The organism is Variovorax paradoxus (genome assembly GCF_030815975.1).
GTDB lineage: Bacteria > Pseudomonadota > Gammaproteobacteria > Burkholderiales > Burkholderiaceae_C > Variovorax > Variovorax paradoxus_N.
Genome location: NZ_JAUSXL010000002.1, coordinates 3,828,990 through 3,885,442, shown reverse-complemented (window position 1 = coordinate 3,885,442; position 56,453 = coordinate 3,828,990). Strand labels below are relative to the sequence as shown.

Annotated in this window: 51 protein-coding genes (2 of these 51 cut by a window edge); 30 read left to right on the top strand and 21 right to left on the bottom strand. The window is 68.3% G+C overall.

What is annotated here, in order from left to right:
* Positions 1-814: the 5' portion of a branched-chain amino acid ABC transporter substrate-binding protein gene (locus QFZ47_RS21950; RefSeq protein WP_307657642.1), read on the bottom strand. The gene continues 467 nt to the left of window position 1, outside the view; the window shows 814 of its 1,281 coding nt (coding positions 1-814); its start codon is at positions 812-814; the stop codon falls past the left edge of the window.
* A gap of 122 nt (positions 815-936) precedes the next feature.
* On the opposite strand from QFZ47_RS21950, the gene QFZ47_RS21945 reads away from it, so the two are divergent.
* Both QFZ47_RS21945 and QFZ47_RS21940 read left to right on the top strand, forming a co-directional pair.
* The gene (locus QFZ47_RS21945) at positions 937-1,308 is read left to right on the top strand and encodes an Hsp20/alpha crystallin family protein (RefSeq protein WP_307657641.1); all 372 of its coding nucleotides are present in this window, start codon (positions 937-939) and stop codon (positions 1,306-1,308) included.
* 191 nt (positions 1,309-1,499) lie between these two features.
* On the top strand, positions 1,500-2,258 hold the full coding sequence (locus QFZ47_RS21940; RefSeq protein ID WP_307657640.1) for an alpha/beta hydrolase-fold protein: 759 nt from the start codon (positions 1,500-1,502) through the stop codon (positions 2,256-2,258).
* Here QFZ47_RS21940 and tsaD read toward each other — a convergent pair.
* Positions 2,191-3,255 (bottom strand): tRNA (adenosine(37)-N6)-threonylcarbamoyltransferase complex transferase subunit TsaD, encoded by a 1,065-nt coding sequence (tsaD, locus tag QFZ47_RS21935; protein WP_307657639.1) that lies wholly within the window; start codon positions 3,253-3,255, stop codon positions 2,191-2,193. The two genes, QFZ47_RS21940 and tsaD, sit on opposite strands and share 68 nt — an antisense overlap.
* Positions 3,256-3,331: 76 nt before the next feature.
* Between tsaD and QFZ47_RS21930 the strand changes: the two genes are divergently transcribed.
* The 4 genes from QFZ47_RS21930 (at position 3,332) to QFZ47_RS21915 (ending at position 8,020) form a co-directional block, all read left to right on the top strand.
* Positions 3,332-4,612: a nitrate regulatory protein gene (locus QFZ47_RS21930; protein ID WP_307657638.1), complete on the top strand. Its 1,281-nt coding sequence runs from the start codon at positions 3,332-3,334 to the stop codon at positions 4,610-4,612.
* A gap of 339 nt (positions 4,613-4,951) precedes the next feature.
* Complete coding sequence (locus QFZ47_RS21925; protein WP_307657637.1) at positions 4,952-6,196, top strand: CmpA/NrtA family ABC transporter substrate-binding protein; 1,245 nt, start codon at positions 4,952-4,954, stop codon at positions 6,194-6,196.
* 20 nt (positions 6,197-6,216) lie between these two features.
* Positions 6,217-7,155 (top strand): nitrate ABC transporter permease, encoded by a 939-nt coding sequence (ntrB, locus tag QFZ47_RS21920; RefSeq protein ID WP_307657636.1) that lies wholly within the window; start codon positions 6,217-6,219, stop codon positions 7,153-7,155.
* A gap of 55 nt (positions 7,156-7,210) precedes the next feature.
* On the top strand, positions 7,211-8,020 hold the full coding sequence (locus QFZ47_RS21915) for an ABC transporter ATP-binding protein (protein ID WP_307657635.1): 810 nt from the start codon (positions 7,211-7,213) through the stop codon (positions 8,018-8,020).
* A 25-nt stretch (positions 8,021-8,045) separates the two neighbouring features.
* On the opposite strand, the gene QFZ47_RS21910 is transcribed toward QFZ47_RS21915, so the two are convergent.
* Entirely contained in the window at positions 8,046-9,347 is a 1,302-nt protein-coding gene (locus tag QFZ47_RS21910) for an ANTAR domain-containing protein (RefSeq protein WP_307657634.1), read from the bottom strand.
* Between the two features lie 257 nt (positions 9,348-9,604).
* Here QFZ47_RS21910 and QFZ47_RS21905 point away from each other — a divergent pair, with 257 nt between their 5' ends.
* Positions 9,605-10,873: an MFS transporter gene (locus tag QFZ47_RS21905; protein ID WP_307657633.1), complete on the top strand. Its 1,269-nt coding sequence runs from the start codon at positions 9,605-9,607 to the stop codon at positions 10,871-10,873.
* 17 nt (positions 10,874-10,890) lie between these two features.
* Here QFZ47_RS21905 and QFZ47_RS21900 read toward each other — a convergent pair whose 3' ends face one another.
* Positions 10,891-12,591, bottom strand: coding sequence for a bifunctional protein-serine/threonine kinase/phosphatase (locus tag QFZ47_RS21900; protein ID WP_307657632.1), 1,701 nt, complete (start codon positions 12,589-12,591; stop codon positions 10,891-10,893).
* 78 nt (positions 12,592-12,669) lie between these two features.
* Between QFZ47_RS21900 and nirB the strand changes: the two genes are divergently transcribed.
* The 15 genes from nirB (at position 12,670) to QFZ47_RS21825 (ending at position 29,652) form a co-directional block, all read left to right on the top strand.
* Complete coding sequence (gene nirB / locus QFZ47_RS21895; RefSeq protein ID WP_307657631.1) at positions 12,670-15,162, top strand: nitrite reductase large subunit NirB; 2,493 nt, start codon at positions 12,670-12,672, stop codon at positions 15,160-15,162.
* Positions 15,163-15,182: 20 nt separating this feature from the next.
* Positions 15,183-15,653 (top strand): nitrite reductase small subunit NirD, encoded by a 471-nt coding sequence (gene nirD, locus QFZ47_RS21890; protein WP_307657630.1) that lies wholly within the window; start codon positions 15,183-15,185, stop codon positions 15,651-15,653.
* A 22-nt stretch (positions 15,654-15,675) separates the two neighbouring features.
* Positions 15,676-18,471: a nitrate reductase gene (locus QFZ47_RS21885; protein WP_307657629.1), complete on the top strand. Its 2,796-nt coding sequence runs from the start codon at positions 15,676-15,678 to the stop codon at positions 18,469-18,471.
* A gap of 47 nt (positions 18,472-18,518) precedes the next feature.
* Complete coding sequence (gene ybiB / locus QFZ47_RS21880) at positions 18,519-19,424, top strand: DNA-binding protein YbiB (RefSeq protein WP_307657628.1); 906 nt, start codon at positions 18,519-18,521, stop codon at positions 19,422-19,424.
* Positions 19,421-20,227, top strand: coding sequence for a uroporphyrinogen-III C-methyltransferase (cobA, locus tag QFZ47_RS21875; RefSeq protein ID WP_307657627.1), 807 nt, complete (start codon positions 19,421-19,423; stop codon positions 20,225-20,227). Before ybiB ends, cobA begins: the two co-directional genes overlap by 4 nt.
* Positions 20,228-20,361: 134 nt before the next feature.
* Positions 20,362-21,480 carry an ABC transporter ATP-binding protein gene (locus QFZ47_RS21870; RefSeq protein ID WP_307657626.1) on the top strand — a complete coding sequence of 373 codons (1,119 nt, stop codon included), beginning with the start codon at positions 20,362-20,364 and terminating at the stop codon, positions 21,478-21,480.
* 85 nt (positions 21,481-21,565) lie between these two features.
* Complete coding sequence (locus QFZ47_RS21865; RefSeq protein WP_307657625.1) at positions 21,566-22,834, top strand: ABC transporter substrate-binding protein; 1,269 nt, start codon at positions 21,566-21,568, stop codon at positions 22,832-22,834.
* Between the two features lie 115 nt (positions 22,835-22,949).
* Positions 22,950-23,822 carry an ABC transporter permease gene (locus tag QFZ47_RS21860; protein ID WP_307657624.1) on the top strand — a complete coding sequence of 291 codons (873 nt, stop codon included), beginning with the start codon at positions 22,950-22,952 and terminating at the stop codon, positions 23,820-23,822.
* Positions 23,823-24,143: 321 nt separating this feature from the next.
* Positions 24,144-25,034: an ABC transporter permease gene (locus tag QFZ47_RS21855; RefSeq protein WP_307657623.1), complete on the top strand. Its 891-nt coding sequence runs from the start codon at positions 24,144-24,146 to the stop codon at positions 25,032-25,034.
* 107 nt (positions 25,035-25,141) lie between these two features.
* The gene (locus tag QFZ47_RS21850; RefSeq protein ID WP_307657622.1) at positions 25,142-26,266 is read left to right on the top strand and encodes a sterol desaturase family protein; all 1,125 of its coding nucleotides are present in this window, start codon (positions 25,142-25,144) and stop codon (positions 26,264-26,266) included.
* A complete protein-coding gene (locus QFZ47_RS21845) occupies positions 26,266-27,051 on the top strand; it encodes a YaeF family permuted papain-like enzyme (RefSeq protein ID WP_307657621.1) in 786 nt (261 codons plus the stop codon). Before QFZ47_RS21850 ends, QFZ47_RS21845 begins: the two co-directional genes overlap by 1 nt.
* A gap of 5 nt (positions 27,052-27,056) precedes the next feature.
* Positions 27,057-28,298, top strand: a complete 1,242-nt coding sequence (locus QFZ47_RS21840; RefSeq protein WP_307657620.1) for a BaiN/RdsA family NAD(P)/FAD-dependent oxidoreductase — start codon at positions 27,057-27,059, stop codon at positions 28,296-28,298.
* Positions 28,299-28,408: 110 nt separating this feature from the next.
* Positions 28,409-28,621 (top strand): 30S ribosomal protein S21, encoded by a 213-nt coding sequence (gene rpsU, locus QFZ47_RS21835; RefSeq protein ID WP_007833691.1) that lies wholly within the window; start codon positions 28,409-28,411, stop codon positions 28,619-28,621.
* 112 nt (positions 28,622-28,733) lie between these two features.
* Positions 28,734-29,183 carry a GatB/YqeY domain-containing protein gene (locus QFZ47_RS21830; RefSeq protein ID WP_307657619.1) on the top strand — a complete coding sequence of 150 codons (450 nt, stop codon included), beginning with the start codon at positions 28,734-28,736 and terminating at the stop codon, positions 29,181-29,183.
* Between the two features lie 154 nt (positions 29,184-29,337).
* Entirely contained in the window at positions 29,338-29,652 is a 315-nt protein-coding gene (locus QFZ47_RS21825; protein WP_307657618.1) for an NUDIX hydrolase, read from the top strand.
* 27 nt (positions 29,653-29,679) lie between these two features.
* On the opposite strand, the gene QFZ47_RS21820 is transcribed toward QFZ47_RS21825, so the two are convergent.
* Entirely contained in the window at positions 29,680-30,435 is a 756-nt protein-coding gene (locus QFZ47_RS21820) for a sulfite exporter TauE/SafE family protein (protein ID WP_307657617.1), read from the bottom strand.
* 98 nt (positions 30,436-30,533) lie between these two features.
* Between QFZ47_RS21820 and QFZ47_RS21815 the strand changes: the two genes are divergently transcribed.
* A complete protein-coding gene (locus QFZ47_RS21815) occupies positions 30,534-31,439 on the top strand; it encodes a LysR family transcriptional regulator (protein ID WP_307657616.1) in 906 nt (301 codons plus the stop codon).
* Between the two features lie 25 nt (positions 31,440-31,464).
* Here the strand turns inward: QFZ47_RS21815 and QFZ47_RS21810 are convergent, their stop codons facing one another.
* Positions 31,465-32,007, bottom strand: coding sequence for a nucleoside 2-deoxyribosyltransferase (locus tag QFZ47_RS21810; RefSeq protein WP_307657615.1), 543 nt, complete (start codon positions 32,005-32,007; stop codon positions 31,465-31,467).
* Positions 32,008-32,078: 71 nt separating this feature from the next.
* Here QFZ47_RS21810 and QFZ47_RS21805 point away from each other — a divergent pair, with 71 nt between their 5' ends.
* Positions 32,079-32,354: a DUF4242 domain-containing protein gene (locus QFZ47_RS21805; RefSeq protein ID WP_307657614.1), complete on the top strand. Its 276-nt coding sequence runs from the start codon at positions 32,079-32,081 to the stop codon at positions 32,352-32,354.
* 29 nt (positions 32,355-32,383) lie between these two features.
* Here QFZ47_RS21805 and QFZ47_RS21800 read toward each other — a convergent pair whose 3' ends face one another.
* From QFZ47_RS21800 to QFZ47_RS21775, 6 genes are all read right to left on the bottom strand, one after another.
* Positions 32,384-32,854, bottom strand: a complete 471-nt coding sequence (locus QFZ47_RS21800) for a cupin domain-containing protein (protein WP_307657613.1) — start codon at positions 32,852-32,854, stop codon at positions 32,384-32,386.
* A gap of 70 nt (positions 32,855-32,924) precedes the next feature.
* The gene (locus tag QFZ47_RS21795; RefSeq protein WP_307657612.1) at positions 32,925-33,284 is read right to left on the bottom strand and encodes a group I truncated hemoglobin; all 360 of its coding nucleotides are present in this window, start codon (positions 33,282-33,284) and stop codon (positions 32,925-32,927) included.
* Positions 33,285-33,403: 119 nt separating this feature from the next.
* Positions 33,404-36,478, bottom strand: a complete 3,075-nt coding sequence (locus QFZ47_RS21790; protein WP_307657611.1) for an ATP-binding protein — start codon at positions 36,476-36,478, stop codon at positions 33,404-33,406.
* 79 nt (positions 36,479-36,557) lie between these two features.
* Positions 36,558-37,118, bottom strand: a complete 561-nt coding sequence (locus QFZ47_RS21785; protein WP_307657610.1) for a GAF domain-containing protein — start codon at positions 37,116-37,118, stop codon at positions 36,558-36,560.
* A 1-nt stretch (position 37,119) separates the two neighbouring features.
* Positions 37,120-38,085, bottom strand: a complete 966-nt coding sequence (locus QFZ47_RS21780) for a Bug family tripartite tricarboxylate transporter substrate binding protein (protein WP_307657609.1) — start codon at positions 38,083-38,085, stop codon at positions 37,120-37,122.
* 50 nt (positions 38,086-38,135) lie between these two features.
* Positions 38,136-39,971, bottom strand: a complete 1,836-nt coding sequence (locus QFZ47_RS21775; protein WP_307657608.1) for a gamma-glutamyltransferase family protein — start codon at positions 39,969-39,971, stop codon at positions 38,136-38,138.
* 93 nt (positions 39,972-40,064) lie between these two features.
* Here QFZ47_RS21775 and QFZ47_RS21770 point away from each other — a divergent pair, with 93 nt between their 5' ends.
* Positions 40,065-41,000, top strand: a complete 936-nt coding sequence (locus QFZ47_RS21770; RefSeq protein WP_307657607.1) for a LysR family transcriptional regulator — start codon at positions 40,065-40,067, stop codon at positions 40,998-41,000.
* Here the strand turns inward: QFZ47_RS21770 and QFZ47_RS21765 are convergent.
* Complete coding sequence (locus tag QFZ47_RS21765) at positions 40,997-41,899, bottom strand: helix-turn-helix transcriptional regulator (protein WP_307658991.1); 903 nt, start codon at positions 41,897-41,899, stop codon at positions 40,997-40,999. The two genes, QFZ47_RS21770 and QFZ47_RS21765, sit on opposite strands and share 4 nt — an antisense overlap.
* 207 nt (positions 41,900-42,106) lie before the next feature.
* On the opposite strand from QFZ47_RS21765, the gene QFZ47_RS21760 reads away from it, so the two are divergent.
* The gene (locus QFZ47_RS21760; protein WP_307657606.1) at positions 42,107-42,901 is read left to right on the top strand and encodes a fumarylacetoacetate hydrolase family protein; all 795 of its coding nucleotides are present in this window, start codon (positions 42,107-42,109) and stop codon (positions 42,899-42,901) included.
* Positions 42,902-43,043: 142 nt separating this feature from the next.
* Here QFZ47_RS21760 and pmbA read toward each other — a convergent pair whose 3' ends face one another.
* Positions 43,044-44,414, bottom strand: coding sequence for a metalloprotease PmbA (gene pmbA, locus QFZ47_RS21755; protein WP_307657605.1), 1,371 nt, complete (start codon positions 44,412-44,414; stop codon positions 43,044-43,046).
* A gap of 106 nt (positions 44,415-44,520) precedes the next feature.
* Here pmbA and yjgA point away from each other — a divergent pair, with 106 nt between their 5' ends.
* Positions 44,521-45,177, top strand: coding sequence for a ribosome biogenesis factor YjgA (gene yjgA, locus QFZ47_RS21750; RefSeq protein WP_307657604.1), 657 nt, complete (start codon positions 44,521-44,523; stop codon positions 45,175-45,177).
* On the top strand, positions 45,174-45,770 hold the full coding sequence (gene mog, locus QFZ47_RS21745; RefSeq protein WP_307657603.1) for a molybdopterin adenylyltransferase: 597 nt from the start codon (positions 45,174-45,176) through the stop codon (positions 45,768-45,770). Before yjgA ends, mog begins: the two co-directional genes overlap by 4 nt.
* Here the strand turns inward: mog and QFZ47_RS21740 are convergent.
* The 3 genes from QFZ47_RS21740 to QFZ47_RS21730 all read right to left on the bottom strand — a co-directional run bounded on the left by QFZ47_RS21740 (position 45,763) and on the right by QFZ47_RS21730 (position 48,274).
* Positions 45,763-46,170 carry a cupin domain-containing protein gene (locus QFZ47_RS21740; RefSeq protein WP_307657602.1) on the bottom strand — a complete coding sequence of 136 codons (408 nt, stop codon included), beginning with the start codon at positions 46,168-46,170 and terminating at the stop codon, positions 45,763-45,765. The two genes, mog and QFZ47_RS21740, sit on opposite strands and share 8 nt — an antisense overlap.
* Before the next feature lie 74 nt (positions 46,171-46,244).
* Positions 46,245-46,997: an SDR family oxidoreductase gene (locus QFZ47_RS21735; protein WP_307657601.1), complete on the bottom strand. Its 753-nt coding sequence runs from the start codon at positions 46,995-46,997 to the stop codon at positions 46,245-46,247.
* 371 nt (positions 46,998-47,368) lie between these two features.
* Positions 47,369-48,274 (bottom strand): LysR family transcriptional regulator, encoded by a 906-nt coding sequence (locus QFZ47_RS21730; RefSeq protein ID WP_307657600.1) that lies wholly within the window; start codon positions 48,272-48,274, stop codon positions 47,369-47,371.
* Positions 48,275-48,419: 145 nt separating this feature from the next.
* On the opposite strand from QFZ47_RS21730, the gene QFZ47_RS21725 reads away from it, so the two are divergent.
* Together QFZ47_RS21725 and QFZ47_RS21720 are read left to right on the top strand one after the other, a co-directional pair.
* Positions 48,420-49,187 carry an SDR family oxidoreductase gene (locus tag QFZ47_RS21725; protein WP_307657599.1) on the top strand — a complete coding sequence of 256 codons (768 nt, stop codon included), beginning with the start codon at positions 48,420-48,422 and terminating at the stop codon, positions 49,185-49,187.
* 19 nt (positions 49,188-49,206) lie between these two features.
* Complete coding sequence (locus QFZ47_RS21720) at positions 49,207-50,139, top strand: alpha/beta hydrolase (RefSeq protein WP_370880604.1); 933 nt, start codon at positions 49,207-49,209, stop codon at positions 50,137-50,139.
* 319 nt (positions 50,140-50,458) lie between these two features.
* Here the strand turns inward: QFZ47_RS21720 and QFZ47_RS21715 are convergent, their stop codons facing one another.
* The 4 genes from QFZ47_RS21715 to czcI all read right to left on the bottom strand — a co-directional run.
* Entirely contained in the window at positions 50,459-53,686 is a 3,228-nt protein-coding gene (locus tag QFZ47_RS21715; protein ID WP_307657598.1) for a CusA/CzcA family heavy metal efflux RND transporter, read from the bottom strand.
* Positions 53,687-53,695: 9 nt separating this feature from the next.
* Positions 53,696-54,994 carry an efflux RND transporter periplasmic adaptor subunit gene (locus QFZ47_RS21710; protein WP_307657597.1) on the bottom strand — a complete coding sequence of 433 codons (1,299 nt, stop codon included), beginning with the start codon at positions 54,992-54,994 and terminating at the stop codon, positions 53,696-53,698.
* A 17-nt stretch (positions 54,995-55,011) separates the two neighbouring features.
* Positions 55,012-56,346: a TolC family protein gene (locus QFZ47_RS21705; RefSeq protein WP_307657596.1), complete on the bottom strand. Its 1,335-nt coding sequence runs from the start codon at positions 56,344-56,346 to the stop codon at positions 55,012-55,014.
* Between the two features lie 98 nt (positions 56,347-56,444).
* A protein-coding gene (gene czcI / locus QFZ47_RS21700; protein WP_307657595.1) for a cation efflux protein, CzcI family crosses the window boundary here: on the bottom strand, positions 56,445-56,453 show its final stretch. The gene runs 363 nt beyond the window's last position; only the last 9 of its 372 coding nucleotides appear in the window; the start codon falls outside the window, past its right edge; the stop codon is at positions 56,445-56,447.

The window sequence follows — 56,453 nt, the reverse complement described above, 5'->3', positions numbered from 1 at the left end:
AGGTATAGAAGCTGCCATTGAAGCCGGCCTCGCGCGCAGCCTTCACGAGCAGCGTGAGGTCGTTGCCCCAGTTGCCGGTGAACACCGCTTGCGCACCGCTCGCGATGATCTTGCTGGCATAGGGCGCGAAGTCCTTCACCTTGCCCATCGGATGGAGCTCCTCCGCGACGATCTCCACGTCAGGCCGCTGCACGCCGAGCTGGCGCTTCGATTCGCGCAGCACCGCCTGCCCGAAGCTGTAGTCCTGCCCGATGAGGTAGGCGCGCTTGATGGCCGCATCGTCCTTCACCACTTCCATGAGCGCGGCCACGCGCATGTCGGCATGCGCGTCGAAGCGGAAGTGCCAGAAGCTGCAGCGCTCGTTGGTCAGCGCCGGATCGACCGCCGCGTAGTTGAGGAAGATCACGCGCCGCGCGGGATCGCGCTCGTTGTTCTTCTCGATGGCATCGACCAGTGCCGCGGCGGTGGCCGACGAATTGCCCTGCAGCACGATGCGCGCGCCGTCGTCCATGGCCGCGCGCAGCGCCGACAGCGCTTCTTCGTTCTGACCCTTGCTGTCGTAGCGGTCGAGCTGCAGCGGCCGCGCTCCGCCCGGCAGCTTGACGCCGCCGCGCGCATTCACGCGTTCCACGGCCCACAGCAGATTGCGAAACACCGCCTCGCCGGTATTGGCGAACGGCCCGCTCATGCTTTCGATCAGCGCGAGACGGATGGGCACGGGCGGTGTCTGCGCCGGCGCTGCGAAGGGGGCCGCGCATAGCGCCAGCGCCGCAAATTTCAAGGCCTTGCGACGCCAAATAAAGGGGGGGGTCATTGTCTTGAAACGGATGCCGCTGTGCCTAGATGAGGTGTCAAGCGGCACTCAGGATTGAATGGCCGCGCAGTGTAAGGGACACACATTCCTTGTCCCCATTGTGTTCATTCAGGAGTTCTCACATGTTTTTCGCACCGACCCTTCGCACCGCCCGCTTTGCACCCCGTTCGTACGACCGCGCCTTCGAGCGCTTCGTCAACGACGCCTTCGCCGGAACGCGCCCCTCGCCGCTCGTCGAGCAGGACGACAAGAGCTGGACGCTTTCCATCGACGTGCCGGGCCTCTCGCGCGAAGACCTGGCCATCGGCATCGAGGGCGCCGTGGTGCGCATCGACAGCAAGGCGGAAGCCAGGCGCCAGTTCAAGGCGGCCTACGAACTGCCGCTGGACATCGACGTGGCTTCGAGCGAGGCCAGGCTCGAGAACGGCGTGCTGACGCTGAAGCTGGGCAAGCAGGTGCCGGTCAGCCAGGTTGCGCAGCTGCCGATCAACTGAGCCTGCAAAGCCCACAAGAGGAAAGTGTCGTTATGTATTGTTTTTGACTTTGAAGACGCTCCCTAATCACAATACGACAGCGAATAACGTCACATCATGTGACGTATTCACATTTTCCTTTCTTCGTGGGCGTTTCGACAGACGCACCGAATCCATGACGGTGCGGATTCGGGTGCCCCTCAAGGCACGCCATGATCACGCACCTCAAGTCAGCCAAAGACAATGAACGGTCCGATACGCTCTTGGTCTTCCTGCCGGGCGCCTACCTGAAACCCGACGAGTTCGAGCGCGAAGGCTTCATCAGCGCCGTGCGCGAACGCCACCTGGCGGCCGACTCGCTGCTGGTGGATGCCGACGTTTCCTACTATTACGACCAGACGCTCAGCGAGCGCCTGCATGCCGACGTCATCGAGCCGCAGCGCGCCAAGGGCTACAAGTCGATTTGGCTGGTCGGGATTTCCATTGGCGGCTTCGGCGCGCTGGTCCATGAACTGTCGCGGCCGGGCTCGGTCGACGGCATCGTCGCGCTGGCGCCCTATCTGGGGCGGCGCGTCCTGGGTGCCGAGATCCTGAAAGCCGGCGGCCTGCGAACCTGGCAGGCGCCGGCCGGCCCCCTGCCCGACGAGGAAGTCGACCGCAAGCTGTGGCCCTGGTTCCAGCAGTACCTGGAGCCGCACAAGTCCCAGAGCCTGCCCCAGCTCTATCTCGGGTTCGGCCTCAGCGACCGCTTTGCCAGCAATCACAAGCTGCTGGCGGACGCCCTGCCCGAAGGCCGCGTCTTCACGACCGAGGGCGGCCACGACTGGCCGCAGTGGCGCCAGCTCTGGCGCAACGTGCTCGACGTGCTGCCGCTGCCGTCGCTCGGCCGGCCACGCCCGGCGGCTACGCGGGCACCGGCCGCAGCGCCTCGGACGGCACCATCAGCGAAGCCATGGGCCATCGCGGCTTGACGTCGAAGGCATAGCGCTCGCTGGCCTGCGCCAGGCCCGACTGCAGCCGCATGGCGGCCGCCATGGCAATCATGGCGCCGTTGTCGGTGCACAGGTGCAGTTCCGGATAGTGCACCCGCACGCCGCGCCGGGCGCAGGCGGCGTTCAACTGCTCTCGCAGGCTTCGGTTCGCACCCACCCCGCCGGCCACCACCAGCCGCTGGAGGCCCGTCTGCTCGAGCGCGGCCAGCGACTTCTTCAGCAGCACCTCGACGATCGCCGCCTGCGTGGACGCGGCCAGGTCGGCCTTGTTCGCCTCGAGTCCGGCGCCGAGCTTCTTGGCCTGCGTGAGCACCGCGGTCTTCAGGCCGGCGAACGAAAAATCCAGGTCGCCGCTGTGCAGCAGCGGCCGCGGCAGCTTGAACGCCGCGGCATCGCCCGCTTCCGCCAGCTTGGCCAGCCAGGGGCCGCCCGGATAGGGCAGGCCCATGAGCTTGGCGCTCTTGTCGAAGGCTTCGCCGGCCGCATCGTCGATGGTTTCGCCCAGGAGTTGGTAGTGACCGACGCCATCGACCCGCATCAGCTGCGTATGGCCGCCTGACACCAGCAGCGCCACGAACGGAAACTCCGGCGAATCTGCGCTCAGGAAAGGCGACAGCAGGTGCCCTTCGAGGTGATGCACCCCGAGCACCGGCTTGCCCAGCGCGGCGCCCAGTGCGCAGGCCACGCCGGCGCCCACGAGCAAGGCACCCGCCAGGCCCGGGCCGCGCGTGTAGGCGACCACATCGATCTCGGCCAGCGAACGCCCCGCCTCGGCCATCACGGCTTCGGTCAGCGGCAGCACGCGGCGGATGTGGTCGCGGCTGGCCAGCTCGGGCACCACGCCGCCATAGGCCTGATGCATGGCGATCTGGCTGTGCAGCGCGTGCGAACGCAGCAGCGGCAGCGCGTTGCCATGCGTTTCCACCAGCGCCACGCCGGTTTCGTCGCAGGATGATTCGATTCCCAGGAGAAGCATGCCCGGGAGTGTAGGCGGCGAAGAATGCCCGTGCGGCACGGATGTTGCAGCAAGCGCTTTGCTTCCCCTCCCCACCATGAAATCCGGACTGAATTTCCTGATCGCCGCCAGAAGGTGCGAAATCGACGAGCTCGACCAGCTCGCGCGCACCAGCGAACTGGTCGGCCTGATCGCGCGGCTCGTCCACGCGCTGCAGCGGGAGCGCGGCATGTCCAATGTGTTTCTCGCCTCGCGCGGCGGCCGCTTCGCCGAGCAGCGCGACCCGCAGATCGCAGAGTGCCTGGCGCTCGAGCAGGAGGTGCGCGCCGGGTTCGACCAGCTCGAGACCGAAGCGCGCCCCGGCGCCACCGCAGGCAACAGCGCCCGCCTCTTCAGCCGCATTGCCTGGGTGCTTCCCGGGCTGGACGGCCTGCCTGCCCTGCGCCGCCGCATCGGCGCGCTCGAGCTGACGCCCGCTCAGGCCACTGCCGCCTTCGTAAAACTCGTTGCCGGCCTGCTGGCGGTGGTGTTCGAGGCGGCCGATGGCGCCACCGACCCCGAAATCTCCCGTCTTCTGGTGGCGATGTTCAACTTCATGCAGGGCAAGGAATTTGCCGGACAGGAACGCGCCTTCGGCGCCGCCTCGCTGGCGCTGGGACGCAGCGACGAAGCGCAGCGCCAGCAATGGCTGCATCTCATCGAACTGCAGGAGCGCTGCTTCCAGGTCTTTACCGATTTTTCAAGCAGCGGCGTGCTGGTGCTGTGGCATCAAGGCCAGTCCGACGCCGTCATGGCCGAGATCGAGCGCCAGCGCCGCATGAGCGTGACCTCGGCCCAGGCGGCCGTGTCCTCCGTTCCCGATCCGCGGCTGAGCCAGGCCTGGTTCGACTGGTGCACGCGCCGCATCGATGCCATGAAAACCGTCGAAGACCGGCTGGCCGCCGACCTGCGCGAGCTCTGCGCCCGCAAGACTGCACAGGCGCGCAGCGAGCTGCTGCGATACCAGCAGGTGCTCGGCACCCTTCTGCCGCAGCCCGAGGGCGCGGCGTTCTTCGACGACGCCGGCACCCAGGCCACGGAGCCCGCCCAGTACGGCCGCCACCTCGAACGCTCGGTGCTCGACATGGTCCAGGAGCAGTCGCGCCGGCTGCAGGCCATGGGCGACGAACTTGAAACCGTGCGCGCCTCCCTCAACGAGCGCAAGCTGGTCGAACGCGCCAAGGGCCTCTTGATGGCGCACCGCCGCATGAGCGAGAACGAGGCGCACAAGATGCTGCTGCAGACGGCCATGAACCAGAAGCGCCGCCTGGTCGACGTGGCCGAATCGATGCTCGCCATGGCCGACTACCTGCCGCTCGATGCTGCACCCCGGCGCTGAAGGCCGCGCGAAACAAGTTCGGATTGGTGCAGTGCACAACAACCGTGCGTGAATCCGGATTTCCGCCTCGCGGCTCTTTCGCATACGCAGACAACTGCTCTCATGCTGCCGATTTGATAGCAATCGATAGCCAGAAAAGCTGGCACACAGTTTGCTGAAGTAGTACATGGACCTATGGGTCCCAGGCAGGCGGCACCCAACGGCGGGTGTTGTCCACCGAAACCGGACAAAGGCGTCCCCATCCCGCAAGGGCTCGTTTTCGAGCAGCCCCTGCGCGGTGCGGACGCCTTTTTTGTTTTGCTTTTGTTCGTTCTTCCTTCACTCACCGGAGCCCGCCACATGACCGACCCGCTGAAAACCCGCCTCAGCCGCCGCCGCGTACTGCAAGCCGCCGCCATTGGCGCCGTGGCCATCGATCCCGCGCTGCGCGCCGCCGTCTGGGCCCAGGGCTCGGACAAGCCCGAGAAGGAGGAAGTGAAGATCGGCTTCATCCCGCTGACCGACTGCGCCAGCGTGGTGATGGCCTCGGTGCTGGGCATCGACAAGAAGTACGGCGTGAAGATCGTGCCCAGCAAGGAAGCCAGTTGGGCCGGCGTGCGCGACAAGCTCGTGAACGGCGAACTCGACATGGCGCACGTGCTCTACGGCCTGGTCTACGGCGTGCACCTGGGCGTGAGCGGCGCAAAGAAAGACATGGCCGTGCTCATGACGCTCAACAACAACGGCCAGGCGATCACGCTCTCGAAGAAACTGGCCGACAAGGGCGCGGTCGATGCCGCATCGCTCGCCAAGCTCATTGCCAGCGAGAAGCGCGAATACACCTTCGCCCACACCTTCCCCACCGGCACGCACGCCATGTGGTTGTACTACTGGCTCGCCTCGGCCGGCATCGATCCGTTCAAGGACGTCAAGAACATCACCGTGCCGCCGCCGCAGATGGTCGCCAACATGCGCGTGGGCAACATGGACGGCTACTGCGTGGGTGAGCCCTGGGGCCAGCGCGCCATCATGGACGGCATCGGCGTGACCGGCATCACCACCCAGGACATCTGGAAGGACCACCCCGAGAAGGTGCTGGGCACCACGGCCGACTTCGTCAAGAAGTACCCCAACACCGCGCGCGCCGTAACCGCGGCCATCATCGAGGCCGGCAAGTGGATCGACACCGGCCTGCAGAACAAGAACAAGATGGCCGAGACCATCGCCGACAAGAGCTACGTCAACACCAGCGTGGACGCGATCAACCAGCGCATCCTCGGCCGCTACACCAACGGCCTGGGCAAGAGCTGGGACGACCCCAACCACATGAAGTTCTACAACGGCGGCGCCGTGACCTTCCCCTACCTGTCGGACGGCATGTGGTTCCTCACGCAGCACAAGCGCTGGGGCCTGCTGAAGGAGCACCCCGACTACCTGAAGGTGGCCACCGAGATCAACCGCATCGACATCTACAAGCAGGCCGCCGCCGCCACGCAGACGCCCGTGCCCAAGGATCTGCTGCGCACCAGCAAGCTGTTCGACGGCACGGTGTGGGACGGCAAGGACCCGAAGAAGTACGCCGATTCGTTCAAGTTGCATGTCTGATACCTGAGGAGAAACACACCATGGTCAGCGCTGTATTTCATTCGCCGATGGACGCATCTCTCCCTCTCCCGCGTGCGGGAGAGGGTCGGGGTGAGGGTGTGCCCCGCGCCGAGGCCACCCCTCACCCCAACCCTCTCCCCAGAGTGGAGAGGGAGAAAAAGCCGCGTTTGCCCATCGACCTGCGCGCCTTCTGGATGCGCGTGTTGCCGCCGCTCGTGGGCTTCGGCCTGCTGGTGCTGGTCTGGGAACTGGTCGCGATGAAGAGCACCACCGGCTTTCCGTCGCCGCTGGCCACCTGGCAGCAGGCGCTCACGGTGTTCAGCGATCCGTTCTACAGCAAGGGGCCCAACGACCAGGGCGTGGGCTGGAACGTGCTCTCGTCGCTGCAGCGCGTGGCGCTGGGCTTCGGCCTTGCGGCGGCAGTCGGCATTCCGGCGGGCTTTGCGATCGGCCGCTTCGAGTTTCTTGCGCGCATGTTCAATCCGCTGATCAGCCTGCTGCGGCCGGTGTCGCCGCTGGCGTGGCTGCCGATTGGCCTGCTCGTCTTCAAGGGTGCAAACCCGGCGGCCATCTGGACCATCTTCATCTGCTCGATCTGGCCGATGGTGATCAACACCGCGGTCGGCGTGCAGCGGGTTCCGAGCGACTACATGAACGTGGCCAAGGTGCTGAACCTGTCGGAGTGGAAGATCTTCACCCGCATCCTGTTCCCGGCCGTGCTGCCCTACATGCTGACCGGCGTGCGCCTGGCCGTGGGCACTGCCTGGCTGGTGATCGTCGCGGCCGAAATGCTGACCGGCGGCGTCGGCATCGGCTTCTGGGTGTGGGACGAGTGGAACAACCTCAACGTCGCCAACATCATCATCGCGATCTTCGTGATCGGCATCGTCGGCCTGGTGCTGGAGTTCGCGCTCATCAAGCTTGCCACTGCATTCACGTTCGAAGAGGTGAAATCATGAGCCGCACGGCCGTTCCGAAGGCGAATACCGCAGCGCTGCTGCGCGGAGGTTTCCAATGAACGATGATTCCAAGTACATCGAGATCCACAACGTCGAGCAGCGCTTCAAGACGGCCAAGGGCAGCTTCCTTGCGCTGCAGGGCGTCAACCTGAACGTGGCCAAGGGTGAGTTCGTCACACTGATCGGCCATTCGGGCTGCGGCAAGTCGACGCTGCTGAACCTCATCGCCGGCCTGACCACGCCGACGCAAGGCGTGCTGCTGTGCGCGAACAGGGAAATCAAGGGGCCGGGACCGGAGCGCGCAGTGGTGTTCCAGAACCACTCGCTGCTGCCCTGGCTCACCTGCTTTGAGAATGTGTACTTGGCCGTCGAGCGCGTCTTTGCCGCCACCGAAAGCAAGGCGCAACTGCGCGCGCGCACCGATGCCGCGCTCGCGATGGTCGGCCTCTCGGCCGCCGCGCAGAAGCGCCCCGGCGAAATCTCCGGCGGCATGAAGCAGCGCGTGGGCATTGCGCGCGCACTGTCGATGGAACCCAAGGTGCTGCTGATGGACGAACCCTTCGGCGCGCTCGATGCACTGACCCGTGCCAAGCTGCAGGACGAGCTGCTCGCCATCGTGCAGAAGACGCAAAGCACCGTCGTCATGGTCACGCACGACGTCGACGAGGCGGTGCTGCTCTCCGACCGCATCGTGATGCTCACCAACGGCCCGGCCGCCACCATCGGCGAGATTCTGGCGGTCGATATCGCGCGCCCGCGCAACCGCGTCGAATTGGCCGAAGACCCGGCCTACGTTCATGCCCGCAAGGCCGTGATCGATTTCCTCTACACGCGCCAGGCGCACGTGGAGAAGGTTGCGGCCTGACCCAGCAGGCGCGGCACGACCGGCGTCATGACATGATGACCTGCAGGCTGTGCTCGTACCAACCCGTGAGGCGCTCGAAGGTGTCGACGAGCGCCTCGCTGGAACGCACCAGCGCTGCGCGGCCTTCGGGGCTGCCCTGCGCCTGCACGCCGCCGACCAGGCGCAGCCATTCGTCGCGCGCGGTTACCAGCGCGGCGCGGATCTCGGGTGAACTGAGGGGCGCGCGCTCCAGTTCCAGCAGCGCGGCTTCGAACTCGTTCATGGTCGGCAGCAGCCGCTCGCGCGACGCCTCTGCCGCAATGGTCGATGCGAGCAACGCGTCCTTCGCGAGGCGCTGCGCGCGCATGCGCTGGCGCCCGCAGATGTTGACGATGCGCAGTGCACGCCGCGAGCCCGACGCCTCCAGCGCCTCCGTCATGGCTTCGGCGGCCGACAGCAAGGCCTCGCCACGCGCGTCGATCTCGGCCAGCCCCTGCTTGGCCGGACGCGCGGCCAGCGAGGCGGCCAAGCCGTTCCAGGCCGCCTGCACCTCGCCCAGCGCGAGCACGCCGGCCGCACCCAGCTCGAGGGTGGCCAGATGATCCAGGTTCTGCTGCACCCGCTCGGTCGACTGCGTGCGCAGGACCCGCGCGCGCTGCACGTCGATGCCGGCCAGCAGCTGCGCCGCCACACGCACCAGCCGTTGCGAGAGCATGCGCAATTGCCCGGCGCGATTGATCGCGTCGGCCCACTGCGCAGTCTCGATGACCGAGCGCGACACCTCGCCCAGCCGCAGGTTGGCATGCATCGCGGCGCCGCGCAGCAGGCCGAAGGCTTCGTCCTCGCCAATGCCGCGCGCCGACATCAGCAGGCCCTTGGCACGGTCGACCCACTTGCGCTCGTCCATGCGCGTGCGCAGGGCGTCGAGTTCGGTGCGCAGCGCGGCCTCGCGCTGCCAGCGGGCCTGCGCACGAGCGGTCAGCGCCGCGAGCGAAAGCCCGTCCAGGGTGTCGACGGGGGCCCACGCATGCACGCCGAGCGCCGCCAGCATTTCGTGCTGCTCGGGTGCCAGCGGCGCACTGGCCAGGCTCAGCGCGCAAGGCGGCACCCCGCCCCACGCCTGCAATGCCTCGACGAGCGCCTGCAGCTGACCCGCCGGCTCCGGCAGATGGACCAGGGCCTGTTGCGGTGCAAGCGCCCCCACCTGCTGCACCAGCGTGTGGCAGGTAGCCCCTCCGAGCACGGTGGCATTCGCATCCTCCAGCGCCAGCCGCAATGGCTCCGGCAGGTCCGGCAAGGGCGCGGAGCCCGCGGATTCATTGGGCAGAACGGCGAGAAGAGAAATCATGGCGGGGTGAGGAAGAGCATGGCAAGCATAGGCCACGCCCGCGCGTTTTCGCAGGCACGCCTCTTGCATCGATCGGGGTGCGGTGTAACGAAGCACCGCTTTGGTGAGGCTGCAGGCTCCTGCATCCGTCCTGGCATTGCACGTGCCGGGGAGCACCCCCACGCCGACAGCGTCCGCTGCCGGCATCCCGCCCCAACCCCGTCCGTCGACACGGCTCCCGAAAGGCCGCGCCGCGGCATTTCGCACGATTGAACGCCATGTCCAGCTTCAAGACCTTTCTGCATTCCGGCCACGCGCCGACGCTGTTTTCGGCCTTTCTGTACTTCACGTTTTCGTGCTGCATCTGGGTGCTCAACGGCGCCATGGCACCCTTCATTGGCGAGACCTTCGACCTCTCCCCCGCGCAGAAGGGCCTGATGCTGTCGGTGCCGATCATCGCGGGCGCGCTGATGCGCTTTCCGCTGGGCATCCTGTCGCAGTACATCGGCCGCAAGAACGCGACGCTGGTCGAGATGGGCCTGATCGCGGTGGCGATGCTGTTCGGCTTCTTCTTCGTGAAGAGCTTCAACGAGCTGCTCGCCATGGGCGTGCTGCTGGGCATTGCGGGCGCGAGCTTCGGCGTGGCGCTGTCGCTGGGCTCGGGCTGGTTCCCGCCGCAGCACAAGGGCCTCGCGATGGGCCTGGTGGGCGCGGGCAACGTGGGCACGGCGGTGTCGGTGCTGGTGGCGCCGCCGCTCGCGCAGTGGCTCGGCTGGCAGGCGGTGTACGGCGTGGCGGCCGGCGCGATCCTGGTGCCGATGATCGTGATGATCGTGTTCGCCAAGGAGCCGCCCGACGTCGACAGCCATGCGAGCTTCCGCGCACACATCGCCTGCCTGTTCGAGAAGGACGGCTGGGTGTTCAGCCTGATCTACGGCGTGACCTTCGGCGGCTTCATCGGGCTCATCACCTTCCTGCCCTCCTACTACTACGACCAGTTCGGCGTGAGCAAGGTGCAGGCCGGACAGCTCACGATGCTGGCCGCCTTCATGGGCGCCGCGGTGCGCATCGTCGGCGGCTGGATCTCCGACCGCTGGGGCGGCGTCAACACGCTGACCGTGGTGCTGCTGGTGGTGGCCGTGGGCCTGGTGCTGGTGGGTGTCTCGTCGTCATCGCTCGCGCTCACCACGCTGCTCCTGATCGCATGCTTTGCCGCGCTGGGCGCAGGCAACGGCGCGCTGTTCCAGTTGGTGCCGCTGCGCTGGCCCACGAGCACCGCGGTGGCCGGTTCGATGATCGGCGAGATCGGCGCGCTCGGCGGCGGCCTGGTGCCCAATGCCATGGGCCTGTCGAAGCAGTACCTGGGCAGCTACGTCTGGGGCTTTGTGTTCTTCGGCGCGCTGTCGCTGGTGATGCTGGGCGTCATGCGCGTGATGCAGATCCGCTGGACCCGCACCTGGGCCGAGAAAGGTGGCCGCGCGCGCACCTCGCCCGACGCTGCCGAAGCCAAGTACGTGCCCCCTGCGAGGAAGACGGCGCGGCCATGACCTTCCTCCGCCCGCCCTCAACGTGGCAAGAACAGCAGCCACACCACGAGCAGTGCGTTGAACAGCAGCGACACGGCCAGCGCGATCTTGTAGAGCGCGGCCGGATCGCGGCGGATCAGCGGCGTGGCGGCGGGCGCGCTTACGGGGCGGGAAGCGCCGCGCTCCAGGGCGAGCAGCATTTCCTCGGCGGTTTCGAAGCGCTCCCGCGGATCGCGCGCGACGGCCTTGCGCACCAGGTGGTCGAGCCACACGGGCACGTCGGGCCGCAGCCGCGAGAGCGCGGCCGGATCGCGCCGGTAGCGCGCCACCTGGTAGGGCTCGATCTCGCCGTAGGGCAGATGGCCGCCGAGCCACTGGTACAGCGTGACGCCGAGCGCGAACAGGTCGCTCGCGGTGTCGGCTTCGGCGCCCTCCCACTGCTCGGGGTTGATGTAGCTGGGCGTGCCGGCATGCAGCTCCCGCTGGGCCGCGCCTTCGCGGCCCGACAGCGCCACGCCCAGGTCGAGGATGCGCCAGCGCCCGTCGTCGCCCAGGTGCAGGTTGCCGGGCTTGATGTCGCGATGCACCACGCCGTGGCGGTGCAGCCGGCCCAGGGCCTTGGTTACCTCGATGGACGCGGAAACCACCTCGGCCACCGCGCCCCGCGCGCCAGCCTTGCGCATCTGTTCCAGCGTGCGCCCGCCGTGCCAGTCGAACACGATGTAGAGCGCGCTGGCGTTCTCGGCGCGTTCGTGCACGCGCACGAATCCGCCATTGCCCACGCGCTGCCCCAGCCAGGCTTCGTGCGCGAGCATTGCGCGCTCCTGCGGATCACTGGCGCGCGAGGGATGCAACGTCTTGAGCGCCACCAGTTCGCGCGTGGCCGCATTGCGCGCCTGGTAGAGCAGATGCACGCCGGTGTCGGCCACCAGCCCGGTGACGACATAGCCGTCGAGCGCGTCGCCCACCTTCAGCAAGGGCGGCGGCGCCAGGCGGCGGCCGTCGCCGAGTTCGTCGTCGAGCTGCCGCACGTCGAGGCCGACGACGCGAATGACCAGCGCGGTCGCGTTGTCGCGCGTGCCGGCATCGAGCGCCGCCTGCACCAGCGCCTCGCTCGCTTCCTCGGCACTGCCCTGCAAGGCGAGCGCGGCCAGGCGCTGCGGCTTGAGCACGCCGTGCACGCCGTCGGTGGTGAGCACGAAGCAGTCGCCCACGCGCACGTCGCCCTGCGCGTAGTCGACGCGCACCTGGTCGTCCAGGCCGATGGCGCGCGTCAAGCGGCTGCGCATGTCGGGATGCTCGAAGGCGTGGTCCTGGGTCAGCGGCGTGGCCGGCTCGCCGCCGGCGCGCACGCGCCAGGCGCGCGTGTCGCCCACATGCGCGAGCGTGTAGCTCTGGCCGTGGAGCACCAGCGCCGTCAGCGTGGTGAGTGCGGTGGCGCTGCCCTGGCGCCGGCGGTTGTGGTCGGCCAGCCAGGCGTTCTGCGCGGCAACCAGGCGGTCGAGCGCGGCGGTCGGCTCCCAGGTGTCGGGCGTCGCGAAGTAGTCGGCCAAGAGGCCCATCACGGTGGTCTGCGCCGCCTCCAGGCCGCGGCCGCCCGTGGACACGCCATCGGCAATGGCCGCGATGAGTCCGCGCGACTCGTCGCCCGGCGGTGCGTTCACGGCGCCGGCAAAGTCTTCGTTCACGTCGCGCGGTCCGCGCTGGCTGCTGTAGCCGATGTCCACTTCAAAGCTCATGGCGCCATTCTCCACGTGCTTTTCCACGCGCAGCACCGTGCGCTTCCCATTGCTTGATTCGTTGAAAGGCCCCACCCCATGAAGAAACTCAAACTCGTGATGGTCGGCAACGGCATGGCCGGCGTGCGCACGCTCGAGGAGCTCCTGAAGCTCGCCCCGGACCTGTACGACATCACCGTCTTCGGTGCCGAGCCGCACCCCAACTACAACCGCATCCTCCTGTCGCCCGTGCTCGCGGGCGAGCAGACCGTGGAGGAGATCGTGCTCAACAGCTGGGCGTGGTACGCCGACAACCACATCACCCTGCACGCCGGCAAGAAGGTGGTCGAGGTCGACCGCGTCAAGCGCATCGTGCGCGCCGAGGATTCGCAAGGTGGCGTCACCGAAGCCCCCTACGACCGCCTCCTGATGTGCACCGGCTCCAACCCCTTCATGCTGCCCGTGCCCGGCAAGGACCTGAAGGGCGTCATCGCCTACCGCGACATCGCCGACACCGACTACATGATCGAGACCGCCAAGACCCACAAGAGCGCGGTCGTCATCGGCGGCGGCCTGCTCGGGCTGGAGGCGGCCAACGGCCTGATGCTGCGCGGCATGAGCGTCACCGTGGTGCATGTCATGCCCTGGCTGATGGAGCGCCAGCTCGACGACGTGGCCGGCAAGCTCTTGCAGAAGTCGCTCGAAGACCGGGGCCTGAAGTTCCTGATCGGCGCCCAGACCCAGGAACTGGTCGGCGACAGCAATGAGGGAAAGGATGGCCGCGTCAAGGCCATCCGCTTCAAGGACGGCACCGAAGTGCCCGCCGACCTGGTCGTCATGGCTGTCGGCATCCGCCCCAACACCGAGCTGGCCGAGAAGATGCGCCTGCACTGCCAGCGCGGCATCGTCGTCACCGACACCCTGCAGACCGTGACCGATGCGCGCATCTACTCGGTGGGCGAATGCGCGGCCCACCGCGGCATCGCCTACGGGCTGGTCGCCCCCCTGTTCGAGCAGGCCAAGGTCGCGGCCAACCACCTGGCCCAGTTCGGCATCGGGCGCTACCTCGGGTCGCTCACCTCCACCAAGCTCAAGGTCACGGGCATCGACCTGTTCAGCGCCGGTGAGTTCATGGGCGGCGAGGGCACCGAGGAGATCGTCATGAGCGACCCCTTCGGCGGGGTCTACAAGAAACTGGTCATCAAGGACGACAAGCTGGTGGGCGCCTGCCTGTACGGCGACACGGTGGACGGCAGCTGGTACTTCAAGCTCTTGCGCGACGGGCGCAGCGTGGGCGACATCCGCGACAAGCTGATGTTCGGCGAATCCAACATCGGCGACACCGGCCACGAGGGCCACAGCAAGGCCGCCAGCATGCCCGACGAGGCCGAGGTGTGCGGCTGCAACGGCGTGACCAAGGGCACCATCTGCAAGGCCATCAAGGACAAGGGCCTGTTCACGCTGGACGAGGTCAAGAAGCACACCAAGGCCAGCGCCAGCTGCGGCTCGTGCACCGGGCTGGTGGAGCAGATCCTGATGTTCACCGCCGGCGGCGACTACTCGGCCACGCCCAAGAAGAAGGCCGTGTGCGGCTGCACCGACGCCAACCACCAGGACGTGCGCGACGCGATCCGGCGCGAGCACTACCTCACGCACGACGAGGTCTACCGCAACCTGGGCTGGCGCACGCCCAACGGCTGCGCCACCTGCCGCCCGGCGGTCAACTACTACCTGATCAGCACCTGGCCCAAGGAGGCCAAGGACGATCCGCAGAGCCGCTTCATCAACGAGCGCAGCCACGCCAACATCCAGAAGGACGGCACCTATTCCGTCATTCCGCGCATGTGGGGCGGCCACACCACGCCCGACGAGCTGCGGCGCATCGCGGACGCGGCCGACAAGTACCAGATCCCGACCGTCAAGGTCACGGGCGGCCAGCGCATCGACCTCCTGGGGGTGAAGAAGGAGGACCTGGAAGGCGTCTGGAAGGACATCGGCATGCCCTCGGGCTTTGCCTACGCCAAGAGCCTGCGCACGGTCAAGACCTGCGTGGGCAGCGAATGGTGCCGCTTCGGCACGCAGGACTCCACCCAGATGGGCAAGGACCTGGAGCGGGCGCTGTGGGCGATGTACTCGCCGCACAAGGTCAAGCTGGCGGTCTCGGGGTGCCCGCGCAACTGCGCCGAGGCCGGGATCAAGGACGTGGGCGTGATCGGGGTCGACTCGGGCTGGGAGCTGTACGTGGGCGGCAACGGCGGCATCAAGACCGAGGTGGCGCAGTTCCTGGTGAAGGTGAAGACGGCCGCCGAGGTGATGGAGTTCACCGGCGCCTTCCTGCAGCTGTACCGCGAGGAAGGCTGGTACCTGGAGCGCACGGTGCACTACATCGGGCGGGTGGGGCTGGATTATGTGAAGAAGAAGATCCTGGAGGACGCGGAAGGCCGCAAGGCGCTGTGGGAGCGGCTGCAGTTCGCCCTCGATGGCGAGCCCGATCCGTGGTTCGAATCGAGCCAGGCGCAGGTGGATGTGCGGCAGTTCACGCCGGTGGCGGTGGTGGACGACGTGGCGGACAAGGCCACGCAGGCCGCGTGAAGGACAAGGAGCAACAAGCCATGAGCAACGACAACAACAATCACGACACCAGCAACCACGGCACCAGCAGCGAATGGAAGGTGATCTGCCGCGTCGAGGACATCCCGGTGCTGGGCGCCCGCCGCGTGGCGCGCCCGGTGGGCGTGAACGTGGCGGTGTTCCGCAATGCCGAGGACCAGGTCTTTGCACTGCTGGACCGCTGCCCGCACAAGGGCGGGCCCTTGAGCCAGGGCATCGTGTTCGGCACCAGCGTGGCCTGCCCGCTGCACAACTGGGCCATCGGGCTCGATGACGGGTGTGCGAAGTCGCCCGACGAGGGGTGCACGCCGCGGTTTGCGGTGAAGGTCGAAGATGGCCAGGTCATGATGAGCGTGCTCGAACTGAAAACGCATGCGCTCGATCTGGCGCCGCCGCGCGCCGGCCCCGGCGCCGCAACGGCCGGCAAGCTGGGCGACGAGACCTTCGACGTGCAGGCGCCGCACAGCAGCTAGGCGCGAAACCAAGGCACCCCCCATGGAAGAAACTCGCTCCACCTGCCCCTACTGCGGCGTGGGCTGCGGTGTGATCATCGAATCCGATGGCGCGCAGATCACCGGCGTGCGCGGCGACCCCGATCATCCCGCCAACTTCGGGCGCCTGTGCACCAAGGGCTCGACGCTGCATCTCACGGCGACGGCCACGGTCACGCGCCAGACGCGGCTGCTGCAACCGATGCGGCGCGCCGAGCGCGGCGCCGCGCCCGAAGCCATCGGCTGGAACGGCGCGCTCGACATGGCGACCGACAAGTTCGCCCAGGTCATCCGCGACCATGGCCCCGATGCCGTGGGCTTCTACGTCTCGGGCCAGCTGCTCACCGAGGACTACTACGTCTTCAACAAGCTCGCCAAGGGGTTGATCGGCACCAACAACATCGACACCAACTCCCGCCTGTGCATGAGCAGCGCGGTGGCCGGCTACAAGCAGACGCTGGGCGCCGACGCGCCGCCGGCCTGCTATGACGACCTGAAGCACGCCAGCTGCCTCTTCATCGTCGGTAGCAACGCGGCCTGGGCGCACCCGATCCTGTTTCGCCGCATCGAGGACGCGAAGGCCGCGAACCCCGATCTGAAGATCATCGTGGCCGATCCGCGCCGCACCGACACGGTCGAAATTGCCGACCTGTTCCTGCCGATCCAGCCCGGCACCGACGTCATGCTGTTCAACGGCATGCTGCACCTGATGCTGTGGGAAGGCTGGACCGACAACGGCTACATCGCGGCCCACACCAGCGGCTTCGATGCGCTGAAGACCACGGTGCGCGAATGCACGCCCGACAAGGTGGCGCAGATCTGCGGCATCTCGAAGGACGACCTGCTCGCCGCGGCGCGCCTGTTCGCCACCTCGCCCGCCACGCTGAGCCTCTATTGCCAGGGCCTCAACCAGTCGTCCAGCGGCACCGCGAAGAATGCGGCGCTGATCAACCTGCACCTTGCGACCGGCCAGATCGGCAAGCCCGGCGCCGGCCCGTTCTCGCTCACGGGCCAGCCCAATGCGATGGGCGGGCGCGAAGTGGGCGGCCTGGCCAATCTGCTGAGCGCGCACCGCGACCTGGCCAATCCCGCGCACCGGGCCGAAGTGGCGGCGCTATGGAACGTGCCCTCGGTACCCGAAAAGCCCGGCAAGACCGCAGTCGAGATGTTCCAGGCCGCGGCCGACGGCGAGATCCGCGCGCTGTGGATCGCGTGCACCAACCCGGCCCAGTCGATGCCCGACCAGGCCACCGTGCGCCGCGCCCTCGAGCGCGCCGAATTCGTGGTGGTGCAGGAAGCCTTTTCGACCACCGCCACCTGCGCCTTCGCCGACCTGCTGCTGCCCGCCACCACCTGGGGCGAGAAGGAAGGCACCGTGACCAACAGCGAGCGCCGCATCTCGCGCGTGCGGCCTGCCGTGCCGGCGCCCGGCGAGGCGCGGCACGACTGGTCGATCGCGGTCGACTTCGCGCGCCGGCTCGAACAGCGGCTCGGCCGCGCCGACACGCTGTTTCCGTACGACTCCGCCGAACGGGTGTGGAACGAGCACCGCGAATCCACGCGCGGGCGCGACCTCGACATCACCGGCATGAGCTACGCGATGCTCGACACCGCGGGCCCGCAGCAATGGCCGCTGAAGGAAGGCGAGGCCACCGGCCGCGTGCGTCTCTACGAAGACGGCATCTTCCCCACACCGGACGGCCGCGCACGCTTCGTCGACACGGTCTACAAGCCAGTGGCCGAGGCGCGCGAGGCGCGCTATCCGTTCTCGCTCAACACCGGCCGCCTGCGCGACCAGTGGCATGGCATGAGCCGCACCGGCACGGTCGGCCGGCTGTTCGGCCACGTGGCCGAGCCGGTGGTGCAGATGAACGCGCAGGACATGGCGCGCCGCCTGCTGAAGGACGGCGACCTGGTGCACCTCACTTCCAAGCGCGGCTCCATCCTGCTGCCCGCGCAGGCGAGCGCCGAGATCGGCCTGAGCCAGGCTTTCGTCGCCATGCACTGGGGCGAGGAATACCTGAGCGGCTGCTCCTCGACCGGCACGCCCCTGGCCGGCATCAACGCGTTGACCTCCCCGGCCTACTGCCCCAGCTCGAAGCAGCCCGAACTCAAGCACACGCCGGTCAAGATTCTCAAGGCCGAGCTGCCGTGGGCGCTTCTGGCGATGGCCTGGCTGCCGCCCGATGCCGCGCTGGCCGCGCACCAGGCGCTCAAGCCGATGATGGCGATGTTTCCGTTTGCCACCTGCGTGCCGTTCTCGGGCAACACGCCGGGCGAGGAACGCAGCGGCATCCTGTTCCGCGCCGCCGCGCATGACGCGCCGGACGACGAAACCATCGATCGCATCGAAGGCCTGCTCGGCCTGCGCGGCAGCGATGCCCTGCGCTACATCGACCGCCGGCGCGGCCAGCGCCGCGTGGCGCGGCTGGTGCGGCGCGCCGACGGCAACGCCGGCCTCGAAGCCTTTCTGCTGGGCGGCGATACCAGCGCCGAAGCCTGGATCGGCACCCTGCTGCGCGAGGAAATCCCGGCGCAGATCTACGGCCGGCTGCTGCTGTCGCCCGGCGCGCGCGCGCCGGTGGCGGTGCAGTCGCGCGGACATCCGGTCTGCACCTGCTTCAACGTGACCGACCTGGCGATCCAGGCCGAACTGGGCCGCTGCACCGGCACGCCGGACGAGCGCCTGGCTGCGCTGCAGGGCGCGCTGAAATGCGGCACCAACTGCGGCTCCTGCCTGCCCGAGCTCAAGCGCATGGTGCGCGCGACGCCCGCCGAGACCGTGGCGGAGGGTGCATAAGCCGACTTGCATTCCGGCATAAGCATTGCGGGACAATCGGCGCACCCATGGGAATCAGCCAATACATCAAGGAAATCGGCCGCGGCGCGCGAGGCGCCAAGCCGCTCACGCGCGAGCAGGCCACAGACCTGTTCGGCCAGGTGCTGGACGGCACTGTCACCGACCTGGAGATCGGCGGCTTTTGCCTTGCCATGCGCATCAAGGGCGAAACGCCCGAGGAGATGGCGGGTTTTCTCGATGCCACGCACGCCAGGCTCAACCTCCTGCCCGCCGCCGACCGCCCGCTCGTCGTGCTGCCGAGCTACAACGGCGCGCGCAAGCTGCCGGTGCTCACGCCGCTACTGGCGCTGCTGCTGGCCCGCGAAGGCCTGCCGGTGCTGGTGCACGGCAGCGCCACTGAAACATCGCGCGTGCTCGCATCGAACGTGCTGGAAGCGCTCGACGTGCCGGCGCTGTCGGCCATCCGAAAAATCCCGTCCGGCGAGGTGGGCTTTGCGCCGACCGAGCTGCTCAACCCCGCGCTCAAGCGGCTGCTCGACGTGCGCCGCGTGGTGGGCCTGCGCAACCCCGGCCACAGCGTGGTCAAGCTGATGCAGCCGACCACCGGCCCCTGCGTGATCGTGGCTAGCTACACGCATCCGGAATACGCGCGCACCATGGGCGAAACCTTCGAGCTCATGGGCATGACCGCCCTGCTCTCGCGCGGCCTCGAGGGCGAAGTGGTGTCCGACCCGCGCCGCACCGCACAGATCGACGGCTTCGTGCGCGGCGTGCGCAGCGAGTTGCAGGCCCAGGAAAGCGGCACGGCGAGCGAGGTGCCGGGCCTGCCGAAAGAAATCGACGTCGCGACCACGGCCGAGTACACGCGGCGCGTATTGGATGGCGAGCTTCCCGTGCCTGAAGCCATCGCCACGCAGGTGAGGCACATCACGCAACTGGCATCCCACGCATGACCAAAGCCACTTCTCCATCCGCCGCCGGAAGCTGCACGCTGGTGGGCGCCGGCCCCGGCGACCCCGAACTGCTCACCATCAAGGCCGTCAAGGCGATTCAGGCCGCGACCGTGCTGCTGGTGGACGACCTCGTGAGCGAGAGCATCCTGGCCTCTTATGCGCGGCCCGGTGCGCGCATCGTGCACGTGGGCAAGCGCGGCGGCTGCAAGAGCACGCCCCAGGCTTTCATCGAACGGCTCATGATCACCGCGGTGCATGAAGGCGAAACCGTGGTCCGGCTCAAGGGCGGCGACCCCTTCATCTTCGGCCGCGGCGGCGAAGAGGTCGAGCACCTGCGCGAAGCCGGCATCGAATGCACGGTGGTCAACGGCATCACCGCCGGGCTTGCGGCCGTCACCTCGCTGGGCGTGCCGCTCACCCACCGCGACCACGCGCAGGGCGTGGTGTTCGTCACCGGCCATGCCAAGACCGGCGCCGGCGCGGCCGAAGACCCGACCGACTGGCGCGCCCTGGCCGCCACCGCGCACAGCGCGCGGCTCACGCTCGTGATCTACATGGGCGTGGCGGGCGCGGGCCACATCGAACGCGAGCTGCTGCACGGCCTGCCCGGCGACACGCCGGTGGCCGTGGTGCAGCATGCAAGCCTTCCGCAGCAGCGCCAGCTCGCGACCACGCTCGACAAGCTCCAGGCCGGCATTGCCGAAGCCGGCATCGCGAGCCCCGCGGTGATCGTGGTGGGCGACGTACTGCGCGGACTCGCCGCAGCGGCGCTGCCGGCGGACGCGAACCTCTTCGGCACCTAGGCTTCCAAGACTCGGCGAAGGCCGCCGGGCATCGCCACCCGAGGCCTTGCAACCTTGGCCACCAACGTGGCATGGAGCGTGCTTAACGCCAGCATGCCCGTCTTCCGATCATTTCCCGCGCCCGGCGCCCGTCGATGACCGCCGCCATCGCGCCCCCGCCCGCCGCCATCGAAGTCGTTGCGCTCAGCAAGCGCTACGCCGCGGGCACGCCCGCCGCCGTCGACCAGATCGACCTGCGCATCGCGAGCGGCAGCTATTGCTGCCTGCTGGGCCCCTCGGGCTGCGGCAAGAGCACCACGCTGCGCATGATCGCGGGCCACGAGTCGGTCACCAGCGGCGACATCCTGCTGGACAACCGCAACATCACGAACCTGCCCGCGGCCGCGCGCGGCACCGCGATGATGTTCCAGAGCTTCGCGCTGTTCCCGCACCTGTCGGCGACGGACAACGTGGCCTTCAGCCTCAAGATGAAGGGAATCGGAAAGGCCGAGCGCCAGAAGCGCGCCCGCGACCTGCTGGAGCGCGTGGCGATGGGCCACCTGGCCGCGCGCAAGCCCGGCGAGCTCTCCGGCGGCCAGCAGCAGCGCGTGGCGCTGGCGCGCGCACTCATCACCGAGCCGCGCGTGCTGCTGCTCGACGAGCCGCTGTCGGCGCTCGACCCGTTCCTGCGCATCCAGATGCGCGCCGAGCTGCGACGCTGGCAGAAGGAGCTGGGGCTGACCTTCGTGCACGTCACGCACTCGCAGGAAGAAGCGATGGCACTGGCCGACACCATGGTGGTCATGAACCACGGCGTGATCGAGCAGGTCGGCTCGCCGCACCAGGTCTACAACCATCCGGCGAGCGAGTTCGTGGCGCGCTTCATGGGCGGCCACAACGTGTTCGACACGCCCGCCGGCCCCGTCGCCGTGCGCAACGACCACATGAAGATCGCCCGTGGCGATGCGAGCGGCGGCCTGGCCGCCACGGTCACCGACGTCGAGTACCAGGGCACCTATGTGCTGCTCGGCCTTGTGCTGCAGGACGCCGCGCCCGGCCGCGGCAGCGTCTCGGTGCTGCTGGGCGAGGCCGCCTTTCTGGCGAGCCCCCATGCGCCGGGCGATGCGGTGCGCCTGTCCTGGGCCGAGGCCGATGCGCGCGCGCTCGGCCCCGGCGCGAAGCCGCCCGCCGAGCGGGCGCCGGCACCGGTCGACAACGGCAGCAGCCGCCTCGCGCGCGACGACCTGGCCGCACTCGCGAGCATGCCGCTGTGAGCGCGCGGCCGTTCATGCACTGCCTGCATTTCCGTTTGTTTTTTTCCACGTTCCTTTCCCTGCCTTTTTCCACGGAGACTCTTCCATGACCGACCCCATCGACTCGTCCGCCGGCCTCCAGCGTCGCACCCTGCTGCAAGGCACCGCCGGCATCCTGGCCACGGGCATCGCGCCCTTCGTGCATGCGCAGGAAAAGATCGTGCTGCGCTACCTGGGCACCGCGGTGAACCAGGACAAGGCCATCGCCGAGAAGTTCAAGGCCGACACCGGCATCGAGATCCAGTACGTGGCCGTGACCACCGACGACGTGACCAAGCGCGCCGTCACCGCGCCCAACAGCTTCGACCTGATCGACACCGAGTTCTTCTCGCTCAAGAAGATCGTGCCCACCGGCAACCTCAAGGGCATCGACACCCGGAAGATCAAGAACGCCGACAAGATCACCACGCTCTTCACCAAGGGCGAAGTCGCCGGCAAGGCGGTGGGCGACCAGGGCACCGCGCCCAAGAAGGTGATCTATCTCGAGGGCGAGAAGAGCAAGAAGTTCGCGACCACGCCGACACAGTTCATGTCGCTCATTCCGACGGTCTACAACGCCGACACGCTGGGCATCCGCCCCGACCTGATCAAGCGGCCCATCGGCTCGTGGGCCGAACTGCTGAACCCCGAGTTCAAGGGCAAGGCGGCGATCCTGAACATTCCGTCGATCGGCATCATGGACGCCGCGATGGTGGTGGAGGCCAAGGGCATCCACAAGTACGCCGACAAGGGCAACATGACCAAGGCCGAGATCGACCTCACGATCAAGACCCTGATCGAGGCCAAGAAGGCCGGCCAGTTCCGCGCGCTGTGGAAGGACTTCAACGAGTCGGTCAACCTGATGGCCTCGGGCGAAGTGGTGATCCAGTCGATGTGGTCGCCGGCCGTGACGGCCGTGCGCACCAAGGGCATCGCCTGCAACTTCCAGCCCCTGAAGGAAGGCTACCGCGCCTGGGCCGCCGGCTTCGGCCTGCCGGCCACGCTGTCGGGCAAGAAGCTCGACGGCGCCTACGAATTCATCAACTGGTTCCTCGACGGCTGGGCCGGCGCCTACCTGAACCGCCAGGGCTACTACAGCGCAGTGCTCGACACCGCCAAGGCCAAGATGGAAGCCTACGAATGGGCCTACTGGATGGAAGGCAAGCCCGCCTCGCAGGACATCAAGAGCCCGAACGGCGACCTGCTGGCCAAGGCCGGCGCGGTGCGCGACGGCGGCAGCTACGAGCAGCGCATGGGCGGCATCGCCTGCTGGAACGCGGTGATGGACGAGAACGAGTACATGGTGAAGAAATGGAACGAGTTCGTCGCAGCTTGAACATGCGAGCCCCTTTCGTGAAACACCGCGGAACCGGCTTTGCCGGGCCGCTGGTGTTGCCCCCGGTAGGGGGTTGGCGTAGCGACACGAAGTGCGCGAAGACTGGGGGCGAGCTTTGACGGTCAAGGCTTGGTGGCAGGCAGCGCCGTTCGCGCTGGTGTTCCTGTTGTTCTTTTTGGTTCCGCTGGCGCTGGTCGCAATGGTCAGCCTGTGGAACTTCAACGAGTACGAGCTGATCCCGGCGGTCACGCTGCGCAACTACCAGAGCCTGTTCGAGGGCTGCTCGCAGCTCACCGACAACGGCGACCTGTGCGTCACGCTCAACACCTACCTGAGCACCTTCAAGTTCTGCCTGCTGGTGTGGGGCATCACGCTGCTGGTCGGTTTTTCGGTGGCCTACTTTCTGGCGTTTCACGTGCGCTCGCCGGGCATGCAGACGGCGCTGTTCGTGCTGTGCACGGTGCCCTTCTGGACCTCCAACGTGATCCGCATGATCTCGTGGGTGCCGCTCCTGGGCCGCAACGGGCTGGTCAACCAGGCGCTGATGGGCCTGGGCGCCGTCGACCAGCCGGTCGAGTGGCTGCTGTTCTCCAATTTCTCAGTGGTGCTCGCCTTCGTGCACCTCTACACGATGTTCATGATCGTGCCGATCTTCAACAGCATGATGCGCATCGACCGCTCGCTGCTCGAAGCCGCCAGCGACGCGGGCGCCTCGGGCTGGCAGACGCTCTGGAACGTGGTGGTGCCGCTGTCGCGCACCGGCATTCTGATCGGCTCGATCTTCGTCATCACCATCGTGATGGGCGACTTCGTCACCATCGGCGTGATGGGCGGCCAGCAGATCGCATCGATCGGCAAGATCATCCAGGTGCAGACCTCGTACCTGCAATTTCCGCTGGCCGCGGCCAACGCGATGATCCTGCTGGCGGTGGTGCTGATGATCATCTGGGGTCTCACGCAGCTGGTCGATATTCGCAAGGAGCTCTGAGATGGGACCTTGTTTTTCTGTTTGTCGTCGCGTTGTGTTTGGGCGCAGTTGTTCAGGGCGCGCTCCCGCCGACGGGGTACCTTGCTCCGCGAATGTCCTCCGGCCTGCGGCCTCCCCCTTGATTTCGCTGCGCAAGGCACCCCATCGACGGGAGCGTTGGACAGAGCGGTCGTTGATCAGCTGTACACCAAGAGCGTGCCCTGGTGCACAGGGCATCGGGTGCTCCCCGCAGCGAAATCAAGGAGGAGGCCGCAGGCCGGGGGACATTCGCGGAGGAGAGTACCCGGTGTCCTGTGCACACGCCCTGAAGGAAGAAGACAAATGAGCCAACGCATCGGCGAACAACGCAGCCCCGGCTTCTGGCCCCTGGCCACGGTATTCGCCCTGTTCGTGCTGTTCCTCTATGGCCCGATGATCACGATCTTCATCCTGAGCTTCCAGGGCCCGGAGGGCGGATTGACCTTTCCGCTGCGCGGCGTCTCGCTGCACTGGTTCCACAAGCTGGCCGAGGGCCTGGGCACCGTCGACATCGGCGCGGCGTTCAGGCGCTCGCTGGCGCTGGGCGCGGTGGTGATGGGCTTCACCGTGGTGCTGTCGGTGCTGGCCGGCCTCGCGTTCCGCAAGAAGCTCAAGGGCAGCAACGCCCTGTTCTTCGTGACCGTGGCGAGCCTCATCATGCCGTCGATCATCATTTCGCTCGGCATCGGCCTGCAGTTCCGGCTGCTCGACACCGGCATCAAGAGCGTGCTGACGGCAGTCGACGCCACTGCGCTGCTCGAAGGCTACGGCACCGCGCTCGGCCTGTTCAGTTCCGCGCTCGGCGCGCACCTGACCTGGACCCTGCCGTTCGGCCTGCTCATCATGTTCGCGGTGTTCAATCGCTTCAACCCGGCCTACGAGGAAGCCGCGCGCGACCTCGGCGCCACGCCTTGGCAGGCCTTCCGCTTCGTGGTGCTGCCGCTGATCGGCCCGTCGATCGTGGGCATCGGCATGTTCGGCTTCACCCTGTCGTGGGACGAGATCGCCCGCACCTCGCAAGCCATCGGTGACGTCAACACGCTGCCGCTCGAACTGCAGGGCCTGACCTCGACCGTCACGACGCCTTCCATCTATGCGCTGGGCACGGTGACCACCGTTGTTTCGCTGCTGGTCATGGCCATGGCGCTGGGCACGGCCGCGCTGCTGCGCCGGCGCGCCATGCGGCCGCGCTGACACCAAAGCTGGCGGCACGCCTAGGACTTTTGGTCGATGCGGGCGTTTTCCTGCGGCCGCCTAAAATCGCGCTCCAACAAAAGCGCAAGCGAGAGAGAGAGGCGGACATGCTCGACAAACTGAACGACTTCACGGGCAGCCACGGCCAGCTGCAGCGCGGCCGCGGCCTCGTCACCGGAACCATTGCCCTGAGCCTGGGCATCCTGTGCTTCCTCGGCGTGCTGGCCTTCCACTTTCCGCAGTACCTCACCACGCCCGAGCTGCGCAAGAGCTACAACGTCGACGTGATGCGCTTCATCCTGCTGGCGGCCATGGTCGTCTCGGGCGGGCTGGCGCTGGTGAACATCATCTTCAACCGGTCGCGCTGGCTCTCTTCGGCCGCCTTCCTGCTGGTGGCCGCAGCCGCGCTGCTGGGCGGGCACAAGGTGCCGGTGAACGACTTTGCCGACAACACGCCCTACATCGGCCTGGACTGGTTCATCCTGGACCTGCTGGGCTCCTCGCTGATCTTCATCTTCATCGAGAAGCTGTTCGCGCTGCGCAAGGACCAGCCGGTGTTCCGCGAGGAATGGCAGACCGACTTCCACCATTTCGTGGTCAACCACATGATCGTGGGCTTCGTGCTGCTGGCCACCAACCTGATGGTGCACAAGTTCTTCGGCTGGGCCGCCAACGACGGCATCCGCGGCTGGGTGGGCAACCTGCCGTTCTGGGCCGGGCTGCTGCTGATCGTCCTGGTGGCCGACCTGGTGCAGTACTGGACCCACCGCGCCTACCACGAGGTGCCGGTGCTGTGGCGCCTGCACGCGGTGCACCACAGCGTGAAGAGCATGGACTGGATGGCCGGCTCGCGCCAGCACATCCTCGAGCTGCTGATCACGCGCACGCTGGTGCTGGCGCCCATCTACGTGCTGGGCTTCTCCAAGGAAGTGATCGATGCGTACATCGTGGTGGTGGGTTTCCAGGCGGTGTTCAACCACTGCAACGTGAGCGTGCGGCTCGGGCCGCTGCGCTACATCATCGTCACGCCCAACTTCCACCACTGGCACCACAGCCAGGACGTGGAGGCGCTCGACAAGAACTATTCGGCGCACTACGCCTTTCTCGACTATCTCTTCGGCACCGCGGTGAAGAGCACCAAACTCTGGCCCGAGAAGTACGGCGTGCTCGGCGACTACGTGCCCAACGGCTTCTTCAAGCAGTTGAAGTTTCCATTCGTCTGGAAAGGATGATGACGAGGCGCCATCTCCGCGCAGCGGCGTTCGGTGCTGCCGCATTGCTGCTGCTGTCGGCCTGCGCCACGCGCGTCGACCTGCCATCGAAAGACGCGGGCCTGCGCCTGCGCGTGCAGAGCTCGGTCATCGCGCCCGGCAACGGCGGCGAGCTCATTGCCGCCGACGCGCTGCAGCCCGGCGACATCCTGCTGACCTCCATCGCCACGGTCAATTCCTTCGGCATCCGGCTGGGCACCTTCTCGCCCGTGAGCCACGCCGTGCTGTATCTGGGCGACGGCCTGATCGCCGAGGCGGTAGGCAGCGGCGTGCGCGCCCGGCCGCTGGCCGACGTGGTGGACGAAGAACAGATGGTCGTGGCCTTTCGCGTGCCCGGGCTCGATGCTGCAGGTGTAGAAAAGCTCCGCACCTGGGCCAACTCGCAGGTGGGCATCCGCTACAACACCACCGGCGTGCTGCTGAATGCGCCTTTCGTGCTGAACCGGCGCCTGTGCGAGCTGCCGCTCGTTCCCTCCGCCGTCAGCCACTACTGCATCAGCGGCATGGCGATGGTGCAGCTGGGTGCGAGCCGCGACGACCAATTCTTCTGCTCGCAGTTCGTGCTCGAGGCCTACCGGCGGGCCGGCCTGCCGATCACCGACGCCGATCCGCGCTGGGTGAGCCCGGCCGACCTGCTGCACATGCGCGAGGGCGACGTGCCCTCGATTGCCGCCACGCAGCCGCTGCGCTATGTGGGGCATCTCAAATACAACCCGCCGCCGCTGCTTGCCGCGGACGGCCCCTGACCGCCTTGAGCAATTCTTCTTCGGTTCATTATTTCGACGCCGTCGTGGTCGGCGCCGGTGCCGCGGGCCTGTTCTGTGCCGCACTGGCCGGCCAGCGCGGACTCAAGGTGCTGCTGGTCGATCACAGCGAAAAGATCGGCGAGAAGATCCGCATCTCGGGCGGCGGCCGCGCCAATTTCACCAACCGCGACCTCGACGTGCGCGCCCCGCAGCGCCATTTCATCGGCGACAACCCGAATTTCTGCCGCTCGGCGCTGTCGCGCTATGCGCCGCAGCAGTTCATCGAGCTGGTGCAGAAGCACGGCATCGCCTTCCACGAGAAGCACAAGGGGCAGCTGTTCTGCGACGGCTCCTCGCAGCAGATCATCGACATGCTGCTGGCGGAGTGCGACGCGGGCAGCGTCACGCGCTGGCAGCCGTGCAAGCTCGGAAAGATCGTGTTTTCGGCCTCTGGAGCCGATGCAACCGGCGCGGGTCGCTACCAGATCGATAGCACCAAGGGCCCCATCGAAACGCCCAGGCTGGTGGTCGCCACCGGCGGTCTGTCGATTCCGCAGATCGGCGCCAGCGATTTCGGCTACCGCCTGGCCGAGCAGTTCGGCCTGCGCGTGGTCGCGCCGCGTCCGGCCCTGGTGCCGCTGACCTTCGGCGGCGAAGCCTGGGCGCCGTATGCCGAACTGGCCGGGCTGGCGCTGCCGGTGCGCATCGAGACCGGGGCCAAAAAGGAAAAGACCGCCTTTCTCGAAGACCTGCTGTTCACCCACCGCGGCCTTTCGGGCCCGGCCGTGCTGCAGATTTCGAGCTACTGGAAGCCCGGCAGCCCGCTCACGCTCGATTTCGCACCCGGCGTGGAGGTGGCGCAAGCCCTGGGCGAAGCCAAGCTGCGCTCCAAAAAGCACATCGCCAACGAGTTGGCCGCGCTGGTGCCCTCCCGGCTGGCGGATGCCTGGGTCGGGCAGGATCCGGCCCTGCAGCGCCCCGTCAACGAGGCGGCCGACAAGGCCCTGGCGGCGTTGGCGGAGCGCATTGCCCGCTGGCAGATCACCCCCAGCGGCACCGAGGGCTATAAAAAGGCCGAAGTCACCGCCGGCGGCGTCGACACCCGCGATCTGTCCTCCCAGACCATGGAATCGAAGCAGCCGGGCCTGTATTTCATCGGCGAAGTGGTCGACGTGACGGGTTGGCTGGGCGGATACAACTTCCAATGGGCCTGGGCCAGCGCGCATGCGTGCGCAACCGCGCTATAATCGCGGGCTAACTTTGGCCTTCCCTCAACGGCCGCAAAAATTTTTCAGTTGAGGAACCCCGGCTTGGGGCCTCGATCTCCCCGAGCCAACTTCAGTTCAACGATTCATCAATGACCACCATCCGCGTTAAAGAAAACGAGCCTTTCGACGTCGCCCTGCGCCGCTTCAAGCGCACCATCGAAAAGCTCGGCCTGCTGACCGACCTGCGTGCCCGCGAGTTCTACGAAAAGCCGACCGCCGAGCGCAAGCGCAAGAAGGCCGCCGCCGTCAAGCGCCACTACAAGCGCGTGCGCAGCATGCAGCTGCCCAAGAAGCTGTACTAAGCAACACCCGGGCCTGGCGGCCATCGACGAAAGTCACCGCCAGCGCTCCGTTGCCCCAGCCGCGCCAGGGAAACCTGCCGCGGCTTTTGTTTTTTCCGAAAGGTTGTGCCGAATGACTCTCAAAGAACAGATCACCGAAGACATGAAGACCGCGATGCGCGCCAAGGACTCGGAGCGCCTGGGCACCATCCGCCTGCTGCTGGCCGCACTGAAGCAGAAGGAAGTGGACGAGCGCGTGGAGCTCGACGACGCCATGGTTGTTGCCATCGTCGACAAGATGGTCAAGCAGCGCAAGGACTCGATCGCCGCGTTCACGACCGGCGGCCGCATCGACCTGGCCGACAAGGAATCGGCCGAGATCAAGGTGCTCGAGGTCTACCTGCCGCAGCGCATGAGCGCCGACGAAGTGGCCGCCGAAGTGAAGGCCATCGTGGCCGAACTGGGCGCCAAGGGCCCCGGCGACATGGGCAAGGTGATGGGCGCGGTCAAGACCCGCCTCGCGGGCAAGGCCGACATGGGCCAGGTAAGCGCCGCGGTCAAGGCCGCCCTCGCGAACGCCTGATGAGCGACAGCAGCGGCTGCGCCACCGCGATCCTGAAGGCCTGCGCCTGCCTGGTCGACGCGAGGGGCCGGCTGCTGGTGTTCCGCCATCCCGGCGACGGGAACATGCAGCTGCCCAAGGGCACCATCGAGCCCGGCGAGTCGCCCGAGGCGGGGTGCGCCGCGAGCTGCTGGAGGAATCGGGCATCGACCACGTGGGCGAACTGCAATCGCTCGGCACCCTGCAGCGCGATTGCGAAGCCGGCATCGAAGGCAATACGCTGCGCCATCCGCAGCTGTGGCATCTGTTCCTGATGCGCGCCGATGGCCCGCTGCCCGAAACCTTCGACCACGTGGCCATGGGCAGCCCCGAGGAAGACGGCCTGGTGTTCTCGTTCAGCTGGCTGGCGGCCGGCGACGGCATCGATAACTTCGCCCTGCCCTATCGGCAGGCCATCGAGCGCGTTCGCATCGCCCTGCTCGCGGCCTGATGAAGCCCTGCCGCAGGCAGGGAGGGCTCATGCCAACGCGCGAGCCACCATGTAGAGTCCCAGCAGCGCCAGCCCGGCCAGGAAGCAGTGCCTGAACACCGCCACCGGCAACCGTTTGCGCAACCATGTGCCGATCGCCATGCCGCCGAGGGCCGGCACCAGCATGGCGAGCGATCCTCCCACCGCCGCCATCGGATAGCCGCCGTTGCCCGCGAGCCCGATGGCCAGCACCACGGTCGAGGTGGTGAACGAGATTCCCATCGCCTGGATCAGCGCGTCGCGCTGGAAGCCCAGGGCCTGCAGATAGGGCACGGCCGGCACCACGAACACCCCGGTCACCGCCGTCACCAATCCGGTGGCTGCGCCCACCACCGGCCCGAGCCAGCGCTCGTGTGCCGCGGGCACATGCAGTTGCCGGCCGGTGAGCCCCCAGAGCGCATACGCCACCAGCGCCAGCCCCAGCGCGATCGAAGCCCAGGTGCCGGCCGGCACGCCGAGCCACAGCGCGCCGCCCAGGGTGCCCGCCACGATGCCCGCCTGCATGCCGCCGATGCGGCGCAGCACCTGCCAGAAGCTCGCGCGCGGCCCGGTCTGCCACAGGTTGGTGACCAGCGACGGCGCGATCAGCAGCGCCGCCGCGCGCACCGGCGGCATCCAGAGCGCGAGCAGCGCCATCGACACCGTCGGCAGCCCGAGCCCGATCACGCCCTTGACCACGCCAGCCAAGAGAAACACCAGGGCAGCAGCCGCCCGGTGGCCTGCCAGTTCGTTCGGGATCGTCATCGGCGCGAAGTCTGCCGACGGGGGCCGCGCCTGAAAATGCGGCATTTGCGCAGCCGGCCTCAGGCACAGGCTGAGGCTCGCGTGCTACCTTGCGGACCATGCGATTCGATCTCACCGACCTGCGGCTTTTTCTCCATGTGGTCGAGGCCGGCAGCCTCACGGCCGGTGCGGCGCGCTCGCACATGACGCTCGCCTCGGCCAGCCAGCGCGTGCGCGGCATGGAAGACGCCCTCGGCAGCCCGCTGCTCACGCGCCACGCGCAGGGCGTGCGCCCCACCGAGGCCGGCCGCACGCTGCTGCACCATGCGCGCGTCGTGCTGCAGCAGATGGAGCGCCTGCGCGGCGAGCTCGGCGAATACGGCCAGGGGCTCAAGGGCCACGTGCGGTTCATGTGCGGCACCTCGGCGCTGACCGAGCACCTGCCCGAGGTGCTGAGCCGCTTTCTCATGCAGCATCCGCGCATCTCGGTCGACCTCGAGGAGCGCCCCAGCCCGGACACGGTCGACGCGCTGCGCGGCGGCCGCTGCGACATCGGCATCGTCTCGGACGCCATCGACACCGAAGGCCTCGAATGCCACCCGTTCCGCCGCGACGACCTGGTGCTGGTGATGCCGCGCGGCCATGCGCTGGCCGGCCGGCGGCGGGTGATGCTGGCCGAGGTGATCGACAGCGAATTCGTCGGCCTGCCCGCCGACAGCGCGCTGCAGCTGCTGCTGACGCAGCATGCCCGCGCGCTCGGCAAGCACCTGGCTTACCGCGTGCGCGTGGGCAACTTCGAGGCCGTGTGCCGCATGGTGGAGAACGGCATCGGCGTGGGCATCGTGCCGCAGACGGCGGCCGAGCGCTGCGCCCGCTCGATGAAGATCGCGCGCGCCGCGCTCGGCGACACCTGGGCCGAGCGCACGCTGATGGCCTGCGTGCGCTCGTCGCAGGAGCTGCCGCTCAATGCGCGGCGCATGCTCGAGCACCTGGTGGCGCCGGTGGAACAGGCGACGGCGAAGTAGCCGCAGCGCCCTTCCCCGCGGCGGCTCAGCGCCGAAGTACGGCGAGCAGTTCCGCCATCTTTTGCAGCGCCGCTTCCGGCGTCGGCGCGATGTGGATCGAACAGGCCAGCATGAGGTTCAGCGGCTGGCCGAAATCTTCCACCGCGGTGCCGCTGCCGTGCTCGCGCAGCACCCCGGCCGCATCCGGCGCGCACTGCAGCGCGGCCCGGGCGCGGTCCGCATAGCTGCCTTCGGGCACGCCGTAGGCCACCACGGGAATCTGCAGCGCCACCGCGGCGCCTACCTCGAACACCGTGCCCGAATCGGGCTCGAGGCCGCGGAAGCACGCGAGGTTGGCCACCACGCCGTCGGCGCCGCGAAGGCGCTGCATGTTGGCCTGGTAGATCTGCATTTCCGGCGCCTGCGCATCCGGTTCCTCGTTGCCGTCGGCCGGCAGCAGGGCCGCAAGCCCCCGCGCGTCGCAGGCCGCCGCGAGCCGCACGAAGTGGTCCCTGGCGTCGGGACGAAAGACGTCCGGGCCTGCAAGGTAGATCCGCGGGCGTGTCGGGTTGTCGGGGTATGTGTCCATGAGGGGCACATCTTAGATTTTTGCTGCCCGCCGTACTACGATGGATGCACCATCACGACGAAGGAGCCGCCATGCCTCTCTATCTGATCGAGCGCAATTTCGCAGATCAACTCGAGGTTTCGCCCGAGGCCGCGGCCGGCATCATCCGCGTCAACGACGACGTCGGCGTGCGCTGGCTGTATTCGTTTCTGAGTGCCGACAAGAAGAAGACGTACTGCCTGTACGAAGCCCCCGGCGTCGAGCCGATCCGCGAGGCGGCGCGGCGCAACGGGCTGCCGGCCGACGTGGTGATCGAGGTCGGCGAACTGCGCCCGCCGCCGCTGCCGGCCGACCTCGTGTCAGCCTGAACCGGCGGCGCGCGGCGTTCTGCGTCCGTTCATTTCGCCCGCGGGTCGTCCGCCGGGTTGACGTAGGTGACGCCCCAGGGGCCGGTGCCATGCAGCTGCACCACGGTTTCCTCGCTGGTCCAGGCAAAGTGCGGCGTCTTGGGCTGCAGGATCATCATGCCGCCCGCGACCACCGGCATCGATTTCTGCATGTCGAGCTTGTCGCCCAGACCCATGTGGAAGGTGCCCGAGAGCACGGTCACCCGCTCGACGGCCGGATGCCAGTGCGACGGAATCCGGTAGTTGGCCGGCACCTTGATGCGCACCGTGAAGGGCACGGCCTCGCTCATGGGGCCTTCGATCACCGCGAGCTTCGCGCCGGGCGGCAGCGACGGAACGTCGGCCCATTTCAGGTCGGCCGGCGAGATCATCCGATGGTCGCCGGACTGGGCCCAGCTGGTGGCGATGCCTGCGATCAGGGCTGCGCCGATCGCCCAGGCGGCAAATGGTTGGCGTGTCATGGTCAGGTTCCTTTTCTTTCCGTTCACCGGCGAAGCGCCGCCGGGGCGTGGGCGAGACCGGCCGCTGCGTCTACAGCCGCACCACGTCGCCCTTCAGCGAATAGAGAATCGCGACCACCTCGTTCTTCTCGGCCTGGTCGTAGCCGTTCTTGGTCATGGCCGCGACGATGTCGTCCATCGCGGCAACCAGTTCCTGCTCGCTGATGTTCATGCCCTTGTGGGCCGACACCAGGTCCTTGCCGGTGTAGCACTGCGAGCCGCCGCTGCCGGCGCAAAGGAACTCGACGACGTGGCGCTCGACCTCGGCCCGGTTGCTGTTGGCAAAGCGGGAACGGATGAGCGGATTGGCGTAGTGGTTCTCGATGACGTCGGTGACGAGCCGCTGGATGCGCTCCTCACCACCAAGTCGTTCGTAGAGGGTTGCGGGCATGGGGAGCACTCCTTCGGGTTGGGGGGCCGGCGGCGCCGAGCCTGAAACCCGAAGTTAGGCTTCGGCGCGCGGCCGCGCATCGCCCGAATTGACCATTTCGTACCGCGCCGCCCAGGCGCTCAGAGTTGCTCCTGGCTTTCGGCTGCGACGCGATGGCGGTGCGCCCAGGCCGCGGCTTCGGTGCGGCTGCGGCAGTCGGTCTTCGAGAGGATGTGGCGCACATGGTGCGCCACCGTGTGCGGGCTGATGAACAGGCGCTCGGCGATCGCCTGGTTGCTGTGGCCGGCGCAGAGCAGCCGCAGCACGGCAAGCTCGCGCCGGCTCAGGCCCTCGGGGGCCGCGGGCGGTGCCGCGCCGGCGCCTGCCAGTTCGCGCTGCAGCGCCTCGCAGCGCCGCGCCAGGGCGGCCATGCCCAGTTCGCGGCCGAGTGCCAGCGCCGCGTCGAGCTGCGCCTTCGCGGCAGCCGCGTTGCCGCCCTGCCCGGCCAACCAGCGCGCCCATTCGAAGCGGCTGTGCGCGAGCCAGGGACGGCCGCCGCAGCGCTCGTCCAGCGCGACCGCGGCCTGCAGGTGCACCGCGGCGTTTGCATCGTCGCCGGCCAGCGCGGCCAGCATGCCCCGGTAGCGGTCCACGGCGCCGAAGCAGGCGATGTTGGTGCCGGTCACCACGTTGCGGCCGGCGTAGGGCTCGAGCAGCCGGTACAGCAGCGCTGCGCGCGGCCGGTCGCCGAGGCGGGCGCAGACCTCGGCCGCGAAGACGATGTTGGTCAACCACATGCCGTCGTGCGCGATGCCTACAAAGCCGTCGGCCGCAAGCGCCTCGTAGGCTTCGCGCGCCGGCTCGTGCAGATCGAGTTCGGTGCAGATCAGCGCGAGCCCGGGCTGCCAGAGGCTGTCGCGCGGCACGCTGCCGACCAGGCCGCGCAGCACCGGCAATACCTCGCCAAGACGGCCCTGGTGCCGCCGCAGCACGAAGATCTGCAGGCTGTAGGCGCCCTGCGCGTTGCCGGGCAGGAAGCGCTGCCCGATCGCGAAGGTCTCGCCGGCCAGCCGCTCGGCATCGGCAAAGCGGCCTTCGTAGGCGGCGAGCAGGGTCAGGCTGGCCAGCCCCATGGCCTGCATGAAGGGCTGGCGGATCGCGTCCGCCACCCGCGCGTGGACCTGCGCCAGCGGGCGCGCCGCGGCGAGTTCGCCCTTCTCGACCAGATCGCCGAAGTACCAGCCGGTCAGCGCGTCGACCCACTCCATGTGGCCGGCACGCTCGGCCACTTCGAGTGCCTCGCGCGCGCAGCGCAGGCGCTCGTCGAGCTGGGCGGGATCGGCGCGCGCCGGCAGGATCGCCGCCAGCGCCTTGAACAGCGGCTGCGGCATTGCCAGCTCGCGCGCCAGTGCCACGGCGCGGCGCTGCGCCGCGTTGGCCTGCGGCTGGCGCCCGCAGAAGATGCAGGCGCGGCACAGCGCGGCCAGCAGATCGACCCGCAGCGCGGCATCGAAGCCGTCCGAGGCCGCCAGCGCCTCTTCGAGCAGGGCCGCCGCCTGCTCGCCCGGGCGGCTGATGCGCCAGCCGTTGTTCTCGAAGCCGAGCGCTGCCTGCGCGAACAGGTCCGCATCGCCGAGCGCGCGCGCCAGCGTGGCCGCTTCGAGAAAGGTGGCGGCACTGGCGTCGTTCTCGCCGGCGTGGGTCTGCACCGCGCCGAGCGCCAGCAGCAGTGCGCCATGCCGCGCGCGCTCGGCCGGCAGCCAGCGCTCCTGCAGCTGCAGTGCGAGCCGGTAGCAGCGCAGGGCCTCTTCGTACGCCATCAAGGCGACGGCCCGCGCGGCGGCCTGCTGCGCAATGTCCAGTGCGCGCGCCGCGCTGCCCACGGGCAGGGCCGCGGCCGCGTGGTAGGCGAGCTGCGCCAGCACCGCATCGAGCCCGCCGGCGTGGCGCGCCTCGAGCGACTCGGCGATGCGCCCGTGCAGCGCGACACGGCGCGACGCGGTCAGCTCGTCGTAGAGCACCTCGCGGATCAGCACGTGGCTGAACTGGTACTGCGGCCCGGGCGGCACGGCCTCGATGACGCGCTGCGCCAGCGCCTCGTCGAGCCGGCCCAGCAGCGCGGCCTCGCCGCCGGCGCCGGCCAGCTCGGCCAGGAGCGGCAGGTCGAAGTCGCGGCCGATGCACGCGGCGATCGCGAGCAGTTCGCAGCATGGCGCCGAGAGCTGGTCGAGCCGCCGGCCGATCACCGCGCGGATGCCGCTCGGCACGGTTTCGACCCGCGCCGCGGCCGCATGCGGGTCGCCGCCGCAGGGCCTCTGATGCAGGAAGCGCAGCGTCTCGACCAGGTACAGCGGATTGCCCTCGGTGCGGCGGTGCATGGTCGCGATGACGGCGGGCGGCGGCGTCACGGCGCTGGCCGCGGCGACCATCCGCTCGGTTTCTTCGAGGCTCAGGCCCTGCAGCGGCAGGCGGCAGAACTGCCGGGTGTTCAACAGCTCGGCCAGGGTCGCGGCCAGCGGATGCTGGCGCGACAGGCCGGCCTCGCGGTAGGAGCCGAGCAGCAGGATGCGGGATTCGCCGACGTCCTGGGCGATGAAAGCCAGCAGCCGCAGCGACGACGCATCGGCCCAGTGCAGGTTGTCGAGGATCAGCAGCAGCGGGCGCAACGCGGCCACCTGGCGCCAGAAATGCGCAACCGCGGCGAACAGCCGGAAGCGTGCATGGTCGCCCTCGCCGATCGCCGGCACCGCGGTGCCGGGGGGCAGCCGCTCGGCAAGTTCGGGCGCAATCTCCACGGCCGCGGCGGCTTCGCGCCCGAGCAGCGCAGGCAGGCGCTCGTCGCGGCAGGCCCGCAGGCAGGCCTGCATCGCGCGCGTCCACGGCAGGAAGGGCGGCGCGCCGGGCTCCTCGAGGCAGCGGCCCCACAGGGTCAGCATGCCGCGCCGCAGGGCCAGGGTTGCCACCTCCTGGGCCAGCCGCGTCTTGCCGATGCCGGCCTCGCCGCTCAGCATGACGACCCGGCCGCGCCCGGCCAGCGCGCCGCCGAGCGCATCGTGCGCCAGCTGCAGCTCGCCGCGGCGGCCGACGAAGGGCTCGTTCGCACCCGCTGCCGCCGCTCCCGCGATCGGCGCCGCGCCGCAAGCCGGACATGGCGCATCGGCGTGCAGGCGAACGCGCCCGCAGCGATGACAGCCCATCCGGTCCAGCGTAGCCATGCCGCTCCTTGTGCTTTGCCGGCCCTGGGGACCGGCAAGAGCGAGTCTGCGCGCTGCGAATGCTTATAGGACTTAGGACTTACGCCACGGTGAAGGGAGGCCGGGAGCCCCACGGCCCCGGCTGCGATGCCCAGGCATCGCGGCGCGCGCGCAGCACCCACGGCGTGGCCAGCAGGGCCAGCAGCCGCACCAGCGCAATCTCCTGCTGCGTCCAGCGCGCGCGCGTGCCCAGCACGTTGAAGGTGGCCGCACATCGGCCGTCTTCCAGCAGCGGCACGTTCACCACCGCGCGCAGGCCCAGCGTGGCAATGAGCGCGTGGTCGTCGAACACCTCGGCCAGCGCCGTCTCGCCTTCACCGACGAAGACCTCGGCGCGCACCAGCAGCTGCTGCGTCCAGCGCGTGAGCGTCTTGCGCTTGCGGCCCGCCACCGGGTAGGCCTGCGGGTCGGACGACCAGAGGCGCTGCAGCTGCACTTCGTCGGTCGGATCGCCCGGGGCCGTCGCGTTCAGGTTCACCGTGAGCAGCCCCGGACCGAGCAGCGCCCGGCGCGCCGACTCGATGTGCCCCAGCGCGGCATCGACCGTGACGGCCCGCGGCAGCGCGTCGCACAGCCGCTCGCACACTTCGACGGACAGCACCTCAGTCAAGCTTGATCCCGAGGTCTCTGATGACCTTGCCATAGCGCTCGGTGTCCTTGCGGAGCGCTGCGGCCAGCTGCTCGGGCGTGCTCTTCACCAGCTCGACGCCGATCGCATCCATGCGGGCGCGCACTTCGGGCACAGCCAGGGCCTTGTTGATTTCGGCATTGAGCCGCGTCACCAGCTCGGCGGGCATGCCCGCGGGTCCGAACGCGGCGTACCACACGCTCATCTCGTAGCCGGGCAGCGTCTCGGCGACGGTGGGCGTGTCGGGCAGCAGCGCGGAGCGCTTGGGCTCCGTCACGGCCAAAAGGCGCAGCTTCCCCGCCTTGACGTGCGGCAGCGTCTGCGTGCCGGCGGAGAACAGGACCTGGGTCTGGTTGCCCACCGTGTCGAGCACGGCCGGCGCGCCGCCCTTGTAGGGCACGTGCAGCATGTCGATGCCGGCCGCCTTCTTGAACATCTCGGCGCTCAGGTGGTTGGTGGAGCCGCCGCCGGCCGAGGCGTACGCCAGCTTGCCGGGGTTGGCCTTGGCGTAGGCGATGAACTCGCGCAGGTCCTTCGCAGGCACCGAGGGGTTGACCACCATCGTGTTGACCACGTTGGCCACCAGCGCAATGGGCGTGAAGTCATCCGCGCCCTTGAAGGGCATGCCGGGCATCAGCGTGGGGTTCATCGCATGCGTGCTCATCGAGCCGATCAGCAGCGTGTAGCCGTCGGGCCGAGCCTTGGCGACGAAGTTCGAGCCGATGTTGCCGGAAGCGCCGACACGGTTGTCGACCACCACCGGCTGGCCCATCGACTTGCCGAGCTGCTCGGCAATGGCGCGCGCCAGGATGTCGGTCGAGCCGCCGGCGGCCCAGGGCACGACGAGCGTGATCGGCTTCTCTGGGTAGGCGGCCAGCGCGGCCTGCGCGGCGCATGAGAGGGCCAGCAGAAGCAGGCCCCGGAAGGCACGTTGGAGCATGGTGATGTCCTTGGAACGAAGGTGAGGAAATGAAGCGAAGGCGGCGGAAATCAGCGGCCCACCGCGTAGCCCTGCATGCCGCGCGGGTTGGCGCCGGCGCGCAGCACCAGCCGGCCCTGCGTGTCGTGTTCGCGGCTGCAGGCGGACATGCGGCTTTCGGACCAGGCATCGCCGACCTGCACCTGGTGGCCCATTGCGCGCAGCTGTTCGAGCGCCTCGGGGTCGAAGCGCGATTCCAGCGTCAGCGTGTTGAGCGTGGTTTGGCGCGGCCAGAAGGAGCCGGGGGCGTGCTTGACGTGCCAGGCCGGTGCGTCGATGGCCTGCTGCAGATTGAGGCCGTGCACCGCATGGCGCAGGAAGAAGCCGACCGACCACTGGTCCTGCTGGTCGCCGCCGGGCGTTCCGAACGCCATGTAGGGCTCGCCGTCGCGCAGCGCCATCGATGGCGACAGCGTGGTGCAGGGCGCCACGCGCGGCTCGAGCGAGCTGGGCAGCCCCTCGTCGAGCCAGCTCATCTGCAGCCGCGTGTTGAGCGCGAAGCCCAGCGCCGGAATCGCGGGGCTCGAGGACAGCCAGCCGCCCGAAGGCGTGGCCGCGACCATGTTGCCGTGCCGGTCGATCACGTCGATGTGGCAGGTGTCGCCCACGAAGATCTCGCGCTCCGCCCATTCGGCGACCGGCGGCAGTGCGGCGAAGGTGGGCTCGCCGACGCCGAAGCGCGTGTCGGCCGTGCGCAGGGTTCGCGCACTCACGTCCAGGTCGGGCAGGCGCGGCGCAAGGCCGAGCGGCTCGCCGGGCCGCAGCACGTCGGACGCGCGCTCTGGATCGACCAAGGCCCAGCGTTCGCGCAGGTAGGCGTCGGACAGCAGCGCCTGCTGCGCATCGGCGCGCGCGCCGGACGCCGCGCCATACCACGCCAGCCGGTCGGCCAAGGCCAGCTTGGCGGCTTCGGTGATGCGGTGCACGAAGCCCGCCGTGCCGGGTGCATGCTGCTCGAGCCCCGCGTGGCGCAGCATGCCGATCTGCTGCAGGAACGCCGGCCCCTGGCTCCAGAAGCCGCACTTCGCGACCGTGTAGCGGCCGAACTGCGCCGTGAGCGGCGCCTCGGTGGCAACGCGCCATGCGGCCATGTCCTCGTAGCGCAGCAGGCCGGCATGCGACTCGCCGCTGCTGTCGCGCACGGCCGTGCCGCGGCTGTAGCTGTCGATCTCGCGCGCCACGAAGCCCTGCTGCCAGATGCGGATCGCCGCATCGATCACGCCGGTGCGGCCGCTGCCTTCGCGCTCGGCGGTCTCGACGATGCGGCTGTAGGTGGCGGCCAGTGCCGGCAGCCGGAACAACGCACCTGGCTGGGGCAGCTTGCCGCCGGGCAGCCACACCTCGGCCGACGAGTGCCAGTGTTCGAGGAACAGGCCGCGCACGGCAAGAATTGCCTCGGCGACGCGCGGCACCAGCGGAAAGCCGTCGCGCGCATAGCCAATCGCCGGTGCCAGCACCCCGGCGAGCGACCAGGTGCCGTGCTCGCGCAGCATGGTGAGCCAGGCGGAGAACGCACCCGGCACCGTGGCCGCCAGGAGGCCGATGCCCGGCACCTGCTCGAAGCCGAGGGCGCGGAACGCCGCGGCGCTGGCCTCGGCCGGCGCGCAGCCCTGTCCGCGGATGGCGTGCATGCGCCGCTCGCGTTCGCTCCACAGCAGGATCGGCGCCTCGCCGCCGGGGCCGTTGAGATGCGGCTCCACCACCTGCAGCACGAAGCCCGCAGCCACGGCGGCGTCGAAGGCGTTGCCGCCGCGTTCGAGCACGCCCATCGCGGTTTGCGAGGCCAGCCAGTGGGTCGAAGAGGCAACGCCGAAGGTGCCGGCGATTTCAGGACGGGTCGTGAACATCCGGCCGAGTGTAGAAATAACGAATAGCTACTGCTGCATATTTTCTGATGAATGCATGCATTCGCTGCTATACCTCTCGCATAGGATGGCGGCATGCCGGCGCCGACACTGCAACACCTCACGCCGCGGCTCAAGCTGCGCCACTTCGCCCTTCTCGCGGAGCTCGAGCGCCAGCGCTCGGTCAGCCGCGCGGCGCAGCACCTCGGCCTGAGCCAGCCCACCGTCACGCGCGCGCTGGGCGAGATCGAGAACATCTTCATGGCGCCGCTGTTCACCCGCGGCCGGCGCGGCCTGGAGCCCACGCCCGCGGGCCTGCTGGTGCTGGCACGGGCACGGGTTGCGCTGGCCGATGCGCATTCGCTGGGCCAGGACCTGGCGGCGCTCGGCACGGGGCTGCAGGGGCGGCTGCGCATCGGCCTCATCCCCTTTCTTTCGCGCGTCACGCAGGACGCCGTCTGGCAGCACCTGCTGGCGGTGCGGCCGCGCCTGGGCTTCGTGGTCGAAGAGGCCACGACCCATGCGCTCGTGCAGGCCGTGCAGGCGCGCACGCTGGACTGCGCGATCTGCCGCTTCACGCCGGCCAGCGCCGAAGCCGGGCTGGCACAGCAGTTCCTCTACAAGCAGGAGCCGCGCCTCGTGGTGTCGCGCACGGCCGCCCAGCGGCTGCTGCGGCGCGGGCTGGACTGGGAGGCCTTCGTGTCCCTGCACTGGATCTTCCCGCCGGCGGACACGCCGATCCGCCAGATGATCCATTCGATCTTCGCCTCGGCCGGGCAACCGGTGCCGGTGCCGCTGCTGGAGGCCTACGCGCACAAGACGCTGGTGTCGGTGCTGCGGCACATGCCCGACGCGATCACCATCCTGCCCGACGACATTGCGCAGGAGGTGGCCGATGCGAGCGGCGCGCGCGTGATGCCCCAGCGCCTGCAGTGGAACCTGCCGCCCGTGGGCGTGGTGCGGCTGCAGGATGTGGCCAATGCCGCCGTCGTGGATGCAATGGCCGAAGCGCTCCGCGGCGCGCGGCCTTAGCGGCTGGAAAGCGCCTGCGCCGCCTTGTCCAGCCCGGCATCGGCCTGGCTGCGGAACTGCCGCGGCGTGACGCCGTTCTGCAGCCTGAAGCGGCGGGCGAAGTAGACCGCGTCGCCGAAGCCGCACTGCCGCGCAATGTCGCCGATGCGGGCGTTCGACGTGACCAGCAGCTCCTTCGCACGCTCGAGGCGGCGTTCAGTCACCAGTTCGGTGAAGGTGCGGCGGGTCTGCTTCTTGAGCAGGTGCGCGAGATAGTTGGGCGAGAGCATCGCCGCCGCCGCGGCATCGTTGAGCGACATTTCCTCGCCCAGGTGCTCGCGCACGTAGCGCATCACGCGCTGCAGCGCATCGTGGCCCGCGCTGCGGCCGCCCTGCAGCGCCGCCTGTGCGAGCAGCGGCCCCTCGTGCCGGCTGCAGGCCAGCGCCATCAGCTGCAGCAGGATGCCGCGGATCGCGCCCACGGCGCCGAAGCGCCGCTCCCGGTTCAGCACGGCGAGCTCGTCGAGCCAAGCAAGAATGCGCACGAAATCGGCATCGCCGAAGTGAAAGTCCACGTATTCCTGGAACAGGAAGGGCGCGAGTTCGGGCTGGCGCGCGGCCGGCACTTCTTCCAGGTCGAGCGCCTCGACCGCCAGCTCGGGCCAGAGAAAGCCCTGGTCGAAGTTCACGATGGCATAGCGCGCGCCGGGCGGATGCGGCACCACGTGCACGCGGTAAGGCAGCACGAAGCTCAGGTGCCCCGCGGTGAACGGGCGCACCGCGCCGCCGATCACCTGCTGCGAGCCGCCGTCGATGCTGACCTGGATCTGGAAATACTCGTGCCGGTGCGGCCGCGCGAGCACGTCGCGCGCGCCTTCGAAGCGGATGTCGAAGTCGAGGTGGTTCGCGCGCTCCTGCATGCCGTAGAGGCGCAGGCTGCTGGATGGAAGGGCCGACATGGCGCGATGGTAAGCCGCTGCCCGAGCTGTTGGCGGCATCGCGTGTTGCCTGCGTGCTGTTTTTGCGTAGATGCGTACGCAAGCGCCGCCGCGGCGCGTTCCAGAATGGCCCGGCTGGCTGCGGCCGGCCTTCATCGCTTTTCATCAAAGATCCAGGAGACAAAGATCATGTCCAATTCACGACGCGGCCTGCTGGCTGGCTCCGCCGCCGTGGCCGCCAGCGCCATGGCCGGCTGCGCGCTGCCTGCCGGTGGCGCATCGCGCTCGGCGCAAACGCCCTTCGCGGTGACGCAGGCCACGGTGCCGATCGTCGGCAGCGAGCAGGCGTTTCCGGTGCGCCGCATCTACTGCATCGGCCGCAACTATGCGGCCCATGCGCGCGAGATGGGTTCCGACCCCAACCGCGAACCGCCCTTCTTCTTCCAGAAACCGGCGGACGCGATCCAGGTCGTCACGCCCGGCACCGTGGCCGACCATCCGTACCCCTCGCTCACCAAGAACTACCACTACGAAGTGGAACTGGTGGTCGCGCTCGGCAAGGGCGGGCGCAACATCGCGGCAGCGGATGCGCTGGACCTGGTCTACGGCTATTCGCTCGGCCTGGACATGACCCGGCGCGACCTGCAGCGCGAGATGGGCGACCAGAAGAAGCCCTGGGAAATCGGCAAGAGCTTCGACCGTTCGGCGCCCATCGGACCGATCCATCCCGTGGCCAAGGTCGGCCACTACACCGACGGCGCGATCTGGCTCAAGGTGAACGGCCAGACCAAGCAGAACGCCACGCTCAAGTACATGATCTGGTCGGTGGCTGAGCAGATCAGCCGCCTGTCGCAGGCTTTCGAGCTGATGCCCGGCGACATCATCTACTCGGGCACGCCCGAGAACGTGGGTCCGGTGGTGCGCGGCGATGTGATCGAGATCCACATCGACGGCCTGCCGAACCTGTCGGTGCGCATCGTCTGAAGGACGAGCGTGGTGCGCTCAGAAGGTGTGAAGGAACCGTCGCGAGCGCCCCGAGCTTGCGTCGAGGACCGGAACCGTACTCGCGTACGGTGAGGACCGCAGATGCGAGATCGGGGTGCGCAGCAGGTTCATTCTCACCTTCTCAGCTGCCGGCCACCTTCATGCGGTTGACCAGGACCGAGCCCGTGGTCTTGGCGCCGAAGGTGTAGGCATCGGCGCCGATGGCCTCGATGCCCATCAGCATGTCCTTCAAGTTGCCGGCAATGGTGATCTCATGCACCGGGAAGGCAATGCGGCCCTTCTCGACCCAGAAGCCGCTCGCGCCGCGCGAGTAGTCGCCGGTCACGTAGTTCACGCCCTGCCCCATCAGCTCGATCACGAAGAGGCCCGTGCCGAGCTTGGCGAGCATGGCGTCGAGGTCGTCGCCAGCCTTGGTGAGGCGCGAGCTCAGGATCAGGTTGTGCGAGCCGCCGGCGTTGCCGGTGGTCTTCATGCCAAGCTTGCGCGCGGAATAGGTCGAGAGAAAGTAGCCTTCGAGCCGGCCGGCGTCCACCACCTTGCGCGCCCGGGTCACCACGCCTTCGTCGTCGAAGGGCGAGCTGCCCTTGCCGCGCAGGACGTGCGGGTCTTCGGCCACGTCGACGTGCTTCGGCAGCACCGGCTTGCCGAGCGAATCGAGCAGGAAAGTGCTCTTGCGGTACAGCGCCCCGCCGCTCACGGCCTGCACCAGCCCGCCCAGCAGGCCCACGGCCAGCGGCGACTCGAACAGCACCGGGCATTCGGTGGTCTTGATCTTGCGCGACTTGAGCCGGCTCAGCGCCCGCTCGGCGGCATAGCGGCCCACCGCCTGCGGGCTGGCCAGTTCGCCGGCCGAGCGCATGGAGCTGTACCAGGAGTCGCGCTGCATGTCGTCGCCCTTGCCGGCGATGGGCGCCACCGACATCGAATGCCTGGAACTCGCGTAGCCGCCGCGGAAACCGTGCGTGTGGGCGCTGAAGAAGTGGCTCTGCTGGGCCGAGACGCCCGCGCCTTCGCTGTTGGTGATGCGCTTGTCGGTCGAAAGCGCCGCCTCTTCGCATTCGAGCGCGAGTGTGGCTGCTTCTTCGCTGGTCACGCTCCAGGGGTGGAACAGGTCGAGTTCGGGGTGCTCCTTGGCAATATCCTCTTCATCGGGAAGGCCGCTGACCGGGTCTTCGGCGGTGAAGCGGGCGATGTCGTAGGCCGCCTGCACGGTCTGGGCGATGGCGGCCTCGGAGAAGTCGGAGGTGCTGGCGTTGCCGCGGCGGTGGCCCACGTAGACCGTGATGCCCAGCGACTTGTCGCGGTTGCGCTCCACGTTCTCTAGCTCGCCCTTGCGCACCGAGACGCTGAGGCCGCAGCCCTCGGAGGCCTCGGCGCCGGCATCGGTGGCACCGAGCTTTTTGGCGTGGGCCAGGGCCGTGTCGACCAGGTTTTCGAAGAAGGAGCGGCTGTAGGCGAAGCCGGAATCGGCGCGCGAGGAGGATGTCGTCATGTGGTGGCTATGATACTTGCGCCCCCTGTTTCACGTTTTTCCTTCAACTTCCCACTGCGCATTGCACGCGTTGCAACGCCGCACGGTGCGGCCCAGAATCCACTCCATGTCCCGCAAACCCAAAAAAGGCTATTTCGTCCGTGGCCAGTTCGTCGCCGAAGGCAGCGAACTCGACCTGGAGCTCAAGCGCGAGCTCAAGGGCACCGACGACGCCAGCCGCACCGACCTCAAGCGCGAGAGCGACGAACTGCAGAAGCTCGGCACCGAACTGCTCGGCCTGCGCGCCGCACTCTTCGACGCGCTCCCGCTGAGCGAAAAACTGGTCGACGCCGTCGCCGAGGCCAAGCGCATCACCAATTTCGAAGGCAAGCGCCGCCAGATGCAGTTCATCGGCAAGCTGATGCGCAAGCTCGAACCCGAAGTGCTGGAGGCCGTGAAGCTCGCCCTGACCGAGCAGAACAGCGTGCCCGCGGCCGAGACCGCCGCGCTGCACGAGGCCGAGCGCTGGCGCGACCGGCTGATTGCCGACGACGACGCGCTGGGCGGCTGGATCGAAACCCACCCCGCCACCGATTCCCAGCAGTTGCGCGCCCTGGTGCGCCAGGCCCGCAAGGACCTGAAGGCCGGCCCGGCCGGCGAAGCGCCGCGCCAGGGCAAGGCCTACCGCGAGATCTTCCAGCTGGTGCGTGCGCAACTCGCGGTGCACGGTGGTGCGGACCATGCGGCTGCGGCGGCTGCGCAAGACCGGGAAGAGGACGCATGACCACTCCTGACTCCGTCCGCATCGGCATCGTCTCCATCAGCGACCGCGCCTCCAGCGGCACCTACGAGGACAAGGGCCTGCCCTCGCTGCAGGCCTGGCTGGGCCGGGCGCTGAAGAACCCGATCGATTTCGAGGCCCGGCTGATTCCCGACGAAGCGGCCCTCATCAGCGCCACGCTGATCGAGCTGGTGAGCGCCGGCTGCTCGCTGGTGCTGACCACCGGCGGCACCGGCCCGGCCCTGCGCGACGTGACGCCCGAGGCCACCCTGGCCGTGGCCCACAAGGAAATGCCCGGCTTCGGCGAGCAGATGCGCCAGATCAGCCTGCGCTTCGTGCCCACCGCGATCCTGTCGCGCCAAGTGGCGGTGATCCGCGACAAGAGCCTGATCATCAACCTGCCGGGGCAGCCGAAGTCGATCGCCGAAACGCTCGAAGGGCTCAGGGACACCGAAGGCGTGCAGGTCGTGCCCGGCATCTTCGCGGCGGTGCCCTACTGCATCGACCTGATCGGCGGGCCGTACCTGGAAACGGACGACACGGTCTGCAAGGCCTTCAGGCCCAAGTCGGCGATCCGGGCGCCGCGCGCTACTTGACCAGCGTGAGCAAGGGCGCGCCCTTGTCCTTGACCATCGTCACGAGGAACTTCGCGGGCTTGGTGGCGCTGGCGTTGCGGCCGACGGTATGGATGTCGGTCGGGCCTTCGTAGAAGGTCTGGCCGGGAATCAGCGTGACCTCCTTGCCGCCCTTCACGCCCATCACGATCGATCCTTCGAGCACGTAGATGAAGGCATGGGCGTCGTGGCGGTGGACCGGGTCCACGGAGCCCGGTGGAAAGTCGACGATGAACGAGATCGCCTCCTTGCCGGGCATGTCCGCCAGGTCCTTCGCCATGAGCACGGTCGCGGCGGCTTCGGGTGCCGCCAGGGCGGGCATCGCGGCGAACGCGCCTAGCGCGAGGCCGAGGGAAATGCAGGTCTTCTGAAAGCGGGTCATCGGTTGCCTTTGCGACCCGCATCGCGGGCCTTGAATGAATGAATGAATAGATGGACAGGCAAGTAGCCGGCGGCTCAGGCCCGCGCGCGCTGCGCAAGCCAGTCCTCGAAGCGGGTCGCCCCGAGGCGCGGGGCGGCGCCGGGCGTCAGCGAGCGGTCGTCGAGCTGCACGCCGAAATAGCTTGCCCCGGCATCGGTGACAACCGGCCGCTTATCGCCGGTCGCTGCGAACAGGCGGCGCACCAGCGCGTCGAGCGGCAAGGCCTCTGGCCCCGCGATCTCGATCCGGCCTTGCGCGGGCGGCTCGGTCACCACGGCGGCAAGCGCGGCAGCGACGTCGTCCGCCGCCATCGGTTGTATCAGCGCGTTCGACAGCCGCACTTCGCCGCCGCGCACGCTCCCGTCGGCGATACCGGCCACGAATTCGAAGAACTGCGTGGCCTGCACGATGGTGTAAGGCACGGGCGAGGCCTCGATCAGTTCCTCCTGGCGCTGCTTGGCGCGGAAATAGCCGCTGGCCAGCAGGCGATCGGTGCCGACCACCGACAGCGCGACATGGTGCGCCACGCCGGCCTCCGCAGCCGCCGCCAGCAGGTTGCGCCCGGCGGTGTCGAAGAAACGGAGCGCCGGCTCGTCCTCGAACGAAGGCGAATTCGCGACGTCGACGACCACGTTGGCACCCGCCAGCGCGGCCTTCAGGCCTTCGCCGGTGAGCGTGTTGACGCCCGTGGAGGGTGAGGCCGCGTTGACCTCGTGGCCCGCGTCGCGCAGGCGCGCGGCAAGCTTGGAGCCGATGAGGCCAGAGCCTCCGATGATGACGATCTTCATGGTCGATTCCTCGGTAAAGGGAGTCAAAAGGAACGCCCCCCGTGGGCGTCCATGCGAGGAAGACGTCCAGCGGGAGGCGTTTGTGACACCGGGATTGAAAATCCCCGCAATATCACGCTGCCGGACGTGACAGTGCTCTCACCCATTCAATGAAAGGGCGTTGAACGTCTGGTTCAGCGAAGATCAAAAGACCGCTTCGTGGGCTCGAAGCTGCCTGGCCGCGACCGGCTACAGCCGGCCATGAGCTGATGTTCAAGAAGGTCCGCTTCGCGGATGCACTCTTGCAAGCCGCAAGTCGTTGAATCGCCCGGATGGTGCGCGACGACCTCGCGCGGCATCGCACCGCGATGCACTGATCCTGCCGGGCCTGCTCAGCCCACCGCATCCCAGTATGGCGGGTCGCCGAAGGCCTCGCGCAGGCAGTCGACGAGTGCGCGCAGCTTGGCCGATGCGCGACGCCCCTCCGGATGAGCGACGTAGACAAACTCCTGCGCGGCGGCCTGGCCGACTCCGACGTTAACGAGCGAACCGGCCTTTAAGGCCGCGCCGACGATGAAGGTCGGCAGCAGCGCCAGGCCCAGGCCCGCCAACGTAGCGTCGAGCATCATGTCGCCGTTGTTGACGCGCAGTGCCGCTGCGGGGCGCACGAACTCGTCGGAGCGCACGTCGATGAAGCGCCAGTCGGCGACGCCACGGTTCAGGTAGTAGACCGCTCGATGCTGTTCAAGGTCGGCGAGCGACTTCGGCCGGCCGTTGCGCTTCAGGTATTCCGGCGAAGCGACGAGGCAGCGCCGGCTCGTGGCCAGCGTCCACGCGACCAGCCGCGTGTCCGCGATCGCGCCGTGGCGAATGACCGCGTCGAAGCCGTCTGCCGAGGCGTCGACCCGTCGGTCGTCGAGTTCCAGCGTCAGTGAGATGCTCGGGTTCTTCGCGAGGAACGGGTACAAGGCCGGTCCCAGATGCATGCGGCCGAAGGTGACACCCGCGGAGAGACGCATCGGCCCGGTGAGCTTTCCGCGACGTTCGCTCACCTCGGCCGCCGCATCGTCGACTTCGCGCACGATGCCCACCGCGCGCTCCAGGAAGGCTGCGCCGTCCTCGGTGAGGCTGAGCTTGCGCGTGGTTCGATGGAACAGCGGTGCGCCCAGGCCGCGTTCCAGTTCGGCGAGGCGCTCGCTGACGACCGACTTTGACAGGTTGAGCCGCCGCGCGGCCGCGCTGATCGAACCGACCTCCGCGATGGCCACGAAGCTCGAGATCCCATCCAGCTTGAGCATGCCTTCTCCTGGTTGCAGGCTTCGAGGCCATTGTCCGCCCTTTCCGAACAAAAGAACCGCAACCTGCCGGCTTATCAAAACAACCGTCCCTGAGCACACTGGGCCCATCGATTCATCCACTCCCACCACTTCAAAGAGACTGATCATGGGCAAGAGACTCGAAGGCAAGGTTGCCATCGTCACCGGCGCAAGTTCCGGCATTGGCCGCGCCTCCGCGTTGCTGTTCGCGGCCGAAGGTGCGAAGCTGGTCGTCGGCGCGCGTCGCGCCTCCGAACTGGACAAGTTGGTCACAGAGATCAACGCCGCCGGCGGCGAGGCCGTCGCGCTGGCCGGCGACGTGCGCTCGGAGGACTACGCGCGGGGGCTGGTCAACCTGGCGGTGAAGCGCTACGGCCGCCTCGACGTTGCGTTCAACAACGCCGGCACGCTCGGCGAAGGCGGCGCCAGCACCGGCGTGTCCGAGGCCGGCTGGAACGATGCGCTCGCCATCAATCTGACCGGCTCGTTCCTTGGCGCGAAGCACCAGATTGCGCAGATGCAGAAGAACGGCGGCGGCTCCGTGATCTTCACCTCGACCTTCGTCGGCTACACGGCAGCCTTCCCCGGCGTGGCGGCGTATGCGGCGAGCAAGTCCGGCCTCATCGGACTGACGCAAGCCCTGGCAGCGGAATACGGCCCCCAGGGCGTGCGCGTCAACGCGATCCTGCCCGGCGCCGTCGACACTGCGATGTACCGCGACATGAACGACACGCCGGAGTCGCGGTCGTTCATCACCAACCTGCATGCGCTCAAACGCGTCGCCAAGCCGGAAGAGCTGGCTCGGTCCGTGCTGTATCTTGCGTCCGACGACGCCAGCTTCGTCACCGGCACGGCCTCGCTCGTCGATGGCGGCGTCTCGATCACCCGCACCTGAACCTAAGGAGAACCACATCATGTTCAGCCCTCTGAAACGCGCATTGGGGATCGGCCTGCTGGCGGCCACCTCCCTAGCGGCCACCCTGTCGGCGCATGCACAGCCCAAGCCCTATCCATCCAGCTTCAAGACCATGTCGGTACAGGCCGATGGCGTGAAGCTGCATGTCCGCGTCGGTGGCAAAGGACCGGCCGTCGTGCTGATCCACGGCTTCGGCGACACCGGCGACATGTGGTCGCCACTCGCAGCGGCGCTGGCGAAGGATCACCGCGTCGTCGTTCCCGACCTGCGCGGCATGGGCCTGTCGTCCAAGCCCGAAGGCGGCTACGACAAGAAGACCCAGGCCGGCGACGTCCGAGCCGTTCTCGACCAGCTCGGCATCGACAAGGCCGACATCGTGGGCCACGACATCGGTACCATGGTGGCCTATGCGTACGCCGCGCGCTATCCCGACAAGACCACCAAGCTGGTCGTGATGGATGCGCCGGTTCCTGGCGTCCCGCCTTGGGAGCAGATCGTGCGCTCGCCCGCGCTGTGGCACTTCGATTTTGGTGGCAAGGATGCGCTGCGCCTGGTGAAGGGACGCGAGCGCATCTACCTCGACCGCTTCTGGAACGAATTCGCCGCCGACCCCACGAAGATCGACGAGGGCACACGCGCCCATTACGCCAAGCTCTACGCCCGACCGGGCGCGATGATGGCCGCGTTCGCGCAGTTCCTGTCGATCCGCAAAGATGCCGAAGACAATGCCGAGTCGGTCAAGACCAGGCTGACCATGCCGGTGCTTGCGATCGGCGGCGAGAAGTCGTTCGGCGCCAACGAGGCCGTGGTGATGCGCAATGCAGCGACGCAGGTGACCGAACTGGTCGTTCCAGGGTCGGGCCACTGGCTAATGGAAGAGGCGACGGACACGACGGTGAAGGCCGTGCAGGAGTTCCTGGCGTCTCCGTAAAACATCGGCTCGCCTGTCGGCTGATGGTGGAATGACAGGTCGGGGCCGGTACCGATACGACCGGCCGCTTCGCGGCGATGAGTTAAGGGGGCGGAATGTCGCTGGTGGGCCCGAAGCTGCCGCAGGGACCCTCCTCAGAGCAAACATATCCATCGGGTATGACCTCGAAGTAGCCATTCGATCTATCGTCCGTCCCTCCGACAAGGAATACGTCATGGATCGGATTTACCAGTGGCACTGCGCAGCAGCCTCATAAAGCGTGGCCAGCAGCAAGGCCCAGGGCAGCGCCTTCTCGTTGCCGCCCACCGCGTAGGAATGTTCATGTGCCATGGGTCATCACTCCTTGCGCAGGATCGAGGGGTGCGCCGTGGTTCTGCTCGCGGACTTCTTCCGCCTCTTCGTCTTCATCGCGTCGATGGGCGATACGGTAGAGCAGCGGAAGCACCAGCAGCGTCAGCGCGGTCGAAGAGAGGATGCCGCCAATCACCACGGTGGCCAGCGGCCGCTGCACCTCGGCCCCGGTGCCGGTGGCAATCGCCATCGGCACGAAGCCCAGTGACGCGACCAGCGCAGTCATCAGCACCGGCCGCAGCCGGGTGAGCGCGCCTTCGCGGATGGCCGCGTCCAGCGGCAGCCCGCCCTCGCGCAGGTTGCGGATGAACGAGATCATCACCAGTCCGTTGAGCACCGCCACGCCCGACAACGCAATGAAGCCCACCGCCGCCGAGATCGACAGCGGAATGCCGCGCAGCCACAGTGCGACGATGCCGCCCGTGAGCGCGAACGGAATGCCGGTGAACACCAGCAGCCCATCCTTCAGGTTGCCGAACATCGCGAACAGCAGCGTGAACACCAGGAGCAGCGACACCGGCACCACCACCTGCAGCCGCTCGGTGGCCGACGCCAGGTTCTCGTACTGGCCGCCCCAGGCCGTCCAGTAGCCCGGCGGAATGCGCACCTTGCGCATCGCTTCCCCGGCCTCGGCCACGAAGGAGCCGAGGTCGCGCCCGCGCACATTGGCGCTCACCACGATGCGGCGCTTGCCGTCCTCACGGCTCACCTGATTCGGACCCGGCGCGAACTCCAGCGTGGCCACTTCGCCGAGCGGGATGAAGCTGGCGCGCTGCTGCGCCTGCGCACCCGCGCCCATGGGCAGCGCCAGCGGAAGGCGCTTGATCGCCTCCAGGTCGGTGCGCAGGTGCTCGGGCAGCCGCACGAGGATGCCGAAACGCCGGTCGCCGTCGAACAGCGTGCCCGCCTCGCGCCCACCCACTGCGATGGAGACCGCGTCCTGCACGTCGCCCACGTTGAGGCCGTAGCGCGCGGTCTTGCCGCGGTCGATGTTCACCGTGAGCATCGGCAGGCCGGTGGTCTGCTCGACCTTCACTTCGGTGGCGCCGGGGATCCTGCCCAGGGCTTCCGCCACCTCGGCCGCCGTCTTGTTCAGCACCTCCATGTCGTCGCCGAAGATCTTCACGGCCACGTCGCTGCGCACGCCCGAGATCAGCTCGTTGAAGCGCAGCTGGATCGGCTGCGAGAACTCGTAGTTGTTGCCCGGCAGCTTCTCGACCTCTTGCTGCACGGCGTCCCGCAGCTCGTCGCGCGTGCGCCGCGGCTCGGGCCACTCGCTCTCCGGCTTGAGCATGATGTAGCCATCGGAAATGTTCGGCGGCATCGGGTCCGAGGCGATCTCGGCCGTGCCGGTGCGCGCGAACACGCGTTCGATCTCCGGAAACTTCGCCTTCAGCGTGCGTTCGATCTGCTTTTGCATCTCGACCGACTGCGTGAGGCTGGTGCCCGGAATGCGCAGCGCCTGGATGGCGAAGTCGCCCTCGCCGAGGCTCGGCACGAACTCCGTGCCCAGGCGCGTGGCCAGCAGGCCCGACAGAACCACCGCCACAACCGCCGTGGTAATGACCAGCGGCTTGGCCGCCATCGCGCGCGCGAGCAGCGGCTCGTAGCCGCGCCGGGCCCACTGCATCAGGCGGTTCTCCTTCTCGCTCACCTTGTTGCCGATGAACAGCGCCACGGCCGCGGGAATGAAGGTGATCGACAGGATCATCGCGCCGAGCAGCGCAATCACCACGGTGAAGGCCATCGGGTGGAACAGCTTGCCCTCCACGCCCGCGAGCGCAAAGATCGGCAGGTACACGATCATGATGATCAGCTGGCCGAACAGCAGCGGCCGCCGCGCCTCCTGCGAGGCCGCGAACACCTCGTGAAAGCGCTCGCTGCGCGTCAGCGCCCGCCCATGCCTGGCCTGCGCGTGGGCGAGGCGCCGCACGCAGTTCTCCACGATCACCACCGCGCCGTCGATGATGATGCCGAAGTCCAGCGCGCCCAGGCTCATGAGGTTGGCGCTGATCTTCTGGTTCACCATGCCGGTGAAGGTGAAGAGCATCGACAGCGGAATCACCAGCGCGGTGATCAGCGCCGCGCGCAGGTTGCCGAGGAACAGGAACAGCACCGCAATCACCAGCACCGCACCCTCGAACAGGTTCTTCTTCACGGTGGCAATGGCCTTGTCGACCAGCACCGTGCGGTCGTACACCGTGACGGCCTTCACGCCTTCGGGCAGCGTGCGGTTGATTTCCTGCATCTTCTTGTCGACCGCCTGCGAGACGGTGCGGCTGTTCTCCCCGATCAGCATGAACACCGTGCCCAGCACCACCTCGCGGCCGTTGTCGGTGGCGGCGCCGGTGCGCAGCTCCTGGCCGACGCCGACCTCGGCCACGTCCTGCACGCGCAGCGGAATACCGCCGGCACTGGCGCTGGAGTTCGCGAGGATCACGTTGCCGATGTCCTCCGCCGACTTCACCTGGCCCGGTGCGCGGATCAGGTATTGCTCGCCGCGCTTCTCGATGTAGCCCGCACCCACGTTGGCGTTGTTGCGCTCCAGAGCGGCCACGATGTCGGTCATCGTGAGGCCGTGCGCCAGCAGCTTTGCAGGGTCGGGCGCGATCTGGAACTCCTTCGCGTGGCCGCCGATGGAGTTGATCTCGGTCACGCCCTTCACGTTGCGCAGCTGCGGCTTGATGATCCAGTCCTGGATCTCGCGCAGGTCGGTGGGCGTGTAAGGCTTGCCGTCGGCTTTCCTGGCGCTCTCTTCGGCTTCCACGGTCCAGAGATAGATTTCGCCCAGCCCGGTCGAGATCGGCCCGATCACCGGCGAGATGCCGCTGGGCATGTTCTCGCGCGCCGACTGGATGCGCTCGTTCACGAGCTGCCGCGCAAAGTAGATGTCGGTGCCGTCCTCGAAGATCACCGTCACCTGCGAGAGGCCGTAGCGCGACAGCGACCGGGCCTGCTGCAGCCCCGGCAGGCCGGCCATGACCGTCTCTATCGGGTAGGTCACGCGCTGCTCGGCCTCGAGCGGCGAATAGCCCGGCGCGGCGGTGTTGATCTGCACCTGCACGTTGGTGATGTCTGGCACCGCGTCGATCGGCAGCTTCTGGTAGCTGAAGACGCCGAGCGCGGCCATGCCCAGCACGGCCAGCAGGACCAGCCAGCGCTGCTCGATGGAAAACCGGATGACTCGTTCGAACATGCGGTGTCCTCAGTGGGTGTGCGTGGCAGAGCTCTTGCCCTGCTGCGACTTCACGACGAAGCTGCCGCTCGCGGCATGCGCGGTGCCGGGCACGAGGCCGCTCAATATTTCGATGCGCCGGCCGTCGCTGCGGCCGATCTGCACGTGCTGTGGCATGAAGCCGCCGGGCACCTTGAGGAAGACGGTGGGCTTGTCTTCCACCGTCTGCACTGCATCGGCAGACACCGAGACGGGCGCCTCCGCTTCGGACGCAACCAGCTCCACATTCACGAACAGCCCGGGCCGCCACATGCGCTGCGGATTCGCCAGCGTGACGCGCGCCGTGGCGGTGCGCGTCTGCGCGCCGATCAGCGAACCCACGTAAGACACCGTGCCGCTGGCCGCCTGCTCGAAGGCGCTGGAGCGGATGGTCACCGGCTCGCCGACGCGCACGAGTTTCAGGTTGTTCGCGGCCACGCTGATCTCGGCCCACACGGTCGAGAGATCGGAAATGGTGAAGACGCTGGCGTCTTCCTTCACCGATTCGCCGAGCGAGATGTGCTTCTCGACCACCATGCCGTTGAAGGGTGCGCGCAGCTCGTAGCGGCCAAGTGCCAAAGAGGCGGGCGCGGCCCCCAGCGCGAGCAGCTTCTGGTTCGCATTGGCCACGGCGATCTGCGCCTCCTGCATGGCCTGCTGTGCCTGCAGGTAGTCCTGCTGGGCCGAGATCTTTTCTTCCCAGAGTTTCTTCTCGCGCTGGTAGGTGGTGCGGGCCAGCTCGAGCCGGCGCTGCGCCGACTGAAGCTCGCTGCGCTGCTCCGAGAGCATCGGGCTCGAGAGCACCGCCAGCACCTGCCCGCGCTTGACCTCCTGCCCGAGGTTGGCCGGCACGCTCTCGACCACGCCCGCCACGCGCGGCACCACGTGGGCCGTGCGGTCTTCGTTGAACCTGATCTCGCCGGGCAGCTGCAGCGACGACCGGATGCGCGCCGGGCCGGCGCTTTCGATGGCCAAGCCGGCGGCCTGGATCTGCTCATCCGTGAAGGCAATCCTTTTCTCTTCTCCCTTGTGCTCCTCGCCGGCGTGGCCTTTGGCTTCGCCATGTCCGCGGCCGTGGTCCTCCTTGCCCTCGGCGTGGCCTTCCTCATGGTGCTCGCCATCGGCATGCCCCTCGGCTTCCGAATGGCCGGCGACCTCAGGCGCGGGCGGCGCGGTGCGCAGGATCATCGCGCCGGCGCCGAGGCCCACCACCAGCACGGCCGCGATGGCCATCCACTGCTTCTTGCCGATGCGCTCGGCGAAGGTCTTGCGTTCTTCTTCGGTGTTCATGATTCGTGCGTTCCTTGTCAGCGCGCGGCAGGTGCCGCATGCGGGGTTTCTTCTTCGCCGCCGGTGCCGAGCAGCCGGTCGAGTTCTGCGGCCGCGCGATGCGCCTCGGCCACGGCAAGCAGGTGCTGGCTGCGCACCTGGAACAGCGTGCGCTGCGCATCGAGCGCCTCGAGAAAGCCGAACTTGCCGAGCTCGAAGCCCCTGGCCGCGGCCTTGTAGGCGGCTTCGGCACCGGGCAGCGCGTCGTGCTGCAGCGTCTGGGCAGTGGCGCGCGCCGAGCGCAGGCGTTCGGTGGCCTGCGCCACGTCGGCACCCAGCTGCAGTTCGGCCACGGCGAGGTCGTCGCGCGCCTTGTCTTCGCGGCTCAGCGCCTCGGCGACGTTGCCGCGGTTGGTGTCGAAGATCGGCAGCGGCACCGACAGGCCCACCACGACCTGGTTGCGGCCGCTGCTGCTGCTGCTGCCCATGCCCTCGTCGGCCGGCACGCGCTTCGCGCCCAGCGACACGGTGAGGTCGGGCATGCGCCGGGCCTGCTCCAGCTCAGACAGCGCCTGGCGCCGCTCGACCTCGAGCCGCGCCTGGCGCAGCACGGGCGCCGCGGCAAGCCGGCCCTCCACGTTCCCCGCTTCAACCGCGGCCGGCAGCCGGTCGAGCGCGCCGTCCGCGCGCGTGAAGCGCGGGTTCGGGTTGCCCCAGAGCGCAGCAAGTTGCTGGCGCGCCGAACGCAATGCGCCCTCGGCCTGCAGCAGCTCGACGCGGATGCCGGCCTCGGCCACGCGCGCGCGGTTCTCTTCCAGAGGCGAAACCTTGCCCGCCGCCACGCGGTTGGCGGCGGCGCGGGTGGCCGCCTCTGCAAGCCCCACCGAGTCCTGCGCCAGGCGCAAGCGCTCCTGCGCAGCCAGCACTTCGAAGAACAGCGTGATCGCCGATGCGCGCAGCTCGGAGCGCCGCGCGAGCAGTGCCGATGCGGCCTGGTCGCGCGCACGCTCGGCCGCCGCCACGCGGGCTGCGCGCTTGCCGCCCAGTTCGATGGGCTGGCTCAGCTGCAGCGTGGTGGTGCGGTTGCCGCGGCGCAGGTCTTCCAGCTGCGCTTCGAGCACGGGATTGGGCCAGGCACCGGCCTGCAGCACGGCCGCATCGGTGGCCTCCCGCTCGCGCGAGGCGGACGAAAGCCCGGGGTTGAACTGCCGTGCGAGCGCAAGCGCGCTGCGCAGGTCCAGCGGACCGGCGGGCTCCGCCGTTGCCGCGGCCGCGGGCCGGATCGGCGAGGGGTGGGAACCGGCAACGGGTTGTGAAAATGCCGGGGGCACCGCCAGGGCCATGACGGCCAGCGGCACGAAGAGCGTGCGCATCGAATTCTCCTGGGTTGCAAAACAACGGACGGACGAATTCGGCGAGAGCTCAGCTGCTGATGTCGGGTATCAGGGGGATGGGTCGTTCTCTCGCCGAATCAAAGGGC

Coding starts and splice junctions, on each gene's coding strand:
- QFZ47_RS21885 (WP_307657629.1), top strand. CDS start 15,676: ATGGAAGAAACTCGCTCCACCTGCCCCTACTGCGGCGTGGGCTGCGGT.
- QFZ47_RS21930 (WP_307657638.1), top strand. CDS start 3,332: ATGAAATCCGGACTGAATTTCCTGATCGCCGCCAGAAGGTGCGAAATC.
- nirD (WP_307657630.1), top strand. CDS start 15,183: ATGAGCAACGACAACAACAATCACGACACCAGCAACCACGGCACCAGC.
- QFZ47_RS21775 (WP_307657608.1), bottom strand. CDS start 39,971: ATGTTCACGACCCGTCCTGAAATCGCCGGCACCTTCGGCGTTGCCTCT.
- QFZ47_RS21855 (WP_307657623.1), top strand. CDS start 24,144: ATGAGCCAACGCATCGGCGAACAACGCAGCCCCGGCTTCTGGCCCCTG.
- QFZ47_RS21735 (WP_307657601.1), bottom strand. CDS start 46,997: ATGAAGATCGTCATCATCGGAGGCTCTGGCCTCATCGGCTCCAAGCTT.
- tsaD (WP_307657639.1), bottom strand. CDS start 3,255: ATGCTTCTCCTGGGAATCGAATCATCCTGCGACGAAACCGGCGTGGCG.
- QFZ47_RS21760 (WP_307657606.1), top strand. CDS start 42,107: ATGTCCAATTCACGACGCGGCCTGCTGGCTGGCTCCGCCGCCGTGGCC.
- cobA (WP_307657627.1), top strand. CDS start 19,421: ATGACCAAAGCCACTTCTCCATCCGCCGCCGGAAGCTGCACGCTGGTG.
- QFZ47_RS21910 (WP_307657634.1), bottom strand. CDS start 9,347: ATGATTTCTCTTCTCGCCGTTCTGCCCAATGAATCCGCGGGCTCCGCG.
- QFZ47_RS21730 (WP_307657600.1), bottom strand. CDS start 48,274: ATGCTCAAGCTGGATGGGATCTCGAGCTTCGTGGCCATCGCGGAGGTC.
- QFZ47_RS21725 (WP_307657599.1), top strand. CDS start 48,420: ATGGGCAAGAGACTCGAAGGCAAGGTTGCCATCGTCACCGGCGCAAGT.
- QFZ47_RS21795 (WP_307657612.1), bottom strand. CDS start 33,284: ATGCCCGCAACCCTCTACGAACGACTTGGTGGTGAGGAGCGCATCCAG.
- QFZ47_RS21900 (WP_307657632.1), bottom strand. CDS start 12,591: ATGAGCTTTGAAGTGGACATCGGCTACAGCAGCCAGCGCGGACCGCGC.
- QFZ47_RS21805 (WP_307657614.1), top strand. CDS start 32,079: ATGCCTCTCTATCTGATCGAGCGCAATTTCGCAGATCAACTCGAGGTT.
- QFZ47_RS21815 (WP_307657616.1), top strand. CDS start 30,534: ATGCGATTCGATCTCACCGACCTGCGGCTTTTTCTCCATGTGGTCGAG.
- QFZ47_RS21830 (WP_307657619.1), top strand. CDS start 28,734: ATGACTCTCAAAGAACAGATCACCGAAGACATGAAGACCGCGATGCGC.
- QFZ47_RS21850 (WP_307657622.1), top strand. CDS start 25,142: ATGCTCGACAAACTGAACGACTTCACGGGCAGCCACGGCCAGCTGCAG.
- QFZ47_RS21915 (WP_307657635.1), top strand. CDS start 7,211: ATGAACGATGATTCCAAGTACATCGAGATCCACAACGTCGAGCAGCGC.
- QFZ47_RS21940 (WP_307657640.1), top strand. CDS start 1,500: ATGATCACGCACCTCAAGTCAGCCAAAGACAATGAACGGTCCGATACG.
- nirB (WP_307657631.1), top strand. CDS start 12,670: ATGAAGAAACTCAAACTCGTGATGGTCGGCAACGGCATGGCCGGCGTG.
- QFZ47_RS21810 (WP_307657615.1), bottom strand. CDS start 32,007: ATGGACACATACCCCGACAACCCGACACGCCCGCGGATCTACCTTGCA.
- QFZ47_RS21945 (WP_307657641.1), top strand. CDS start 937: ATGTTTTTCGCACCGACCCTTCGCACCGCCCGCTTTGCACCCCGTTCG.
- QFZ47_RS21845 (WP_307657621.1), top strand. CDS start 26,266: ATGACGAGGCGCCATCTCCGCGCAGCGGCGTTCGGTGCTGCCGCATTG.
- QFZ47_RS21800 (WP_307657613.1), bottom strand. CDS start 32,854: ATGACACGCCAACCATTTGCCGCCTGGGCGATCGGCGCAGCCCTGATC.
- QFZ47_RS21720 (WP_370880604.1), top strand. CDS start 49,207: ATGTTCAGCCCTCTGAAACGCGCATTGGGGATCGGCCTGCTGGCGGCC.
- rpsU (WP_007833691.1), top strand. CDS start 28,409: ATGACCACCATCCGCGTTAAAGAAAACGAGCCTTTCGACGTCGCCCTG.
- QFZ47_RS21905 (WP_307657633.1), top strand. CDS start 9,605: ATGTCCAGCTTCAAGACCTTTCTGCATTCCGGCCACGCGCCGACGCTG.
- QFZ47_RS21715 (WP_307657598.1), bottom strand. CDS start 53,686: ATGTTCGAACGAGTCATCCGGTTTTCCATCGAGCAGCGCTGGCTGGTC.
- QFZ47_RS21705 (WP_307657596.1), bottom strand. CDS start 56,346: ATGCGCACGCTCTTCGTGCCGCTGGCCGTCATGGCCCTGGCGGTGCCC.
- QFZ47_RS21865 (WP_307657625.1), top strand. CDS start 21,566: ATGACCGACCCCATCGACTCGTCCGCCGGCCTCCAGCGTCGCACCCTG.
- QFZ47_RS21770 (WP_307657607.1), top strand. CDS start 40,065: ATGCCGGCGCCGACACTGCAACACCTCACGCCGCGGCTCAAGCTGCGC.
- mog (WP_307657603.1), top strand. CDS start 45,174: ATGACCACTCCTGACTCCGTCCGCATCGGCATCGTCTCCATCAGCGAC.
- QFZ47_RS21790 (WP_307657611.1), bottom strand. CDS start 36,478: ATGGCTACGCTGGACCGGATGGGCTGTCATCGCTGCGGGCGCGTTCGC.
- yjgA (WP_307657604.1), top strand. CDS start 44,521: ATGTCCCGCAAACCCAAAAAAGGCTATTTCGTCCGTGGCCAGTTCGTC.
- pmbA (WP_307657605.1), bottom strand. CDS start 44,414: ATGACGACATCCTCCTCGCGCGCCGATTCCGGCTTCGCCTACAGCCGC.
- QFZ47_RS21765 (WP_307658991.1), bottom strand. CDS start 41,899: ATGCAGGAGCGCGCGAACCACCTCGACTTCGACATCCGCTTCGAAGGC.
- QFZ47_RS21740 (WP_307657602.1), bottom strand. CDS start 46,170: ATGACCCGCTTTCAGAAGACCTGCATTTCCCTCGGCCTCGCGCTAGGC.
- QFZ47_RS21870 (WP_307657626.1), top strand. CDS start 20,362: ATGACCGCCGCCATCGCGCCCCCGCCCGCCGCCATCGAAGTCGTTGCG.
- QFZ47_RS21710 (WP_307657597.1), bottom strand. CDS start 54,994: ATGAACACCGAAGAAGAACGCAAGACCTTCGCCGAGCGCATCGGCAAG.
- ntrB (WP_307657636.1), top strand. CDS start 6,217: ATGGTCAGCGCTGTATTTCATTCGCCGATGGACGCATCTCTCCCTCTC.
- ybiB (WP_307657628.1), top strand. CDS start 18,519: ATGGGAATCAGCCAATACATCAAGGAAATCGGCCGCGGCGCGCGAGGC.
- QFZ47_RS21925 (WP_307657637.1), top strand. CDS start 4,952: ATGACCGACCCGCTGAAAACCCGCCTCAGCCGCCGCCGCGTACTGCAA.
- QFZ47_RS21820 (WP_307657617.1), bottom strand. CDS start 30,435: ATGACGATCCCGAACGAACTGGCAGGCCACCGGGCGGCTGCTGCCCTG.
- QFZ47_RS21780 (WP_307657609.1), bottom strand. CDS start 38,085: ATGCTCCAACGTGCCTTCCGGGGCCTGCTTCTGCTGGCCCTCTCATGC.